This is a genomic window from Nitrospirota bacterium (genome assembly GCA_016214855.1).
Classification (GTDB): domain Bacteria; phylum Nitrospirota; class Thermodesulfovibrionia; order Thermodesulfovibrionales; family UBA6898; genus UBA6898.
In genome coordinates this window covers 1-57,671 of record JACRMT010000008.1, presented here as the reverse complement: position 1 = coordinate 57,671, position 57,671 = coordinate 1, and the positions used below count along the sequence as shown (strand labels likewise).

Annotated in this window: 53 protein-coding genes and 1 tRNA gene (1 of these 54 running past the window's edge); 29 read left to right on the top strand and 25 right to left on the bottom strand. The window is 51.2% G+C overall.

Translation table 11 applies throughout. The features are described from left to right. The 7 genes from HZB62_09035 to tsaD all read left to right on the top strand — a co-directional run. A protein-coding gene (locus HZB62_09035) for a response regulator (protein ID MBI5075289.1) crosses the window boundary here: on the top strand, nt 1–68 show its final stretch. 307 nt of this gene lie to the left of the window's left edge; the window shows 68 of its 375 coding nt (coding positions 308–375); its start codon lies beyond the left edge, outside the window; the stop codon is at nt 66–68. Nucleotides 69–158: 90 nt separating this feature from the next. After that, nucleotides 159–347, top strand: a complete 189-nt coding sequence (locus HZB62_09030; GenBank protein ID MBI5075288.1) for a hypothetical protein — start codon at nt 159–161, stop codon at nt 345–347. A gap of 20 nt (nt 348–367) precedes the next feature. Then, entirely contained in the window at nt 368–1,834 is a 1,467-nt protein-coding gene (locus HZB62_09025; GenBank protein ID MBI5075287.1) for a DegQ family serine endoprotease, read from the top strand. 349 nt (nt 1,835–2,183) lie between these two features. After that, the gene (gene uppP, locus HZB62_09020; GenBank protein MBI5075286.1) at nt 2,184–2,951 is read left to right on the top strand and encodes an undecaprenyl-diphosphatase UppP; all 768 of its coding nucleotides are present in this window, start codon (nt 2,184–2,186) and stop codon (nt 2,949–2,951) included. After that, nucleotides 2,936–5,029 (top strand): DNA translocase FtsK 4TM domain-containing protein, encoded by a 2,094-nt coding sequence (locus HZB62_09015; protein ID MBI5075285.1) that lies wholly within the window; start codon nt 2,936–2,938, stop codon nt 5,027–5,029. Before uppP ends, HZB62_09015 begins: the two co-directional genes overlap by 16 nt. 191 nt (nt 5,030–5,220) lie before the next feature. Continuing rightward, on the top strand, nt 5,221–5,817 hold the full coding sequence (locus HZB62_09010) for an outer membrane lipoprotein carrier protein LolA (GenBank protein MBI5075284.1): 597 nt from the start codon (nt 5,221–5,223) through the stop codon (nt 5,815–5,817). 124 nt (nt 5,818–5,941) lie between these two features. After that, complete coding sequence (tsaD, locus tag HZB62_09005; GenBank protein ID MBI5075283.1) at nt 5,942–6,952, top strand: tRNA (adenosine(37)-N6)-threonylcarbamoyltransferase complex transferase subunit TsaD; 1,011 nt, start codon at nt 5,942–5,944, stop codon at nt 6,950–6,952. Here tsaD and lgt read toward each other — a convergent pair whose 3' ends face one another. The 3 genes from lgt to ileS form a co-directional block, all read right to left on the bottom strand. Beyond that, nucleotides 6,953–7,714 carry a prolipoprotein diacylglyceryl transferase gene (lgt, locus tag HZB62_09000; GenBank protein MBI5075282.1) on the bottom strand — a complete coding sequence of 254 codons (762 nt, stop codon included), beginning with the start codon at nt 7,712–7,714 and terminating at the stop codon, nt 6,953–6,955. It lies immediately after the preceding gene. Further along, nucleotides 7,714–8,163, bottom strand: coding sequence for a signal peptidase II (gene lspA / locus HZB62_08995; GenBank protein ID MBI5075281.1), 450 nt, complete (start codon nt 8,161–8,163; stop codon nt 7,714–7,716). Before lspA ends, lgt begins: the two co-directional genes overlap by 1 nt. A 143-nt stretch (nt 8,164–8,306) precedes the next feature. Next, entirely contained in the window at nt 8,307–11,972 is a 3,666-nt protein-coding gene (ileS, locus tag HZB62_08990) for an isoleucine--tRNA ligase (GenBank protein ID MBI5075280.1), read from the bottom strand. 110 nt (nt 11,973–12,082) lie between these two features. Between ileS and HZB62_08985 the strand changes: the two genes are divergently transcribed. Continuing rightward, nucleotides 12,083–12,862: a DUF922 domain-containing protein gene (locus tag HZB62_08985; protein ID MBI5075279.1), complete on the top strand. Its 780-nt coding sequence runs from the start codon at nt 12,083–12,085 to the stop codon at nt 12,860–12,862. Between the two features lie 117 nt (nt 12,863–12,979). Here HZB62_08985 and HZB62_08980 read toward each other — a convergent pair whose 3' ends face one another. The 5 genes from HZB62_08980 to HZB62_08960 form a co-directional block, all read right to left on the bottom strand. Continuing rightward, on the bottom strand, nt 12,980–14,044 hold the full coding sequence (locus tag HZB62_08980; GenBank protein ID MBI5075278.1) for a tetratricopeptide repeat protein: 1,065 nt from the start codon (nt 14,042–14,044) through the stop codon (nt 12,980–12,982). Between the two features lie 171 nt (nt 14,045–14,215). Further along, nucleotides 14,216–16,234 carry a molybdopterin-dependent oxidoreductase gene (locus HZB62_08975; GenBank protein ID MBI5075277.1) on the bottom strand — a complete coding sequence of 673 codons (2,019 nt, stop codon included), beginning with the start codon at nt 16,232–16,234 and terminating at the stop codon, nt 14,216–14,218. Between the two features lie 33 nt (nt 16,235–16,267). Further along, nucleotides 16,268–16,858, bottom strand: coding sequence for a 4Fe-4S binding protein (locus tag HZB62_08970; protein ID MBI5075276.1), 591 nt, complete (start codon nt 16,856–16,858; stop codon nt 16,268–16,270). A 13-nt stretch (nt 16,859–16,871) separates the two neighbouring features. Next, nucleotides 16,872–19,208, bottom strand: coding sequence for a CBS domain-containing protein (locus HZB62_08965; GenBank protein ID MBI5075275.1), 2,337 nt, complete (start codon nt 19,206–19,208; stop codon nt 16,872–16,874). Between the two features lie 3 nt (nt 19,209–19,211). Beyond that, nucleotides 19,212–19,703: an NAD(P)H-dependent oxidoreductase subunit E gene (locus HZB62_08960; protein MBI5075274.1), complete on the bottom strand. Its 492-nt coding sequence runs from the start codon at nt 19,701–19,703 to the stop codon at nt 19,212–19,214. 335 nt (nt 19,704–20,038) lie between these two features. Here HZB62_08960 and HZB62_08955 point away from each other — a divergent pair, with 335 nt between their 5' ends. Then, complete coding sequence (locus tag HZB62_08955; protein ID MBI5075273.1) at nt 20,039–20,902, top strand: sulfide/dihydroorotate dehydrogenase-like FAD/NAD-binding protein; 864 nt, start codon at nt 20,039–20,041, stop codon at nt 20,900–20,902. Continuing rightward, nucleotides 20,902–22,353, top strand: coding sequence for an NADPH-dependent glutamate synthase (gltA, locus tag HZB62_08950; GenBank protein ID MBI5075272.1), 1,452 nt, complete (start codon nt 20,902–20,904; stop codon nt 22,351–22,353). The genes HZB62_08955 and gltA overlap by 1 nt, the downstream gene beginning before the upstream one ends. Before the next feature lie 86 nt (nt 22,354–22,439). On the opposite strand, the gene cooS is transcribed toward gltA, so the two are convergent. The 5 genes from cooS to HZB62_08925 all read right to left on the bottom strand — a co-directional run bounded on the left by cooS (nt 22,440) and on the right by HZB62_08925 (nt 30,017). Beyond that, complete coding sequence (gene cooS, locus HZB62_08945) at nt 22,440–24,413, bottom strand: anaerobic carbon-monoxide dehydrogenase catalytic subunit (GenBank protein ID MBI5075271.1); 1,974 nt, start codon at nt 24,411–24,413, stop codon at nt 22,440–22,442. Nucleotides 24,414–24,432: 19 nt separating this feature from the next. Next, nucleotides 24,433–26,631 (bottom strand): CO dehydrogenase/CO-methylating acetyl-CoA synthase complex subunit beta, encoded by a 2,199-nt coding sequence (cdhC, locus tag HZB62_08940; GenBank protein ID MBI5075270.1) that lies wholly within the window; start codon nt 26,629–26,631, stop codon nt 24,433–24,435. A 119-nt stretch (nt 26,632–26,750) separates the two neighbouring features. Further along, nucleotides 26,751–28,088, bottom strand: a complete 1,338-nt coding sequence (locus tag HZB62_08935) for an acetyl-CoA decarbonylase/synthase complex subunit gamma (GenBank protein ID MBI5075269.1) — start codon at nt 28,086–28,088, stop codon at nt 26,751–26,753. Nucleotides 28,089–28,103: 15 nt separating this feature from the next. Continuing rightward, nucleotides 28,104–29,045, bottom strand: a complete 942-nt coding sequence (locus HZB62_08930; GenBank protein ID MBI5075268.1) for an acetyl-CoA decarbonylase/synthase complex subunit delta — start codon at nt 29,043–29,045, stop codon at nt 28,104–28,106. A 114-nt stretch (nt 29,046–29,159) separates the two neighbouring features. Continuing rightward, a complete protein-coding gene (locus HZB62_08925; GenBank protein ID MBI5075267.1) occupies nt 29,160–30,017 on the bottom strand; it encodes a dihydropteroate synthase in 858 nt (285 codons plus the stop codon). A 375-nt stretch (nt 30,018–30,392) separates the two neighbouring features. Between HZB62_08925 and gatA the strand changes: the two genes are divergently transcribed. After that, on the top strand, nt 30,393–31,847 hold the full coding sequence (gene gatA / locus HZB62_08920; protein ID MBI5075266.1) for an Asp-tRNA(Asn)/Glu-tRNA(Gln) amidotransferase subunit GatA: 1,455 nt from the start codon (nt 30,393–30,395) through the stop codon (nt 31,845–31,847). After that, complete coding sequence (gene gatB / locus HZB62_08915) at nt 31,844–33,328, top strand: Asp-tRNA(Asn)/Glu-tRNA(Gln) amidotransferase subunit GatB (protein MBI5075265.1); 1,485 nt, start codon at nt 31,844–31,846, stop codon at nt 33,326–33,328. Before gatA ends, gatB begins: the two co-directional genes overlap by 4 nt. Here gatB and HZB62_08910 read toward each other — a convergent pair. Continuing rightward, nucleotides 33,325–33,594: a hypothetical protein gene (locus tag HZB62_08910; GenBank protein MBI5075264.1), complete on the bottom strand. Its 270-nt coding sequence runs from the start codon at nt 33,592–33,594 to the stop codon at nt 33,325–33,327. The genes gatB and HZB62_08910 overlap by 4 nt on opposite strands. A gap of 113 nt (nt 33,595–33,707) precedes the next feature. On the opposite strand from HZB62_08910, the gene HZB62_08905 reads away from it, so the two are divergent. From HZB62_08905 to HZB62_08890, 4 genes are all read left to right on the top strand, one after another. Beyond that, nucleotides 33,708–35,051: a citrate synthase gene (locus HZB62_08905; protein ID MBI5075263.1), complete on the top strand. Its 1,344-nt coding sequence runs from the start codon at nt 33,708–33,710 to the stop codon at nt 35,049–35,051. 47 nt (nt 35,052–35,098) lie between these two features. Next, nucleotides 35,099–35,188, top strand: a tRNA-Ser gene (locus HZB62_08900). 42 nt (nt 35,189–35,230) lie between these two features. Continuing rightward, a complete protein-coding gene (locus HZB62_08895; protein ID MBI5075262.1) occupies nt 35,231–36,151 on the top strand; it encodes an HD domain-containing protein in 921 nt (306 codons plus the stop codon). 317 nt (nt 36,152–36,468) lie between these two features. After that, complete coding sequence (locus HZB62_08890; protein MBI5075261.1) at nt 36,469–37,164, top strand: hypothetical protein; 696 nt, start codon at nt 36,469–36,471, stop codon at nt 37,162–37,164. A gap of 75 nt (nt 37,165–37,239) precedes the next feature. Here HZB62_08890 and ltrA read toward each other — a convergent pair whose 3' ends face one another. Continuing rightward, nucleotides 37,240–38,496, bottom strand: a complete 1,257-nt coding sequence (ltrA, locus tag HZB62_08885) for a group II intron reverse transcriptase/maturase (protein MBI5075260.1) — start codon at nt 38,494–38,496, stop codon at nt 37,240–37,242. Nucleotides 38,497–38,664: 168 nt separating this feature from the next. Beyond that, a complete protein-coding gene (locus tag HZB62_08880; GenBank protein MBI5075259.1) occupies nt 38,665–38,835 on the bottom strand; it encodes a hypothetical protein in 171 nt (56 codons plus the stop codon). 649 nt (nt 38,836–39,484) lie between these two features. On the opposite strand from HZB62_08880, the gene HZB62_08875 reads away from it, so the two are divergent. From HZB62_08875 to HZB62_08860, 4 genes are all read left to right on the top strand, one after another. Beyond that, entirely contained in the window at nt 39,485–40,096 is a 612-nt protein-coding gene (locus tag HZB62_08875; protein ID MBI5075258.1) for a hypothetical protein, read from the top strand. 136 nt (nt 40,097–40,232) lie between these two features. Beyond that, entirely contained in the window at nt 40,233–41,183 is a 951-nt protein-coding gene (locus HZB62_08870) for a transposase (protein MBI5075257.1), read from the top strand. A gap of 58 nt (nt 41,184–41,241) precedes the next feature. Next, the gene (locus HZB62_08865; protein MBI5075256.1) at nt 41,242–41,514 is read left to right on the top strand and encodes a DUF2277 domain-containing protein; all 273 of its coding nucleotides are present in this window, start codon (nt 41,242–41,244) and stop codon (nt 41,512–41,514) included. Between the two features lie 137 nt (nt 41,515–41,651). Then, a complete protein-coding gene (locus tag HZB62_08860; GenBank protein MBI5075255.1) occupies nt 41,652–42,032 on the top strand; it encodes a TIGR03987 family protein in 381 nt (126 codons plus the stop codon). Nucleotides 42,033–42,067: 35 nt separating this feature from the next. On the opposite strand, the gene HZB62_08855 is transcribed toward HZB62_08860, so the two are convergent. Beyond that, entirely contained in the window at nt 42,068–42,460 is a 393-nt protein-coding gene (locus tag HZB62_08855) for a hypothetical protein (GenBank protein MBI5075254.1), read from the bottom strand. A 345-nt stretch (nt 42,461–42,805) separates the two neighbouring features. Between HZB62_08855 and HZB62_08850 the strand changes: the two genes are divergently transcribed. The 4 genes from HZB62_08850 (at nt 42,806) to HZB62_08835 (ending at nt 48,061) form a co-directional block, all read left to right on the top strand. Continuing rightward, on the top strand, nt 42,806–44,722 hold the full coding sequence (locus HZB62_08850; GenBank protein MBI5075253.1) for an ATP-binding cassette domain-containing protein: 1,917 nt from the start codon (nt 42,806–42,808) through the stop codon (nt 44,720–44,722). A 17-nt stretch (nt 44,723–44,739) separates the two neighbouring features. After that, entirely contained in the window at nt 44,740–45,474 is a 735-nt protein-coding gene (locus HZB62_08845) for an RNA methyltransferase (protein MBI5075252.1), read from the top strand. A gap of 95 nt (nt 45,475–45,569) precedes the next feature. Next, complete coding sequence (locus tag HZB62_08840; GenBank protein MBI5075251.1) at nt 45,570–46,877, top strand: phosphoglycerate kinase; 1,308 nt, start codon at nt 45,570–45,572, stop codon at nt 46,875–46,877. 17 nt (nt 46,878–46,894) lie between these two features. Beyond that, on the top strand, nt 46,895–48,061 hold the full coding sequence (locus HZB62_08835; GenBank protein ID MBI5075250.1) for an aminopeptidase P family protein: 1,167 nt from the start codon (nt 46,895–46,897) through the stop codon (nt 48,059–48,061). Between the two features lie 71 nt (nt 48,062–48,132). On the opposite strand, the gene HZB62_08830 is transcribed toward HZB62_08835, so the two are convergent. The 3 genes from HZB62_08830 to HZB62_08820 form a co-directional block, all read right to left on the bottom strand. Then, nucleotides 48,133–49,041: a cation diffusion facilitator family transporter gene (locus HZB62_08830; protein ID MBI5075249.1), complete on the bottom strand. Its 909-nt coding sequence runs from the start codon at nt 49,039–49,041 to the stop codon at nt 48,133–48,135. Nucleotides 49,042–49,107: 66 nt separating this feature from the next. Continuing rightward, a complete protein-coding gene (locus tag HZB62_08825; GenBank protein ID MBI5075248.1) occupies nt 49,108–49,410 on the bottom strand; it encodes a hypothetical protein in 303 nt (100 codons plus the stop codon). A gap of 38 nt (nt 49,411–49,448) precedes the next feature. Then, nucleotides 49,449–49,622, bottom strand: a complete 174-nt coding sequence (locus HZB62_08820; GenBank protein MBI5075247.1) for a hypothetical protein — start codon at nt 49,620–49,622, stop codon at nt 49,449–49,451. Nucleotides 49,623–49,769: 147 nt separating this feature from the next. Between HZB62_08820 and HZB62_08815 the strand changes: the two genes are divergently transcribed. The 3 genes from HZB62_08815 (at nt 49,770) to HZB62_08805 (ending at nt 51,638) form a co-directional block, all read left to right on the top strand. Then, the gene (locus HZB62_08815) at nt 49,770–49,991 is read left to right on the top strand and encodes a hypothetical protein (GenBank protein MBI5075246.1); all 222 of its coding nucleotides are present in this window, start codon (nt 49,770–49,772) and stop codon (nt 49,989–49,991) included. 84 nt (nt 49,992–50,075) lie between these two features. Beyond that, on the top strand, nt 50,076–51,257 hold the full coding sequence (locus tag HZB62_08810; GenBank protein MBI5075245.1) for a PAS domain S-box protein: 1,182 nt from the start codon (nt 50,076–50,078) through the stop codon (nt 51,255–51,257). A 75-nt stretch (nt 51,258–51,332) separates the two neighbouring features. After that, complete coding sequence (locus HZB62_08805; GenBank protein ID MBI5075244.1) at nt 51,333–51,638, top strand: hypothetical protein; 306 nt, start codon at nt 51,333–51,335, stop codon at nt 51,636–51,638. 224 nt (nt 51,639–51,862) lie between these two features. Here HZB62_08805 and HZB62_08800 read toward each other — a convergent pair whose 3' ends face one another. The 5 genes from HZB62_08800 to HZB62_08780 all read right to left on the bottom strand — a co-directional run bounded on the left by HZB62_08800 (nt 51,863) and on the right by HZB62_08780 (nt 56,037). Continuing rightward, nucleotides 51,863–53,071, bottom strand: coding sequence for a PLP-dependent transferase (locus tag HZB62_08800; protein MBI5075243.1), 1,209 nt, complete (start codon nt 53,069–53,071; stop codon nt 51,863–51,865). After that, entirely contained in the window at nt 53,064–54,410 is a 1,347-nt protein-coding gene (gene thrC, locus HZB62_08795; GenBank protein ID MBI5075242.1) for a threonine synthase, read from the bottom strand. The genes HZB62_08800 and thrC overlap by 8 nt, the downstream gene beginning before the upstream one ends. Before the next feature lie 127 nt (nt 54,411–54,537). After that, the gene (locus HZB62_08790; protein MBI5075241.1) at nt 54,538–55,317 is read right to left on the bottom strand and encodes a zinc-dependent peptidase; all 780 of its coding nucleotides are present in this window, start codon (nt 55,315–55,317) and stop codon (nt 54,538–54,540) included. 138 nt (nt 55,318–55,455) lie between these two features. Further along, the gene (locus HZB62_08785) at nt 55,456–55,641 is read right to left on the bottom strand and encodes a hypothetical protein (protein MBI5075240.1); all 186 of its coding nucleotides are present in this window, start codon (nt 55,639–55,641) and stop codon (nt 55,456–55,458) included. A gap of 45 nt (nt 55,642–55,686) precedes the next feature. Then, nucleotides 55,687–56,037, bottom strand: coding sequence for an HNH nuclease family protein (locus HZB62_08780; GenBank protein ID MBI5075239.1), 351 nt, complete (start codon nt 56,035–56,037; stop codon nt 55,687–55,689). Nucleotides 56,038–56,101: 64 nt separating this feature from the next. Between HZB62_08780 and HZB62_08775 the strand changes: the two genes are divergently transcribed. Next, nucleotides 56,102–56,563: a hypothetical protein gene (locus HZB62_08775; protein ID MBI5075238.1), complete on the top strand. Its 462-nt coding sequence runs from the start codon at nt 56,102–56,104 to the stop codon at nt 56,561–56,563. Nucleotides 56,564–56,659: 96 nt separating this feature from the next. Beyond that, entirely contained in the window at nt 56,660–57,526 is an 867-nt protein-coding gene (locus HZB62_08770) for a GntR family transcriptional regulator (GenBank protein ID MBI5075237.1), read from the top strand. Nucleotides 57,527–57,671 lie beyond the last annotated feature (145 nt).

Genomic DNA, 57,671 nt, shown 5'->3' with positions numbered 1-57,671 from the left:
AGCCATTTGGTCCTAAGGACTTCCTAAGTTGCGTATCAAAACTGCTAGAAAATAAACGAGGAGAATAGTATAGGTAAAATGATAGAGACAACTCGCAGAAAACAGTCTGCTTTTTACTTCTGGGTCCACTCAGTCTTCAGGAATTACACAGAGGTGTCGTGGTCGAACTCGCGATTGTGGCTATACTCAGAGAGATTATGCTCAAGGGAGCTACTGAGCTGGAGACGATCAAGATAGCGGGCATATCCCTCCTCATCGCAGTACTCGGTCTTTTGTTGAAATTTGGCGGCATACGAACAGAAACCGGTGATGAGGAAAAAATATACAAACCGTTTTTCGAATTATAAAACAAATAAGGAGGACAGAGATGACACGGACAAAACGTAATTTACTCTATGGAGCAACGCTTATACTGGTTGGACTGATTATAGGACTCGGCATATCTTCGAATCTTAACTTGCTCTCAAATGCCTATACCCAGGATACGAACATATCCAAAGAGGCCATAGATATTCTTTCAAAGACAGGACAGGCCATGGCAGAAGTCGCTGCTGCAGTGAAACCGGCAGTGGTCAATATATCTTCGACAAAGACGATAAAAATATCAGGTATGCAATCACCTTTTTTCGATGATCCCTTTTTCAGGAGATTTTTTGGAGACCAATTTGGCCAGTTCGAGAGACCGAGAGAACATAAGCAGTCAGGTCTCGGATCAGGGGTCATCGTAGATAAAGACGGTTATATCCTTACCAATAATCATGTGATCAGGGATGCCGATGAGATCAAGGTGAAATTGTCCGACAAGAGGGAATTCAAGGGAAAGGTCATCGGCACTGACCCGAAAACAGACCTTGCGGTGATCAAGATAGATTCGAACCACCTCCCTGTTTTAAAGCTGGGCGACTCGGATAAGTTGAAGGTTGGAGAAACAGTGATAGCAATCGGCAACCCTTTCGGATTGAACCAGACCGTTACGTCCGGCATTGTGAGCGCAACTGGCAGGGCGAATGTCGGCATTGCTGATTATGAGGATTTCATCCAGACCGATGCCCCTATCAATCCCGGCAACTCGGGCGGAGCGCTTGTGAATGTGAGGGGTGAGCTCGTGGGCATCAATACAGCTATATTCAGCACATCTGGCGGGTATCAGGGAATCGGGTTTGCAATACCAAGCAGCATGGCAAAGGTTGTGATGGACAACCTCATTAAGAAAGGGAAAGTCGTCAGGGGCTGGCTCGGCGTTTCAATTCAACCAGTCACGTCTGACCTTGCGAAGCAGTTCGACATCAAAGATGATAAAGGCGCCCTTGTGGGAGACGTTGTGGAAGAGAGTCCTGCTGAAAAAGCAGGGATGCAGCGCGGAGATGTTATCATAGAGTTCGACGGCAAAGAGGTACCTGACCCTGCGAGCCTGAGAAACAGTGTCGCAGGCACACCTCCGGGCAAGAAAGTAACGTTGAAGATCATGCGTGACGGCAAAATGCAGAAGATGGATGTCGCCATTGCCGAGCTGCCGGCAGACATGCAGAAGATGCGCGGAGAATACGATAACCTTTTAAAAGGGGTCATGGTCCAGGGCCTCACTCCTGAGCTGAAAAGAAATCTCGATGTTCCCAAAAGAATTAGCGGCGTTGTCGTCACAGATATAGAAGAAGGCAGCCCTGCAGGAGGCCTTCTGATACAGAACGATGTCATCATCGAGGTCAACAGAAAAAGGATAAACAGCATGAAGGACTATGAAGCAGTCGTTTCAAAAATAAAGTCCGGGCAGGATATCCTGCTGCTTGTCTTCAGAAACGGATCAACAACTTATTTATCGCTCTCGGCGCGATAGCTGATAAGTTGAGTAAGCTGAGGCAGGAAGATTTTGCTTCCTGCCTCATTATCACCCCACAGCCAGTCACGTTCATCCATCGCCCATAGAAAATGTATAATGCAGATTGGCGGAAAGATTGCGTCTGTCCCTTGTTGAGATATGCAGGCGACAAGGCAGCGCAGGTCATAAACACCTATACAAATCTGTTTGAAGTTTCGTGAGGTTATAAGCACTAATCCACAATCACGTAGAAAAGGCCGGCCAAGATGTATTCAGGCCGGCCTTTTCTATTTCAGGACCCTGACGCAGTCAGGCTTACCTTCTCTATCCGCGATAGTTACCCTCCAAATCTGGTATAATTAAGACCATGATAGAAGCCTTGATTTTAGGGATTGTGCAGGGTTTGACCGAGTTCCTGCCGGTCAGCAGCACCGCCCATCTCATCCTCTTCCCCTGGTTCTTTAACTGGACAGGAGAACTGGATTCCCTCACCTTTGACGTGGCACTCCATGCAGGGACACTGCTTTCCCTTGTCATCTGCTTCTGGAAGGACTGGATCGAGCTCATCCTCAGGAAACAGAAGCTTTTCATGCTGATCGTGCTGGCATCGGTCCCGGCAGGCATTGCAGGCGTTCTGCTGGGTGATCTCATAGAGCACGCGCTCAGAAACCCCCTTGTTATTGCAGTCTCACTTGTGGTATTCGGCGCGGTCATGTTACTGGCGGAAAAGATGAACAAGACGCGGACCGTTGACAGTCTTAACGTCAAAGACGCAGTTATGATCGGCCTTGCACAGGCTGTTGCCCTGATCCCCGGCGTCTCCCGCTCAGGCATAACCATATCAGCAGGACTGTTCAGAGGACTTGAGCGTGAGGCCTCGGCGCGCTTTTCGTTTCTGCTTTCGACGCCGATCATCGCAGGGGCAACACTGCTCCATGCCCGGAAGCTTCTCAAGACCGGCGCTGACCACGATATGTCGCTCTTCCTGATCGGTTTTATTGCCGCGGCGATCTCCGGATTTGCAGCAATTAAATTTCTCCTGAGCTTCTTAAAGAAACACCCGCTGAATCTCTTTGCCTATTACCGGTTCGGGCTTGCTCTGGTCATCATTGCAGGGATATGGCTAAAAAACTGAGCAGGATAAAGGAAGAAATCCTCGGGATCATATCGATCCTGCTTGCCATCTATCTGGGCCTGAGCCTCTTCAGTTTCACAAAATGGGATGCATCGCTTTTTACGTACACGAAGACGCCGACGAAAAATTATGGCGGCCTCATCGGAGCATATGCCGCTGACCTTCTCATGTCCTTTATCGGCTTTGCCGCTTACCTGGTGCCTGTTGCTCTCGTGGTCTATGGCATCAGAAGACTGATGAGCAGGGACAGGAGAAAGGTCTATTTACTCGGAACGCTCCTGCTCATCTTCTCTGTTTCACTCCTCTCATCGCTTCTGCTCAGGACCTTTCATATTACAACAGAGAACAACCCCGGCGGGATGGTGGGATCGGTAATCGCCGGTACCCTTGAGCGTTATCTTTCTATGCTTGGCGCCTATCTCTTCTCCCTCTCCTGCTTCTTCTCATCGATCATCCTTCTGCTTCCCGTGGCCCTCAGTCCATCCCTTTTTGCACAAAAGAGCAGGGAAGAGCATCAGAAAAAACCAGAGAAAGGGATCCTTCAGGAAGAGGAGATCCTGATAACAGAAGCGGAAGATGATATGCAGCCTGAGATCATCGATCAGCTGCATTCCATAGAGCCGGAAGAGGAACCGGAGCCTAAGCCTAAAACACGGACCGCTCCCAAACCCGCGAGAACAAGGGACGGATATGTCCTGCCTACCTTTGAACTGCTCTCGGAATATGATGCGTCTTCTGCACGGCCATCCAATGATGAGCTGAAGACGAACAGGGAACTGATAAAGGCCAAGCTCGCAAACTTCGATGTCGAAGGAGATATCACCCATGTGCAGCCGGGCCCGGTGATCACACTCTACAAGTTCGAACCTGCACCGGGTGTCAAGATCAACAAGGTAGTCTCTCTTGCCGATGACCTGGCTTTGGCACTCAAGGCCCAGAGTATCAGGATCTCTCCCCTGGCAGGGGAAAACACGATCGGCATCGAAGTGCCGAACAAGAAACGCGAGATCGTTTCATTGAGGAGCATTATCGGATCTGACCGCTTTCAGAAGAGTTCATCCAGGCTCACCCTTGCCCTGGGCAGGGACATTGCCGGTGAGACGGTGATAGCTGACCTCACCAAAATGCCGCATCTTCTCGTTGCAGGCCAGACCGGAGCAGGCAAGAGCGTTTCAGTCAACTCCATGATCATGAGCATCCTTTTCAAGGCATCGCCGCGCGAGGTGAAGATGCTGATGATCGATCCCAAGCTTATCGAGCTTTCGATGTATGACGACATTCCTCACCTCATATCACCGGTCATCACCAGCCCCAAGCAGGCTGCGGAAGCATTGAGAAAGATGGTCTTCGAGATGGAGCGAAGATATCGTCTCCTTGCGGAAAAGGGCGCGCGGAATATCGATGGATACAATAATGTCGCAACCGAGGACGAGCAGATGCCCTTTATCGTCATTTTTATTGATGAGCTTGCAGACCTCATGTTCGCATCTTCACGCGAAGTGGAAGATTCGATAACACGTCTCGCTCAGATGGCAAGGGCTGCAGGCATTCATCTGATTATCGGCACCCAAAGGCCGTCCGTCGATGTCATCACCGGCATCATAAAGGCAAACCTGCCGTCGAGGATCTCTTTCAAGGTGACCACAAAGATCGACTCAAGGACGATCCTTGACACCATGGGCGCTGAACAGCTTTTGGACAAGGGCGACATGCTCCTCATGCTTTCCGGTCAGGGCATCAAGCGTGTACACGGCGCACTGGTCACTGAGGACGAGATCCATCAGGTCACTGCCTTCATAAAACCGCAGGGTTCACCTGACTATTCGATCTATGAGCAGATACCGGTTGAGTCTCCCTCTTCTTCCGAGGGGGATTCTGACGAGCGGGATGACATGTATTACAAGGCATGCGACTTTGCAGAGTCTGTCGGACAGGTATCGATCTCCTCGATCCAGAGAAAGTTCAAGATCGGATATAACAAGGCAGCGCGGATCATGGAGCTGATGGGCGACGACGGGCTGGTCGGCCCTCCAAAAGGTGCAGGGAAGCCAAGAGATTTTCTCAGGAGACCATTGTGAACAGATACATGCAGAAGAAATTGAGAATCTCAAAAACAATTAGACATCTATTAACAAATCTCCCCTCCCCCCTCTTTGCCAAAGAGGGGTTTTATCCCTCCCTTTGGCAAAGGGAGGTTAGGAGGGATTTTTCACTAAATCTCATCATAATCAGAAGACCGGCAATAATCCTTCTCCTGACAATCCTTGCAGTGACCTTAACCTCTGCCCTATCTTTTGCCTCAGCCACTGACGATGCTGTTGCCCGCATCCAGAGAGCGTACGAGGGCATAAAGGATATGAAAGGCACGTTCGTTCAGAAGAATGTGATCAAGGACCTGAACAAGACCGATACCTACAACGGCGATTTTTTCGTCAAGAGACCGCTCAAAATGAAATGGGTATACAAAGGCAAAGCCAGTCAGGACCTGCTTATCAGCAATGATATCGTGATGATATACAAGAAGGGCGATAATCAGGCATACCGTTCAAAGTTCAGCAAGGAGACCTATGGCCAGTCGCCGGTTGTTCTTTTGACCGGCATGGGTAATATCAAAGAGGAGTTCACGATCACCGGCACAGAAAAGGTCCTCACCCTGAAGCCAAAGAAATCCATGGCAGGCATCGTATCGATCATCCTGTACCTGTCTGATACAGATTTTCCGATCAGAGGCTTCACCATTCAGGATGGCCGCGCCAATATAGTTGAGATCGAACTGAAAGAGATCAAGATCAATACCAACATCAGGGATTCGCTCTTTGACCTGAACCTGCCCAAAGGGGTAAATGTCTATGAGCAGCCATCTTAATAATAAGTGCATTGGTTATATGTTAGCCACAATAAATCTCCCCACTCCCCTCTTTTCCAAAAAGGGGCATATTGCCTCCCTTTAGCAGAGGGAGGTTAGGAGGGATTTTATGAAGAATGCCCCCATGCTTATCCTCGGCATAGACACATCGTGCGATGACACTTCTGCTGCAGTAGTTCAGGACGGCAGAAAGATCATTTCAAACATTGTTTCGAGCCAGTCTGATATTCATACCAAATACGGCGGCATTGTTCCTGAGCTCGCTTCAAGGCGACATATCGAAATGATCATGCCGGTCGTCGAAGAGGCGCTGAAGCAGGCCGGAATCGCCCTTCCGGATCTTTCTGCCGTTGCTGTCTGCCACGGCCCCGGCCTCATCGGTTCTCTCCTGGTAGGCTGCTCATTTGCCAAGGCAATATGCTATGGAAAGAATATCCCGCTCGTCGGCGTCAACCATCTCGAAGGCCATCTGCTCTCACCTTTCCTTGAAGAGCAGGCGCCTGAGTTTCCGTTCATCTCCCTCATCGTTTCCGGCGGGCACACCAGCCTTTACCTTGCAGAAGATTATGGCAGATACACGGTGCTGGGCAGGACGCGCGATGACGCGGCAGGAGAAGCGTATGACAAGGTCTCAAAGCTCCTCGGACTGAGCTACCCTGGCGGCCCGATCATCGACAATCTTGCAAAAGAAGGATATCCGAAGGCAGTTGCTTTCCCGAGGGCCTATCTCCCGGACACCCTTGATTTCAGTTTCAGCGGCTTAAAGACAGCCGTTCTCCAGCATGTAAGAAGGCTGTCTTCTGACCTATCACGCATAACTGATCACTCATCACTGGCAAATATTGCAGCATCGTTTCAGGCAGCAGTTGTGGAAGTACTCGTCAGGAAGGCTGAATGGGCTGTGGATAAGACCGGTATCCGAAGGGTTACGCTTTCAGGCGGCGTATCTGCAAACAGCGGCCTGAGGCAGAAGATGAAAGAAATGGGAGAGAAAAACCATGTTGAGGTATTCATACCGTCTGTTGCGCTCTGCACAGACAATGCTGCCATGATCGCTGCAGCTGGCTATCACCGCTTTCTAAAAAACGAGTCAGCCGGCCTTGACCTCAATCCAAAGGCATATCTGGCGCTTTAATCAGATCTTAGTTCGTTTGAGTTTCAAGAGAAACGCAACGGCAGTAAGGAACATCACGATACTAATACCCTGTGAGGTCGAAATGCCTGGCATCACAAAACCCCTCTCGATATCCCCCCTGAAAAGCTCGATCAGGGCCCTGATGATCGAATAGTTTAGGACATACATCCAGAAGACCTGGCCATGAAATGTCTTCTTTTTTCTGATAAGAAGGAGAAGGGCGAAGTTCAGCAGTTCGGCAGCGGACTCATAGAGCTGGGTCGGATGAAGAGGCACACCAAGGATCGCAAGGGATTCAGGGTTGCTGAAGGTGACTGCCCACGGAAGGTCAGTCGGTTTGCCGTAGCAGCAGCCGGCGCAGAAGCAGCCGAGCCTTCCTATGGCATGACCGACCGCAATGGACGGAGCCCAAACATCAATGGTCTGCCAGAGCTTGAGCCCCTGTTTCTTTGCATACCATAGGACAGTGGGCAATGCGAAGATGACGCCGCCGTAAAAGACAAGCCCGCCCTCCCATATCTTGATCATGTCAACTGGATGTTCGGAGAAATGCGGCCAGTTGGTTGCGATGAAGAGGATCCGCGCGCCTATGATACCGGAGAAGAGCGCATAGAAGCCGAGATCCGAGATCTTTTCCTTCGACAATCCTTCCCGCGCTGCCTGTCTGAGGGCAAGCCACAAGCCGAGCAGAAACGCAGAAGCGATCATGAATCCATAGGTATGGATCGTGAGCGGGCCTATTCTGATAAGAACCGGAAACATTAACTCTTTTTCCTCAGGATGCTGATGGCCATGAATACCATGCCGATCGAAAGAGCGGAATCTGCAACATTGAATGCAGGCCAGTGATGCCCGGCCACGGCTATGTCAACAAAGTCGACAACGTATCCGAGAGTCAGCCTGTCAATAAGATTGCCTGCAGCGCCCCCTGCAAGCAGGGCAAAGATGCGGTGGTCTTCCTTGTCCTTTACGATGACCCATGACATGAAGACGAGTGCAGCAACGGAAATAGAGATGAAGAAGAGGTTCCCGAAACTCCTGAACATGCCAAAGGCAGCGCCCCTGTTCTGCACATTGACCAGATTCAGCAAAGGCAGTAGCTCTATGCTCTCGTAAGCGCCAATATGAGTCCTGGCAAGATATTTTGTAATCTGGTCAAGGACAACAACGGCTAATGCAATGATCAGAGAAAGCGTGATTCTTTTTTTCATGTATTCATAGGTCTACGTTAGGAATTTCAGAATATGGAAAAAATCCCTCCCCCCCTCCCTTTGACAAAGGGAGGACATACCCCTCTTTAGCAAAGAGGGGCGAGGGGAGATTTATGAGTATATTGCCTATCAATTATTAGCCTTCATTTAACCGCGTCGTAGCATCTGTCGCAGACCTCAGGGATATCGCTGAAGGTGCCGACACTCTCAGACCAGTTCCAGCACCTCTGGCATTTGCTTCCTGCTGACCGCTCTACCAGCACATAAAGTCCCTTGATCACGGTTCCCTCATGAGCTTCAGACAGGACATCACCGCTCAGGGTTACCGCAGAAACAAGGAAGAACATCGGCAGGAACGCTGCGTATTGTTCAGCAAGCTGCCGGTATTCAGAAGGAAGATAGAGCCTCACCTTTGCTTCAAGGGAGTTGCCGATAAACTTCTCAGCCCTCTTGATCTCAAGCGCCTTGTTCACCTCATCGCGCAGCGTGAGCAATCTTTTCCAGCGTTCATCCAGCTCTGCATCAACAAATCTTTCATCGACTTCAGGAAATGACGCTATAAATACAGAACCTGCTGATTGCTGACTGCTGACTGCTGTATTCTGTTTTGTTATATATCCCCAGACCTCTTCTGCGGTAAAGGTCAGCACCGGCGCCATAAGACGCGTCAGTACGGAAAGGACCTCTGCCAAAACCCACTGGCTTGCACGCCTCTCAACAGCATCTGCCTTTGCAGTGTAGAGCCGGTCCTTGAGAATATCGAGATAGATCGAGCTCATATCAACAACACAAAAATTATGGATAGCATGAAAGACCTCATGAAATTCAAAGTTCTCGTATGCCTTTGTGACCCTGGCGATCAGACCCTGGAGCCTGCAGAGGGCCCAGCGGTCGATCTCCTGCAGCTGGCCTGAATGATCCTGACGATCAAAATCAAAGAGATTGCTCAGCAGGAACTTGCTGGTGTTCCTGATCTTCCTGTATGCCTCGGTCAGACGGTTCAGGATCTCCTTCGAAATTCTGATATCATCGCGATAATCCTCAGCAGATACCCAGATACGCAGGATCTCGGCGCCGAAGTTTTTGATGATCTCCTGGGGAGCGATCACATTGCCCTGCGACTTCGACATCTTCTTGCCTGCTCCGTCAACAACGAACCCGTGGGTCAGCACAGACCGGTACGGGGCAGTGCCCCGTGTTCCGACCGACGCCAGGAGAGAGCTCTGGAACCAGCCGCGGTGCTGGTCACTGCCTTCGAGATACAGATCAGCAGGCCAGCTCAACCTGGGGTCATTCTCCATGACCGCAGCGTGACTCACACCGGAATCGAACCAGACATCAAGGATGTCCGTCTCCTTGCGGAACTCGGAAGAACTGCATTTTGTGCAGACATATCCCTCAGGAAGGAACTCCTTTGCCTCTTTTATGAACCAGACGTCTGCTCCGTCTTTTTCGACCTGGCTCACAATATTATCGAGTACAGCCTCATCCTTCACGAACTCGCCGCAGTCACTGCATTGTATGATCGTGATCGGGACGCCCCAGCTGCGCTGGCGGGATATGCACCAATCGGGCCGGCCGGCGACCATGTTATAGATCCTGTCTCTGCCCCATGCAGGCACCCAGTTCACCCTATCGATCTCTTCAAGACACTTTTTACGCAGGCCCTCGTGCTCAACAGATATGAACCACTGCTCTGTTGCACGGAAGATGACCGGCTTCTTGCACCGCCAGCAATGCGGATAGGAATGGGTGATCTTCTCTTCTTTTATAAGCGCATTACGGGACTTCAGAGTCTCTATAATCACGCTGTTTGCCTTGAACACGAACTGCCCCTGAAGATCGCCGGCCGGCTTTGTAAATTTGCCGCCGTCATCCACAGGCGCATAGATATCAAGGCCGTATTTCAGGCCGACCAGATAGTCATCCTCGCCATGACCTGGTGCAATATGGACAACACCGGTGCCTTCTTCCAAAGAGACAAAATCCCCCAACACACCCTTTGATATTCTATCAATAAAGGGATGCTGAGCCTCTATGCCCTCAAGGTCTTTGCCGAGCCTCTTTGCAAGAACATTGCCGATGAGTCCTATCCTCTCTTTCAAGGCCTCAAGCCTGCCTTCGGCAACAATATAGACTTCATCATTCTGCTCGACTGCTGCATATTGCAGCTCAGGATGGAATGCCACCGCAAGATTTGCCGGAAGGGTCCAGGGCGTTGTGGTCCAGATAAGCACAAAGACCTTCTTCCCTCTCAACTCCGGCGCAAATACCGCCGCATTATCATCATTCAGCATGAACTTCACAAAGACCGAAGGAGATTCCTTGTCTGCATATTCAACCTCAGCCTCTGCCAGCGCAGTAACGCAGGAGGGGCACCAATGCACGGGCTTCTTCCTTTTATGCACATACCCGTTTTTCACAAACCGGCAGAACTCCCTGACGATCGAAGCCTCATATCCATAGGTCAGCGTAAGATAGGGCTGTTCCCAGTCGCCGAACACACCCAAGCGCTTGAACTCATCCCTCTGCAGACCGACGAACTTCTCTGCATATTCCCTGCAGAGCTGTCTCTTCTCAATAAGATTAACGCTGTCTTTTCTGTCTCCGAGGTTCTTGTCCACCTGCAGTTCGATCGGCAGACCATGGCAGTCCCATCCCGGAACATAGGGTGCTGAAAAGCCCTTCATGCTCTTATATTTGACAATGATGTCCTTCAGGATCTTGTTCAGGGCATGGCCCATATGGATATTACCGTTCGCATACGGCGGTCCGTCATGAAGGATATAGGACTTGCGGCCCCTGCTCTGCTCCTGTATCCTCGTATAGATATTTTTTTCGTCCCATGCCCTGAGCATCTCGGGTTCCCTCTGTGCAAGATTCGCCTTCATGGGAAAATCCGTCTGCGGAAGATTAAGCGTATCCTTGAAATCTCTTGTCATGACCGGTTTCAATACCACCTTATCGTTATTTTTTTGAGGATCTGACTGACCCTGAGAACCCTGCTCAACAGAAGACTGCCCGACAGGCTGTTCTGCAGGTTCAGAGATCCTGGCTGCTGTCTGCTCCAGAGACATAGGCATCTGTTTCTGCGGATTAATGACCCAGATACTGCCGAAGTCTTTTTCCTGATAGACCCTTGCCATGCCAAGCCTGAGCAGTTCAAGGAGCGCAAGGAACGTTACGATGAGCTGAACCCTGCTCGTGGTGCCGGCGAAGAGGTCCTCGAACCTGATCGTGTCGACGCTCTCCAGTATTTCGGCAATATGCATGATGCGGTCCTTGACCGTAAGCGTCTCCTTGGTGATGGTCCTGACCTCAGGCGGAGCATTGTCCAGGATCTTTTTAAAGGCACCAAGCAGATCAAAAAGATTTATATCAAAGAGATAAAGTTCCTGTTGCTCTTCGGATTTTTCTTCGTCGAATTCGGTCTTTTCTCTCGCGAAGAGTTTAAGCGCGTCATCTTCCTTTTCCTTCAGGATCGACGCAGCATCCTTATATGCCTGATATTCAAGCAGTCTCTGTACAAGTTCAAGTCTCGGGTCTTCCACCTCCTCGAGAGGAGCCTCCTCGTCAGCAGGGAGAAGCATCCTGGACTTTATATGGATAAGGGTAGCTGCCATAACAATGAATTCACCGGCGATCTCGAGATCCAGTTCCTTCATCATCTCGATGTAGTGGAGATACTGGCCCGTGATCAGGGATATGGGAATATCATAGATATCCACCTTGTTCTCCCGGATAAGATGCAGGAGAAGGTCAAGAGGCCCTTCAAATACAGGCAGTTTTACGCTATACAGGTCTTCCATCGTAAGCAGGTCACCTTGATACTGGTAATTTCGAGAGTGATATTGTAACAAATTAGGCCTAAAATTAGCCTCCATTTGCTTTCGCGCAGAAAGCATAGTATCCTTAAAATATGAAACTGAGCAGATTCGTTTCAGCCTGTATCATGGTGCTGGCTTCGGCCTCTCTGTCGGAGTCAGAAATATCTCAGCATTTTGACCGGACAGGCAGGCTTCTCCCCGCGGAAAGAAGACTGTCTCCCCCCCAGTCACAAAAGATGAAGAAATATTCCGTGCCCGAGGGCATAGAACTTCGTCCTGACGTCCATTATGAGTTTTACCCCGTTTTTGGCAAGACCTTTGCCGAAATAGTAAAATCAACTGAAGAAAACAGCCCGCTCAATGCAAAAACAAGACGAAGGCAGCCTTCAACATACGACTGGAACCTTGGGTGGACCTACGACTTTTCCTTCAGTCTCGAACCGGATGAGGAAAATGAGAAGGTCCATTGCGATTTCACGATCTCCGGATTGGCACTGGCATATAATCTTACTATTACTCTTCCTGCCCTTACTGATGATTCCGCTCTTAACCCTATGGAAAAGGAGCTCTGGAAAAACTATATTACAACGCTCCTTGAACGTGCACATGGCAGGATAAAGATCATCAAGGACGATACAAACGATGATATTGTCCGGCAGTTCAGCGAGATAGCCTATCTCGCTCTCAGCGATAAAGAAGCGGAAAATGCAGAAAAAATCATTGAACGTTTTGTCAGGACTGAAACAGAAAAGATCGGCAGAGACATGGTCAGGCAGATACAGCAGAAACTTGAGGCATATGACTCAGCCTCAGCGCAGGATATCGAAACCGTACCGGCAAGAACACCCGCAAGAAGAAGGATTACCCGTTAGGAAATAATTGCTGCTCCGGTGGATCGTCTCAGGGTTATTTATCCTCTGAAGGACACTCTGGCATGCATTCCGGTGTTGCGACTAACAGGCCTCAGACCCTACAACCCGAGCCGTTACTTACAACATCACTCTTTTCACCAGAAGGGCATCGCCCATTTTTTCACCCACTTCCCGCGATGCCTTGCCAATAGCAGAACTGATCGCTTCCATGCTGGTATCATTGAACCATCTGCCTTCCGGTGACCGGTAAAACCGCACAACCTCATCGAGCTCCTCATCAGTAAGGCTGCGGTAGGTAAACGCGAGAGAGACAAGCAGATCCCGCGTAAGCTGCACCCTGGGGACGCCTCTGACCTTGCCGACAAGAGCGTCGATCTCTTCCGAATTCATCTTGCTGCTGCCCCGCATCCTGACCTGCATGCCCTTCAGCATCTCAAAAAGAGAAGCAGCGACGATATCAACGTTCAGTTCAGTCGAGCGCACTGCTTTTTCCATATGTCTGATGCTCTGCTTGCGAGCTTCCTTCATGCGGTCATATTCCTCACGAAAAGCAGCTGATCTATTGATCATCTGAGGCATGTTGGCAGCAACTTCGAGACCAGCGCTTTTTTTCCCCAACGGCGTCTTGAGCCACTCAATAACGGAAGACAGATATTTTTTATTGAACCGTGCATTGAATATGTCTACCACAGGGGGATAAATCCTGTTGATCTTGTACGAGTCCCTGAGAAACACGAGGATATCATCATTCTGTTTTCCGTCACTCATACCTGATCGGAACTGCGGGATAGCGCTGCCCAGGATCTCGGCATAGTTCTCCATCTGCTTCTTTGCACCGGACAGCGCAAGTGCTTCGTGAATAAGGCCCTGTTCCTCAGATGAGAGTCCTAAGTGAGCAGGCACTTTATTTGATGAAAATTCAGGATCGATCAGAAAAGCCTGTTCAAAATACTCATTTGAACGCTCAAAATTCCTGAGCTCGTAATAGGCATAGCCAAGCATGTAATAGACCGCAGGGTCAGGCTTCTGAACAGCATAGCCCTCAAGGTAGGGGATAGCGCGTTTATACTCCCTGCCTTTAAAATGCTTCATTGCCTTTTCGTAGGTCTCATCATAGGCATAAGCCGCTGATCCCGCTGTGAGCAGCAGGATGCTGCAGGCCGCGATGACGTATTTCTTCATGATTCGCTCCTTACGACGGATTGCTTAAAAAGGGTATTATTTTACCCGAAACAGAACGGAGAAGTCACAGGCTGTCAGGCTGAAAGGTCGCTTTTCATGGTATCTGACAAATCAATACAGCCAAATAAAAAAGGCGCGTCCAAAAGGACGCGCCTTCACTGCAATTTGAGATTACGCTGTTACTGAGCAGGCGTCCAACTCCTTAAGCCAGAGAAGCCTTGAACCGTTAACAGTCATCTTATTCGTCTCCTCCATGAGCTTCCCGGCGTCAATGTCATGGCCAGCGTCCTTCTTAAAGGCACTGAATGAGACCTTTGTTTTTGCCTTCACAGCCTTCTTGACGTCTGCATCCTTCACCGGCTTAAGGGCTGAGCCCATTGCCTCGGCAACGGCCGCGAAGATCGCGCCGTTCTGCCTTGCCTGACCTGAAGGAGCCGATGCCATATTCACCTGCCTGATCCTGCCGAGCCAGTCAATGATCGTTCCTTCAGATTCCAGTGCAGGAGTTGCCGGAAAGACAACATCAGCCTGCATGGCGAGTTCGGTCATATGAGAAGCCTGTACTACAAGGAAACCCGTATCAGGCCTCTTGCTGATCGGGATCTCTCCGACCACATACAGAGCTTTGGTCGATGACGCCACAATATCACTGAACTTCTTGCCGCTGGAGGTCATGCCCATTGCCACCACGCCTTTTGCATTCGCTTCAAGGGGAACCGCAACAGCCTCACCCTTGATCAGCGAAAGATTTGCCGCAGCCTTGTATAAGGATGGAGCAGCCAGGATCACCGGCATCTTTGCAGCCAGGAACAGGTCTGCTGCATTCATGGCATTGTCCGAAGGATTGACCGGGGCCAGGGCCTCTACCATCTCCTTGGGTGCCTTTGTGCCTTTTGATATGACAGCCTGTCCGAGTTCCATCAGCATCTTGACTTCGTCGCCGTTCAGGAAGACCGAGGCCTTTGATCCGATCTTCGGCTCGGCCGAGTTAATGACGATAAGTTTCGCCCCATTGTTGACCCTCTTCCTCACTGCAGCGTCAAGAGCAGGCAATACTCGTTTCCACTGGTCAGGCGCAATGCCTGCAAGCACGATTAGATCAGCCTCTTCAAGATCGGTGCCGCCGCTCTTCATCGCATCATGGGAGGAATACAGGCTGACGGTCGAATCAATATTCTTTGTCTTCACACCCTCGGCGAGTTTCTTCAGCAGGGCTGCGTCTTCGTTCAGGATCGCTCCGGTTGAAACAAAGGCTGCATCTTCACCGGCCGCCTTTAACTGATCAGCCACGATCTTTGTTGCATCTTCCCATGTCGTCTCCTGCAGTTCGCCGCCAACCCTTTTCATCGGCCTGGTAACGCGCATCTCGCTGTACAGACTATCAAAGCCGAACCTTCCGATCGCACATATGGTGCGCTCAATGCTGCCGTCAGGAGAACCGCTGTTAATCTTTATCACGCCGCCGTCTTTTTTGCTGACCGTTATGCTGCAGCCGCTTCCGCAGGAAAGGCAGACCGAATCCGTCTTTTCGTACTCCCATTCCCGGCCCTTTCTCCAGCGGTCAGCCTCAAGGAGGGCATTGACCGGACAGACATCCACACAGCTGCCGCAGAATGTGCAGGAAGACTCCTGAAGCGGCTTATCCTGGGCTGTAACTACCCGTGAGCCGACTCCCCTGCCGTTAAAATCAAGGACCTCTGTGCCCTGATGCTTGCAGATGCGCACGCACCTGCCGCAGAGCACGCAGTAGTCAGGGTCGCGTTTGATGAACGGGTTGGCGGAATCAACAGGGTACCCGAACTTCTTGCGGGTAAACGTAGACTCCTTTAATTCAAAATCGTACGCGTATTTCTGCAGATTGCAGACACCTGCCTTCGTGCAGGTCATGCAGTCAAGGGGATGCATCGAAAGAATAAGGTCGATAACAAACTTTCTGGTCTCCTGCACTGCGTCGGTGTCGGTCCTGACGACCATGCCTTCCCGCGCCCTGGAGGTGCAGGCGATCAGCGGGGCCTTCATGCCCTCAACCTCGACCTGGCAGAGCCTGCATGCGCCGATGCCCTTCATGCCCTTCATGTAGCAGAGATTCGGGATATGCACACCGGCCGCTGCTGCGGCATCGATGAGGTTCGTTCCTTCGGCGACCTGGACCGCCCGGTTATCTATCGTCAGATTAATTGTCTTAGCCATTGAGACCTCCGTAAAAAAATATACTCATAGTTTCTAAACGCCAACAGGCTCTTTTGCATTTGCAGCAACGAGAACGATCGCTTCTACCGGACAGACCTTGATGCATTCACCGCACCGGGTGCAGCGCTTCTGCCGTATCTCGAACGGGAAATAGCCTGACTTGTACGGCTTTTTCTTCTCGCCGAATATTGCCAGGTTCTTGCAGACATCCTTGCAGTCACCGCATATGGTGCACTTCTCCGGAAGGATGCGGTATTCGATCAGGCTCGCGCACTGCATATCAGGACACCTGCCTTCAGCATGCTCCTGGTATACATCCGTCGCCATCCAGTCAAGGATGAATTTGCCGGTATCCTTCCCCTTTTTGCAGAACGAGGCCTCTATCATGTCCGTTGCAATTCTTTTCAAGGCAAGGAGATCAGCCTCGACGCCTTTTCCGTCTACCAGGTTCTGGAGCCTTATCCTCGCTTCATAACTGCCCATGGCACAGGGAAAACATCTGCCGCACATCGGTCCTGCCAGAAATTCGGTCACAAAATAGAGCGCCTTCTGGACAGGACAGGCTTTTTCCTCTGCCGCAGTCTTTATATCTTCTACTTTTGGTTCTTTTATCGGTTCTGTCATTGTGGTTACCCCGCTACATATCCTCTGCCATGTAAATAACTTCAGGGAGCAGATAGGAAACAAGGTCCCGGTAGTTGATCATGCCGGCGATCTTCTCATCCTCGGTCACGGGGAGGTGCCTGATCTTCTTGTCTGACATGAGCTGCACAGCGACCGCAATATCGACCGATGAATCAAGTGTTATAGGATTTGCGGTCATGACATTGCCCATGAGCTCATCGTTCATCGCGACCTTCTTGGCAAAGCAGTGCATGATATCCCTCTCGGTGAATATGCCGAGGAGGTTCTCCTTATCGTCGACAACCAGCAGCGAACCGATGTTGTTGCCGTCCATGAGCGTCACCGCATCTGCAAGCTTGCAGTCCTTCTTGCAGGTAAAGACCTTCATCGGCTTGGAACTTAATACATCCTTCAGTGTCATCTTCGCCCTCCTTTCAAGGACCTCTAATTTATCCGTAGGAATCCTGAACTGTTCTTCCAGTTTTACCACGCTCTGTTTCTTGATCTTGACCGCGCCGACAGGGCAGACAGCATAACATGCCTTGCACTTGGTACAGTACTGACGGTCGATCGTGTAAATGTCTTTCGTCTCCTTCACTGCGTCAAAGGCGCAGGCCTTTTTGCAGAGACCGCAGCGGATGCAGTCAGGCTGATGAATCAGGAAGACCCCTGTATTGCTGCAGACATTTGACCTGCAGTAATTGTCATAGATATGCTCTTCATACTCGTGCCTGAAATATTTGATCGTGCTCAGGACAGGATTGGGAGCACTCTGGCCAAGACCGCAGAGGGAACCCTTCTGAATAAGCTTGCCGAGGTCGATCAGGCGCTGAATATCGCCGTGCTCACCATGGCCGGTCGTTATGCGTTCCAGTATCTGCAGCATCTGATAGGTGCCGACCCTGCAGGGAGGACACTTGCCGCATGATTCCGACTGGGTAAAGGAGAGGAAGTATTTGGCAACATCAACCATACAGGTCTCTTCATCAAGGACAACCATACCTCCTGACCCCATCATGGAGCCGACCCGGTACAACGAATCAAAATCTACCGGCAGATCAAGCTGGGCCGCAGGCAGACACCCTCCGGAGGGCCCTCCTGTCTGAATAGCCTTGAATTCCTTGTCGTCAAGGATGCCGCCGCCGATATCATAAATGATCTCTCTCAATGTAGTGCCCATAGGCACTTCGACAAGTCCGGTGTTCTTCACCTTGCCGGTCACCGCAAAGACCTTGGTCCCCGGCGATGTCGTGGTGCCGATACCCAGGAACCAGTCAGCGCCCTTCTCGATGATCGGGGGCATACAGGCATAGGTCTCGATATTGTTCAGATTGCTCGGATATCCCCATAGCCCGCCTCCAACCTCTGAGAGCCTCGGCGGCCGCGGCCGCGGGAATCCCCGCTCGCCTTCGATCGATGCGACCAGTGCGGTCGACTCGCCGCAGACAAACGCGCCTGCACCCTCTCTGATATCCACAATAAAATCAAACCCTGTTCCGAGGATATTCTCGCCAAGCAGACCAAGTTCCTCAGCCTGTTTGATCGCCAATTTCAGGTTCTTAACCGCCAGGGGGTATTCGTGCCTGACATAGATGAACCCGTAATGTGCCTTGAGCGCATAAGCGCAGACGAGCATGCCTTCCAGAAGACTGTGCGGATCGCCCTCCATGATCGCCCGGTCCATAAATGCTCCGGGGTCGCCCTCATCACCGTTTGCGATGACAAACCGTGTCTTTTCCGGGGATTTATTCGTATGTGCCCACTTTTTGCCGGCAGGGAATCCCGCGCCGCCCCTTCCTCTGAGGTTCGCCCTGTCGATCTCATGCAGAACGCTATCAGAGGTCATGGAGCCGAACATCTTTTCAGCGGCGGTGTACCCGCCGACTGCAAGGTAATGGTGAATATTGTTCGGGTCTATCCTGCCATTATTCCTCAGAGCTATTCTGAGCTGCTTCTTATAGAACGGAACATTCTGGACCTCTTCAACAGGACTGGTCATGATCGAATCCCTGTATAAAAGAGACCGGAGCGATGTCCCGGCAGAAAACGTATGTGCGATAAGATTTTTCGCATCATCCGGCTTCACCTTCTGATAGAAAAAGCCATGCGGCTCAACGCTCATTACCGGACCTTTCTGGCAGAGGCCCTGGCATCCGGTCTTGACAACCTCAAGCTCTATGCCTTTTCCTGCTGACTCTGCCTCGAGTTCCTTCACCAGTTTTTTTGATCCGGAAGCAACGCAGGCAGTGCCGCAGCATATTCTCACCCTGTTCTTGTCCGGGATAAAGGTCTCTCCCTTCAGTTGTCTTCTCAGCTTTGTCAGATCATCTATGCTGTTCAGTCTGCTCATCGGTTAGTCCTCTTTAATTGACTTGATCATATCGTTCAGTTTCTTCTTGCCGATGTCTCCGACAACATCCTCATTTATCGTTGCAACAGGAGCCAGTCCGCAGCAACCGACGCAGCCGACTGTTTCGAGCGTCATGGCAAGGTCGGGCGTAGTCTCCCCATCCCTGATGCCGAACTCCCCCTCAATGGCGTCTAGGACCTTCTTTGCTCCCCTAACATGACAGGCTGTTCCCATGCAGACCCTGACAACCTTTCTGCCGCGGGGAGAAAAATGGAACTGCTTATAGAAACTTGCAACGCTGTACACTTCTGCAAGAGGCAGCGAAAGTTTCTTTGCAAGCTGATTGAGAATATCTTCAGGCAGATATCCATGCTCCTCCTGGATCTTCTGGAAGGTATGGATAAGGACTCCCTTTTTCCGGTCATGCTCGCAGAGGATCGCGCCTACCTTACCGATCACCTCATCGACATCGACATTAACTTCTTCTACGTTCATGGTTTCACCTCAACTGAGCATTCTATAACTGCCTCTTGCTGCCGGTGCTATCTGCACCCATCCGTCTAATTACGGATTTTGACTTTAACACATAATTTAGCCGATTTGTTATTGAATTATTTAATAAAATTATAAATCCGATAAGCAGCAAATATAGCTCCAGGGATATTGTCTCCAGCCGCAGATTCTGAACAAAATATTTTTTTTAAAACAAAGGGTTTTCTCTCTTGCGTCAGAAAAATCATGCTTTTTCGTTTCACTTTTTCTTATGAATATATTAATATATCTTATAAATCAGACGCGGCCTGTCCGGTGTTAATAGCGAGGAGGAACCAGTGTACAAGATACTCAGTAAAGAGGTATTGAGCAATGTGGTAAAACTTATGGATATTGAAGCGCCGCATGTTGCCCGAAAGGCAGCGGCCGGCCAGTTCGTGATCGTTCGCATCGACGAGTTCGGCGAACGCATCCCCCTGACCATTGCCGATTACAACCGCGAAAAAGGTTCGATAACCATAATCTTTCAGGAACTCGGCAAATCGACCATCCAGCTTGGCAAGCTTAACCCCGGTGATTCTTTGGCATCCTTTGCCGGCCCGCTCGGCCATCCCACTGAGATCGAGAACTTCGGCACCGTGGTCTGTATGGGAGGAGGCGTCGGCATCGCGCCGATCTATCCGATCGCACGTGCGCTGAGAGAGGCAGGCAATAAGGTTATATCCATTATCGGCGCCCGCACAAAGGAACTGCTCTTCTGGGAAGAAAAGATGCGGGCTGTTTCTGATGAACTGATCATCTGCACGGATGACGGCTCGCACGGCAGAAAATCGCTGGTGACAGAACCTCTGAAAGAAATTCTCGACAACAAGGCTAATACTATCGCCAAGGTCTGGGCCATCGGTCCCGCCATTATGATGAAGTTTGTGACGCTAACCACCAAACCCTACAATGTCCCGACCATTGTGAGCCTGAACACGATCATGATCGACGGCACCGGCATGTGCGGGGGCTGCAGAGTGCTCCTGGAGGAAGGCGCGCAATTTGTCTGCGTCGACGGCCCCGAGTTTGACGGCCATAAGGTCGACTGGGATAACCTCCTCTCCAGGCTTTCGTTCTATAAAGATGAAGAGAAGCTGGCTGTTGAGCACTATGAGCACAAGTGCAGGATCGACGGCGCTACCGTAAAGGGGAGGGAATAATGGCTGAACTGAAACCTGCAGAACGCATGAAGATAAAACGGCACGAGATGCCGAACCAGGACCCTGTAGTGAGGAGCAGCAACTACGAAGAGGTTGCTCTCGGCTATACACTGGAGACGGCAAAAGAAGAGGCAGAGCGCTGCCTGCAGTGCAAGGACCCCAAATGCGTGCAGGGCTGCCCGGTCGGCGTCCTGATACCGCAATTTATCAAGGCCTTGCGCGAAGGCGACATGGTTACGGCCGTTAAATGGATGAAGGTCAAGAACAACCTTCCGGCGGTCTGCGGACGTGTATGTCCGCAGGAAGTCCAGTGCGAGGGAAATTGCATACTCTCCAAGAAAGGCGAGGCGGTCGCCATAGGAAGGCTTGAGCGTTTTGTCGGGGATTACGAACTCAGCCAACGCACATGCCCAATGGTAAAGGCCCCCAAAACGGGCAAGAAGGTTGCGGTTGTCGGCTCAGGCCCTGCAGGCCTCACCTGTGCCGTTGACGTTGCACGGGAAGGTCATGATGTAACGCTTTTTGAATCCCTGCACGGGCCGGGCGGGGTTCTGATCTACGGCATCCCTGAATTCAGGCTCCCCAAGAGCGTCGTCCACGGCGAGATCAGTTACGCAGCCGAGTGCCTCTGTATAGATATCAAGACAGACCATGTGATAGGCCGCTCCTTCACCCTCGATGAGCTGCTGAGTGATTTCGATGCGGTATTCCTCGGCACCGGCGCAGGACTCCCGTCGTTCATGCGCATTCCGGGAATCAATCTGAACGGCGTCATGTCGGCTAACGAGTTTCTCACGCGGGTGAACCTGATGAAGGCATACCAGTTTCCCGACTATGACACACCGGTAAAATTAGGAAAAAAGGTCGCAGTGATCGGCGCAGGCAATGTTGCGATGGACGCGGTTAGATGCAGTCAGAGACTCATGTCTTTAGAGGCAAAAAAGACCGGAGGGTCTCCCGGCGAGGCGCATATCGTATACCGCCGCTCCAAGGATGAGGTTCCGGCGAGAGCAGAAGAAGTGCACCATGCAGCGGAGGAAGGTGTGATATTTGACTTCCTTACCAATCCAATCGAGATCCTCGGTGATGACAAGAGAAAAGTACGTGCGCTCCGCTGCGTGCGCATGGAACTGGGCGAACCGGATGCTTCGGGCAGGAGAAAGCCGGTAGAGATCAAGGGATCGGAATTCGACATGGAGATCGACACGGTGATCATGGCACTTGGCACAAACCCGAACCCAATCGTTTTTGTTGATGCTGAAGGTCTTGAAAGAACCAAATACGGGACCGCAGTCGCTGACAATGAAACAGGAAGGACAAAGAAGAAGCGTGTCTGGGCAGGCGGCGATGTCGTAACCGGTGCAGCGACCGTCATCAGCGCCATGGGCGCAGGCAAACGTGCTGCTGCCGATATCAACAAATTTCTGAAGGGCGAGGCAGCCTGGGAATAAGTCAGCTTTACGTTGTGATTTCACAAAAAAGGCCCCTGTTCAGATGAACAGGGGCCTTTTTGTTACAACATTAAGGGGTGTTCGCTTTACAGACCTGCATGCCCCCTGATCTCACGCCTTGCAGCCATATCCATAAGGACCTTCTCAGTGCCGAACTTGCCCGGCTCATATTTCTTCAGTTTCAGATTCTCACGAGCCTTATCGATGTAATCCAGGGCAAGAGCGAGCATCTTCTCAGGATCAGGCTCAAAGACCAGCGCACCTTTAAACCGCTCCATCCAGACCTCGGTCATGATCCGGGTAACTTCCTTTGACGCCTTGACAGGAGATTCACCGCCGAAGATACAGGGAACTCCGGAGGCTGCAAAATAAACACCGATAGATATAGCCTTCTCGGTGATAAACTCAGGGGCAATGCCCACCGCAGGCATGCCGCCGATCTCGTCGGACAGACCACCTTCAGCAGCCATTGCACTTGCGATCGTAAGTATGCGCGAGTTATCAACGCATGCTCCAAGGTGAAGGATCGGCGGTATGCCGATCGCCTCGCAGACCTCTCTGAGTCCGGGACCGGCATTCTCAAGAGCCATTTCAGGAGTCAGGTACCCCGAACCGCCGCAGGCAGCAGAGCTGCAGCCGGTCGATACGATCAAGACATCATTTTTGATCAGTTCAGTTGCCAGATATTTGTGAACACTTGTCGAAGGCCATCTGGGGTTGTCACAACCGGCAAGTCCTACAACACCGCGCACGCGGCCAGCCATGATAGCATCATTGAGCGGTCTGAAGGATCCTCTCCATTTGCCGCCCTGCATATACTCGATATACTCGTGAGAGAAGCCTCCGATCAGAGGGAACTTCTCAGTAACATGGCTGCCCTTCTTCGTCCTGTTGGGGTAATTATCGATTGCCATCCTGACGATCTGGCGGGCCTGATCCTTCGCAATATGCTCGTCAAAGGGGATGTGGGTGGCGCCCGGAATCTTCACCTTGTCAGATGACGTGATGACGATGGTATGGAACTTCTTTGCCACATCAACAATGGCCGGAATGATGCACTGGACATCGACCGTGAAGGCATCGATCAGTCCGGTCATGATAGCAGGCTCCTGGTTCGTAAAGCCGCCGGCTGTCGCAATGCCATGCCTCATCAGCACTTCATTTGCCGTACAGCACATGCCGCCGAGGTTGATACCCTTTGCACCCTTTGTCTGGGCATAGGCAATGAGTTCAGGTTCACTTACCGCCTCAACGATCATCTCGGCAAGAGAAGGTTCATGACCATGGACAACGATATTCACTTCATCTTCCTTGAATATGCCGAGACTCGCCTCCGCCTTGATCGGCATCGGGGTCCCGAAGAGGATATCAGTCACGTCTGTTGAGATCATGCTCCCACCCCATCCATTAGCAAGGGCGCAGCGTATGGCCGCGGTCAGGATAGAATCAGGGTCTGCATCCATCCCCATCGTGGTCCGGTCCATGACCTCGACCGTGTCCCGGTCAAGACCGCGGGGCATAACACCGTATTTTTTCCAGCGTTCCTGGGTCTTCTTTGGAGCACGCTTTACAAAATTCATCTCACCCTTCTGCCTGCTGAAGTCCTCGATGAGCTTATTGGCAACGTCCTTCGCCACATCATGGACCTCCCTGCCCTCAAATTCTATCCCGAGGATATCGGCAGTCCGGTAAAGTTTTTTCACATCCTTGACCTTGAAGTCCTTTGCATGCCCTTCGGCAACAGCAAGGAGCGTAAAGACCATGTCGCGTCCATGGTCGCCATGAGCAGCAGTACCGCCTGCGATCATGCGGGCCATGTACCGGGCTGCCACGACCGGGAGTGTTGCTCCGCAGACGCCGCGGGCCTCTTCCTCGGCATTCTTGCCGACAAGCCGGCAGGGACCCATATAGCAGTTCTTGCAGCAGGCACCCTCGTGCCCTATGGGACAGGGCTTCATTTTATCGGCCCTGTCAAAACAGGTTTCAATACCGATCATATTTTCTATGATCTCTGCAGCCGCAGGCTGCGCCGTTCTTATCTTCTTATCTGTCTTGCTCATCGATTTCCTCCGTTTATTGCTATATTATCGAATCCATCTCAAGCGCAGGGTGTCCCACGGCAGTAAGATGTTCCAATAATTTTTCAGAGTCCTCGCAGATCGTTTCATCTGCGATCTTGTCAAGAAGGTCAGGCACGCCTGCCTCCTCAGCCCTTTTCTTGAATTCTTCGCCTATCCGCTCCTTCAGGCTCTTCGGCATCCATACGAGCCGCTTGATCCCGCCGTCGCCGAACAGAAACTTCTTGCTGGTAGTAAAGTTAACTCCAACACCCATAAATCCGGGGGTCTGGGCTCCGCCGCCTACCGTTCCGGCAAGAGTCGAAAATTTCATCCCTACCGGTGTCATGCCGGTATGCCCGCGGTTTACGATCATAACGCCATTTGCTTCAGGGACGATAGCAATTATGCACTCGAAGCATCCGCATGAGGTCATCGGGTTTTCCATCAGGGTATACAGATTCATCGTCTCGACAGCGCCGCCTGTCGCCTTTTTGAGATACTCGTCAGATCCGCTATACCGCCCATACCGGGCATCGAGGCATTCACCCTTCGCAATAGGCTGGTTGCCGCCTGTAGGATCGATCTCATACGCTGCCTTTCCATCAAGCCAGTTGTACGCGCCGCAGAGACCAAGGCGTTCAGGGGTAATAACGCATACATGTGCCGGCGCAAAGGACTGGCAGAGCAGACAGGAATAGAAGACGTCGACCGCCTCGTCGGTAAGGTTGCCGAGTCTGTGGTCACGCTCCTTATAAGCTGCCCTCGCCTCCTCGAGTTTCTGCTTCACATCACCTTCATCGATAAAGAGCGTGATCTGGACCTTATCGACAATCGACTTGAACCGATGATGGGTCATGGCAGCATTTACCACACCGAGATGCTCCAGGGTAAAACCTGCCTTCTTCGCATTGTTGCTTATTCTAATCCAGTTGATATCTCTCTGACCCATATGCCATACACCCTGGGCCTCATTAATATTGGCATGTATCTTTCTTTCAAGAACAGATTCAAAATCCTTCTGCATCTTGCGGCCTGCAACTTCTATAAGGAGTCCCAGAGGCAGCTGACCGCCCTTCTCGAACCGCTCCTGCCAGTTATCGCCGACAACGATAATCTTGTTGTCTTCGATCTCGTCAAGTTCGCGCATCCTGACCCACTCAAAGGCCGGGGTCCTCTGTCCGCCGAACTCGATAAACGTATCTTCCTTCCTGATACGCTCACCTTCAAATGCAGGACCGAATGCGACCGGGATCGGAGGTTTCTCGACCGTGATCTTCAGACCGCGAAGCTCGATGGCCCGGCGGACGATCTTGGCATGATCGAATTCCTTGTCAACTTCTTCATAGGTGCAGACGCCGGTAGGATGGATAACCGGGACATCGGTATCCGCTATTGCCGGGAAGCCCATATTGATGGCTCCGGCGCCCGTGCTCCACTTGATGTCATCCAACGGCCCGAGCGCGATCGCAAAGGCAAAGACCCTGTCCTTCTGATATTTCAGATGCCCCTTGAAATCGCCGGGCTTCTTGCCGCCGAATATCAGAGATGCACGGATCGCCCAATCAAGGGCATAGAGTGTATGTTCTGTGCCGGGACCGAGGGGGACTATTCTGGCATCCCACCCCAGTTCCACGCCTTTTTTCAGCAGCTGCTTGGTGACGCTGTTACCGTTGGATTCTCCGGACAGGAAGGTGAGGATATTCTTCTCCTGGAGTTCACGGACCATGCTTACCGCAATGTCTTCGGTCGGCGCAGCACCGATGATCGCAGCAAAACCCGGCATGGAACCGTCGACCAGCTGCACGCCAAGATTTCTCTGGATCGTGTCGGAGATATATCCGTTATACACGTACCCTGTTTCAGGGTCTGTGCAAGGCTCAAGGCCGTATATATATCTGACAGCAAGCAGGATCTCTTCGGCAAAGAGCGTGGCCATGCCCGAGTCAAGCGCCTCGCCGAGATACGGTTTCCAGACATGCTCCTCGGGCTCGTCGTGAAGCAGTTCCTTCGCAAATCCCAGGGCAACATTCATGTCGCCCAGCGTTTTGACCGGGAACCCTGTCATCGCGTAGATCATGGGCAGATAAAAAGCAGTATCAGGGAACTCGAAGACAAAATCCTTTCCTTTTTCTGCGATCGCCTTCTGGAGCATCTCATCCGCCTGTTTAACGAGCGTTTGAGCACCCCGTATGGCTGCAGAAGCGATAAGTTTGGACATCGTGGCCTCCTCTTGGTTCGTAAAAGGGGACGGTGTAGCATACCGTCCCCTTATTCGTTTTATTAATAGTTATATTAGATTGTCTAATATAAAATAATCAACTGTTTTTCTGTATTATTCTATCTCGCCTTCAAAAATGCCGGTATTGCATTCGCCTCGCGCGGGCCGACTGTTATCTTCCATCCCGGGAGTTTCTCCTCGACCGCACCGCTCAGGATCGCCACATAACCGGGGAGAATAAGCTCCTTGCCCGGGACATCTTTCTCCACACCGCTATCCTGGATAAACTGTGCGATCTTCGAGGCGGTAAACTTGCCTGCAGCCCATGCAGTAAGAACCGAAAGACCCTCGCAGTCCATGACCGCGAGCCTGCTGGCGACCTTGCTGTTCTCGATCTCGCCGGACACTATAAAGTACGTAAGCGAGAAGTTCGTGGTGATGAAAAGCGGCGATGCCGTCGTAGGCTCGCCAATGTTATAGATCTTCTGCTCGACCTGCATCGGCACCTGCGGGTCAGTGTAAATATTCTGCCTGAGGGTGAAGAGCGCAAGATTTTTCCATTTCTCGATGCTGCTCAGGACAATGATCGACGCATACTTTGCTACGCCGACACTCGCCAGCAGTCCCTCGACAAGACTGTCCCCATGCTGCATGAAATTGATAACAGGATAGCCGACCGATTTTACGCCTTTCTTGATGGCAGCCCTTCTGATAAGCGTATTATGCTCGATGATATCTTTGGCCTTCCGGGCACCGGAATCCAGGATCATATCCTCAACCCCGAGCCCCTTGATCTTTTCCGTGAGTCCGGAAAGCTCATCAAGTCCGTTCGCTGCAATGCCCAGCGTTGCCTTGTTCGCCTTGGCAACAGCTGCCATTGCCTCGGCATTCGATGCATTCGCACCATATATGACCGGCTTTTTGTCGCTGAAGAGCTTCACTGCCGCTTCCGCTGCCTGGGGATTCGTGGTATTGATGATCACCGGCACAACTGCCGCCTTTGCTGCAACGATCTTTGCAGCCGCCTCAAGCTTGCCTGCATCGCCGGACGCATTGGATATCATGATAGCGTCGACCCTGAGCTTCTGGCCCACCCTGTCGATCTCGGAATCAAGGACCTGCTGGCAAATCTTGGTTATTTCGTCTTCAGAAAAAGTGTCTTTGACCTCAACGGCAAAGGCGCAGGGATTGACGAATTTCTTATCATGACGGAAAAGGACGGTCTCCTCACCCATCTTGACAGCCTTATCGCCGGCACCGAGGGTAATCGGTCGGATAGGCGGGGCTGAGGCTTCACCCAGTTTCTGCTTTGCCTCTTCGGATACATCAGGGCAGGAGTCAATGCTCGCCTGTCTCTGCGCAAGTTTCATGGCAAAGGCAAGGCAGGTAGGAGATCCGCATTTCTTGCAGTTTGTTTTCGGTAAGAGTTTAAATATTTCAACGCCGGATAAAGCCATAGTTATTCCTCCTTCTTAGACCAGTTCGTCAATTAACGTTTCAACTGCCTTGATTGCCTTGGGATGTCTCATGATGAGGAGTTCCGCTCCCGCGACCAGGAGGGCTCCGGCAGTCTCAGCTTCCCACGCAATACCCCGTTCTTCCGCTGCACCCCACTGCGGCAGATCTGCCTCGGATGCAATTGTTTCCTTAACCTTCCAGACGTACATGCCCACATCGCCCAAGATCGGCTGCTGCATGGTCATATCATTCTGGGTCAGTGCAGCAAGACGGATCCTCTCCATGACCGAGTAGGTGTATTCAAGGCCATAGCCCAGTGCAGAGCACATCGGGTCTGTGATCACCTTCTCCTTGTCAAAACCCATCTGGGAGATCAGGATGTTCAGCTGCTTCGAAAGGTTTATATCAAGCTCTGACATGGCGATCAGCTTATGGTTGTTTGCCATGGCAGCAGCAGCAATCGTCTTATAGTTTGCCTCCTGCGCCTTGCCGATGATACAGTTCCTGTCTTTGGCCGCTTCAGCAGCAGCAACAAGAACAGCAGTATCCTTTTCCGCATGGTTGCTTCCGAGAATGATCAGGGGAACCTGGACCGCAGCAAGCACATCCTTCACCGTCTTTGCTGCATCTTCCGGAGAACGGTTCTCCCTGTCAGGGTGCGTTCCTACAAGCCGTAACGCGATAACCTTTGCCTTCAACTCGTCCTGACAAAATTTCGCCCAGGCAACAGGATCACTGCTGACCGCCTCATAGGGTTTTTTTGCATTTTCCGGCCAGTCTGTCGGAGGAACATCCTGTATCTCGATTGCAATGACCGGTCTGTTCGGTGTTTCTCCTTCAAAAGAATGGAACGGGAGTACAGTTTCTCCGCCAAAGGTCACCGCCTTATCACCCGTGCCAATGGTCACCGGATAAACTTTACCGGAGTACGTCTCTTTTGGTGCTGTAAAAGCCATGGTATAACCTCCTGTTTGTCGTAATCAGTAATGTGTGATGCGTGATGAGTAAAAGACCTTGAAAATTTCCGCTTCTTCACCCATTACGCATTACCCATCACTCATGACGGTTTATTACATTTCGAGATATGAATGAGCGTAAAGCGTCCTTCCCATGATAACATCGAGCGTTTTCCGGATCTCGGCCATCTTCTGCTTGTCCGCTATTTCCTTGCCGGCCATCACATCCAGAATCATGCTCCGTTCCTCATTCACCTCTGCCATCTCCTTGGCATCGGCTATTGCGGCGGTCAGACCCGCTTCCTGAAGCAGGACGAACATATGTTTGTTCAGGATCGGCCTGAGTGCCTTTGGGCAGCCGTTTGAAATATTGCTCAGCCCGACGACCGTCTTCATGGCCGGCTCGTTAATATGCTGGAACAGCTTGACCGCTTCTATTACGTGACGGGCCTGATCCTGCGTTGTGGCTATCTGGAGGACCAGAGGGTCAAGATACAGATTCTCGAGAGGAAGTCCGTATTCCATTGCGCGCCCCATGATCTCAGCCGCTATACCGGCTCTTTCCTCTGCATCAGCGGGAAGACCGCCCTTGCCGACCGTCAGGCCGATGACATCGCAATTGTATTTCGCGCCGAGCTCGAGGATAGGGAAGCGCTCCGGATCATTCGATGTCGAATTGATCAGCGCCTTGCCCCACTGGTTGTTATGCACTTTCAGGCCGGCTTCGATCGCCTTCCCGTTCGTCGTATCAAGACATACAGGAAGAGGAACAACCTCCTGTATGGTAGTCACCATCCACTGCATAAGATCCTCGCCTCCATCCTCTGCAGGGCCGATGTTTGCATCGATGATGCCAGACCCTTCCTTCCACTGCCTCGTCGCGATCTCCTGGATCGGTCCTTTGTCCTTCTTCATCATGGCCTCACGAACCCGTTTGGCTATGACGCTCAACTTCTCTCCAATGATCAGCATTAGGGTACTCCTTTCTTAAAATAGAGAATTTTCTTCTGCACAACCGGGAATTGCTACTAACTGCTCCGGGAATTAATGCAGTAACTATAACGTAATCTAATAAGCGTATAAAACTTAAAAATATTAATAAGATTTATAATTATTTTTAATGTCTAAAAAAATACCACATACGCCGGGCAAAATAAAAGACAGAGACGATTGTTTTATTTAATAGATATATAAGGATGTTCAGGCTATTCAATTCCGGCTGCTGCTGCCGGGGCCAGGCCTGTTTTATCAATAAAACCACCTGCGTTCAGAAAAAAGGTTCTGCTTGAAAACTTCGGACAGCGGGTGTTAGACTTTTGAGAATTCATACGTTGCGGAGGCTTTTTCTTGGATCTATACAGAATGGGCATTGCTGAACTTTCAGAACTGCTCGAAAAACGCGAAATATCTGCACAAGAGATCACCTCATCTGTCTTTGACCGGATCGGCAAGGTCGAGGACAGGATCAGGGCCTACCTGACGCTGACAAAGGACGAGGCGCTGCGCATGGCTGCAAAAGCCGATCAGGAGATTGCATCAGGAAACAGAAAAATACTGTCCGGCATCCCGATCGCGATCAAGGACAATATGTGCACCACGGGCATTCGCACATCCTGCGCGTCAAAGATATTGCAGAACTTCATCCCCCCCTATGAAAGCACGGTAACCGCAAAACTCCTTGAGCAGGGATATGTGCTCACCGGAAAGACAAACCTTGACGAATTCGCCATGGGCTCTTCAACCGAGAACTCGGGCTTCCAAACAACCAGCAACCCCTGGGACACGGAAAGGATCCCCGGAGGATCAAGCGGCGGCTCTGCAGCGGCAGTCGCAGCGGACGAATGCATTGCAGCCTTAGGCTCAGATACGGGCGGCTCGATCAGACAGCCTGCAGCGCTCTGCGGTGTTGTGGGTTTGAAACCCACGTATGGCAGAGTATCGCGGTACGGCCTTGTTGCCTTTGCCTCCTCCCTTGACCAGATCGGCCCGATCACCAAGAATGTGAGAGATGCAGCAATGCTTATGAATGTCATCTCGGGAAATGACCGCATGGACTCTACCTCGGCATCGGTATCAACCCCTGATTTTTCGGCATCGATCGGCAAAGATATCAAGGGTCTGAAGATAGGCATTCCGAAGGAATATTTCATCGAAGGCATAGATTCCGAGGTCAATGCAGCAGTACAGGCTGCCATAAAGCAGTATGAAGCGCTCGGCGCCGTTCCGGTCGCTGTGACCCTTCCCCACTCGGACTATGCGATCGCAACCTATTATGTCCTTGCCACTTCAGAGGCAAGCTCAAACCTTGCCCGGTATGACGGCGTGAAATACGGATTCCGGGCCGAGGGGAAAGATCTTATTGATATGTATATGCAGACACGCGCAAAGGGATTTGGCGCTGAGGTGAAGCGAAGGATCATGTTAGGCACCTATACGCTCTCCTCGGGCTATTACGATGCCTATTACAAGAAGGCCCAGCAGGTCAGGACCCTTCTCAAACAGGATTTCGAAGAGGCGTTCAGGACTGTTGACCTGATCCTTACGCCGACAACGCCGACTGCTGCGTTTAAAAAGGGTGAAAAGACGGACGACCCGCTCCAGATGTATCTTGCGGACATCTTCACTATTTCCGTGAACCTGGCCGGAGTTCCCGCCATATCGATACCCTGCGGTTTTACTTCGAACGATCTTCCCATAGGACTGCAGCTGATCGGAAGACATTTTAAAGAAGAGCTGCTCCTTCAGGCTGCAGACGCCTATGAACGATCGACAGAGTGGCATAAAAGGAGACCGGCACTATGACATGGGAAGCAGTCATAGGCCTTGAGGTCCATGCCCAGATGCTCACAAATACCAAGATCTTCTGCGGCTGTTCAACCACATTCGGCAATGAGCCGAACTCCCAGACCTGCCAGATCTGCATCGGCATGCCGGGCGTGCTGCCTGTCCTGAATAAAAAGGCTCTCGAATTTGCGATCCGCACCGGTCTTGCAACGAACTGCACCATATCCAGATACAGCCGCTTTGCGAGAAAGAACTATTTTTATCCTGATCTGCCGAAAGGATACCAGATAAGCCAGTATGAGCATCCGATCTGCGAGCACGGCCATATCGAGATCCTTGTTGACGGAGAGGTCAGGAGAATAGGCATCACCCGCATCCATATGGAAGAGGATGCAGGCAAGAACATCCATGAGGGAACAGGCGGATACAGCTTTGTTGATCTGAACCGCACGGGCGTGCCGCTTATGGAGATCGTCTCGGAGCCTGATATCAGAAGCCCGAAAGAGGCCGCTGAATATATGAGGAAACTAAGAAGCATTGTGCGGTACCTCGGTGCATGTGACGGCAATCTGGAGCAGGGCTCGCTCAGATGCGATGCCAATGTGTCTGTCAGGCCTGTTGGGCAGAAGGAGTTCGGCACCCGCGCTGAGGTGAAGAACATCAATTCTTTCAGATATGTTGAAAAAGCGATAGAATACGAGATCAAGCGCCAGATCAAGCTCATCGAGGAAGGCGGCAAGGTCATACAGGAAACCAGGTTATGGGATGCGAACAAGGGCATTACCGAGTCCATGCGCTCAAAAGAAGAGGCCCATGATTACCGCTATTTCCCTGACCCGGACCTTGTGCCGATCACGGTTGAACAGGCCTGGATAGACGAGATCAGGGCATCTCTTCCTGAACTGCCTGATGCAAAGAGTCAGCGCTTTGTCTCAGTCCTGGGTCTTCCTGAGTATGACGCTGATTTTCTTGCATCTGAAAGAGCAACCGCTGAATGGTTTGAAGAGGCCGTAAATCTTGGAGGAGATCCTAAGATAGTTTGCAATTGGATTAAGGGAGAGATAACGAAGCTGTTAAGCACAAATGGAAAAAGCATGGATGAATGTCCACTGAGACCCGCCCATTTAGTTTATGTGCTTAATCTTATGAAAGATACGAAAATAAATGCCAATGCAGCAAAAATTATTCTCGAAGAAATGTACAAAAAACCGGAAGATACACATGGTTCTTTTTCATTAGAAATTCCAAAAGCAATATTTAGATTAGAGTCTCGCGTAGAGCAAATTATCAAGGAAAAAAATCTTGTGCAGATCAGTGATTCATCCGAGATCGAGAAGATCGTCGACGAGATACTCGCAAAGAGCCCGAAAGAAATTGAGCGGTTCAAGGCAGGGGATGAAAAACTTATCGGCTTCTTTGTCGGCCAGGCCATGAAGGCGTCAAAAGGCAAGGCCAATCCCCAGATGCTGAACGAATTGCTCAAGAAAAAACTGGCCTAAGAACTCTTTTCCCGGAACCGGCCCTTTGCCAGGGCCCTGCGGAAATTCCATTGAGCAACCATATATCCTGCCGACATGCAGACAACGATGATCAAAGGTCTGATCACATCCCGTATGCTCACATACCAGGAAGGGGCATTCTCCCCGTATCCCAGAACCTGCACACTGTACAGGAACCAGAGGATGTTTACCAGACCGCTGATAAGCCAGCCGGAGATAACGCCGATTGCAGCGAAGAGCAGTTTTGTCTTTCCCTGTTCTGACATAGACTGGATGTTGTACAGTCTGATGCTCGGGCAAGTCAAGGGATAAAGTTGCATTCTTGTCGCAATATGTAATTTAATATACAGCTTATATCAACTCTCAAGGAGCCACGAACATGGACGCGGTACTCAAAAAGGTGCAGGAACTTGCCCTGCTGCATGACAAACTTGACCCAAAAACGATCAAGGAAAAAAACATAAAGCTGGGGCTCAGAAACGAAGACGGCACCGGCGTCTTCGTCGGCATCACCAGCAAGGGACAGGTCATCGGTTATGAGAAAGTGGACCGGGGCGACGGCATCGAAAAGGTCAATCCTGTTCCCGGCAAGCTCTATTATTGCGGTTATGATGTGGACGATCTCGTTTGTGAGAAAGAGAAGGAAGGCAGGTTCGGCTTTGAAGAAACAATTTATCTGCTTTTGACCGGAGAACTCCCGGACAAGCGAGACCTGAAGGCCTTTTCTCTGCTTCTTGATAAAAAGCGGTCACTGCCGGCCGAGGTGAAGCAGATGATCCTCAGCAGGCCTCTTCACGATGACCAGATGGGGGCTCTGCATACCATCGTGTCATCCATGCATGTCTTCGATAAACATCCGAATTCCACGGATATGAACGACGTCACACGGCAGTGCATCGATCTCATTGCGAAATTTCCAACCATTATCGCGTACAACTATATCGCAGCAAGCCTTGACAAGAAATCTTTAGCGAAACTGAAAGACCCTGCCCCGGGCGTAAGCACGGCAGAAAATTTCCTTTATCTTCTCTCGGGCAAGATGCCGGACAAGGCAACCGCAGAACTTTTTGATACCATGCTCATCTTCCACGCAGAACATGGAGGAGGAAATAATTCGACCTTTTCGACACGGTGCGTCTCGTCATCGGGCGCCAATACATACATGGCCATCTGCGCAGGCATAGGATCGCTTTCAGGGCATCTGCACGGCGGGGCGAATGAAGCGGTCATTCGCATGATGAAAGATATCAAGAACAAGGTAAAGGACTGGGAAGATGACAATGAACTGACAGCCTATCTTGAACTGATCCTCGACAAAAAGACCGGGGACAAGACAGGCAAGATATACGGCCTCGGCCATGCCGTGTATACCGTCTCAGATCCCCGCGCCGTATTCCTCGAAACACGGGCCAGTGAACTGGCCTGTGCCGCAGGCCGCGAAAAAGAATTCGAGCTTTATAAGAGGATTGCGCGGCTTGCGCCTTCCATTGTGAAGAACAAAAAGGGAAAGGTCGTCTGCACCAATGTAGATTTCTATTCCGGCTTTGTCTATGAGTGCATGGGCATATCCAGGGAACTTTTTACGCCGATCTTTGCCATGGCCCGTGTCGCGGGCTGGGCAGCGCACCGGATCGAAGAGATTGTTCAGGGACGTATCATCAGGCCTTCATATATCACATCTTTAAAGGGCAAGAAGAACTATATCGCGCTCGCAAAGCGTTGATTTAACGGGCCTGCATCAGTTAAGATTTTTCCTGCATTATCAACAACGGAGAGGTGGCCGAGTGGCTGAAGGCGCACGCCTGGAAAGCGTGTGTGCGTTAAACCGCACCCAGGGTTCAAATCCCTGCCTCTCCGCCATTTTTTCAGTACAGGGGACGAACCCGGAGAGAAGGTGCTCTATTGTCAAACCTCGTTCTTCAATATCCTGTCCATACGATCGACAGCCGGATGCTGCTGTCTGCTGATACCGAATTATCGCCGCAGAGTCTCGATGAACTGATCTTCTCTAACAGGTCTGCAGCCTATGAGCAGCATCCTATTCTGAGCCATGGGACCGTAAAGCAGGACATGGTCCAGTTTCTCAATCACCATCCTTATAACGCTATCTTCGTTGGCCGGGAAAAGATCAACAGCATCTTTGCGGTCATGGAAAAGGTCAGTCTGGCTGATCCCCTGCTTCAATCCCTGGATTATTTCAAACAGAACGATGCCTACACTTACCGCCACCTGATCGTGGTCTTTGCCTTATCCACACTCCTGGCAAAAGACCTCATACAGGATTATGACCAACAGATACAGAGCATTGCGACCGGCCCGTTTCACGATATCGGCAAGACATGCGTTCCTCTGAATATCCTGAAAAAAGTAACGCCTCTTACTCATTGCGAGCGCAAGATGCTCATGCATCACACCGCTGCCGGATATGTCCTCTCTTCTTTTTATCTCAAGGATCCTCTGGACATCACCGCTGTAGTAGCTCGAGACCATCACGAGCGAAGGGACGGGTCAGGCCACCCGCGCGGCGCCTGCATTAACGAACTTATCGTCGAGATCGTTTCGGTCTGCGATGTCTATGACGCGCTGCTTTCCCCACGCCCATACCGCCCGGTCTCCTTTGACAACCGCACTGCCCTCGAAGAGATCACAGGCATGGCTGAAAAAAATCAGGTCAGATGGGAGGTGGTCAGGGCGCTTGTAGCTCATAACCGCAAAGACAGTTCCCACGCTGAACGGCCGGTCTCCCTCGATAAGCGCGGCATGCCGCCTTCCCGGAATGTTTACGGCAAGGTGTCAGAGGAAGATCAGGACTGCAGCGGCTGATACGCAGCTTTAAGCCTTTCCGATATATCAGTTGCTCTTGATTCCTGAAGTCTTGCATATGAAGACATGTCCAAATGGTGCTCATTTCTTTTGATATCCGATACTGCTGCCAAATTTCCCGTAAAATACGAACGTCGCTTTTAGTCCTTATTACCACATTATACGAACTGGTATTATTCTCATGCATTGTTTTTAAAGACTTTTTTCTTTGCCAGATCAGCGCCCTGTGATATAGTGATAACATGTTTCAGATAAACAGGACGTTCGTATAGTAATTGTTCTGCCTAAAATAGAAAATGAATAATCTAAATGAATACTTGATCGGATTTGATGCTCGTCGGATGAATCTCCGACCGAAAGAACGGTGGATTTATTTGCGAAAGGAAGAATACCTGATTGATAGAAATGTGAAGCAGGTCCTTTCGACGGACGACATGGTTTGGCCGTCCCTCTTTGAGCAAATGCTTCCCCAGCAGTTTCTGGACATGGGACTAGAAAAATTAAGAGAGATGTACCCCACTATGGACTTCCCCCAGCCCGGTCCCTTTACACCGGAATGGATCGGGCAAAATGCTCCCTTTTGGGAGAATCTTAATGACTTACGGCAACATGTTGCTTTAGCTAATCCAACAGAGGAAATATGGATAATAGCAGGGTCAATGTTTGTCGATGATGAAACAAAGGCAAACTCAAGGCCGGACTGGCCACCCTATATTAATATGACAGAACCTGCTGATCGTGATCCATCGTGGCCTCTCCTTGGCTATGATGTCTCGGACGAATTCCATCTCAGCGGACTTAGCAACTGCGGATACAAAGAAACTGACTTTGCCGAATATTCACGTCAATACTGGTCAGACAAAATAAATGAAAATCATCTTTTCTCAGATTTAAAGACAGCATTTGAATTCACAGTGTTTTCTAATAATCGCGTTCCTGAACATGCGCCATTCTTTGTATACGGCTTATATAGGATAGAAATACTCAATGCAGAATTGGGTAAGGGACGGTAATTAGCCGTCCCTCCCCACACCACCCACCGTGCGGGTCTCCTCCAGAGGACAGGCGCAGTGGGCGGTTCGCAAAAATTATCGGGCCTTGGCCGGATAGTGAATCCCAATCCACAATGTGCGTATGGAAGTAAGCCCCTGTTTTCCAAGATGCGCGTTAGATAATCCGCAGTTCGTAGACAGAGTCTTTGCAAGATGCCAATAGCCCTTCCTGCTCAACCCCGTAAGAATAGCGTGATACCTTGGAGCACCGAGCTTTATCAGTTCGCCAATGCGTTTTCTCGCCCTGCGCCACTGTTTCATGTAGCACATGCGAATACGCCTTCTGAGCCAGTGATCAATCTCGACAGCATCGTTATACTTCAGAGCGATACCGAAGTAGTTCAACCACCCCTGAAGATAGGTGCGGATTTTCCAATACCGGTAGTCCATCGAAACGCCCCAACTGCGGCCCGTAAGCCGCCGCAATTCTGCCTTGAAGCGAGTAAGGGATTTATCCGAGACAGTAAGCCTTTTCTTGATAAAGGTAAAGCCGAGAAAGGAACTCTCCTCAGCCTTCACCACCCGGCTTTTGTCCCTGTTGACCTTCACCTTGAGTTTCTTTTCAAGGTATCGGCTGATACTCCCCATTACTCGATAGGCGGCACATTCCGACTTCACAAGGATGGTAAGGTCATCAGCATACCGTGCGAACCGATGCCCCCTTTTCTCCAACTCCTTATCGAGGTCATCCAGAAGGATATTGCTCAGAAGCGGCGATAACGGCCCACCCTGCGGCACTCCTTTGGATGTTTGATTCAGCCTGCCGTCTACGACAACACCGGCACGAAGATATTTCCCGATAAGCCGAAGGATACCTTTGTCTCTGACTTTCCGGGCGATCCGGTTCATCAGAGTGTCGTGGTCAACCGTATCAAAGAACTTCTCAAGGTCGATATCCACGGCATAGGCGTATCCTCTCTGAATATCCTTCAACACCTTTTTGACCGCCTGATGCGCAGAGCGGTTAGGTCTGAAACCAAAGCTGGATTCGGAGAAATGGGGATCAAAGACAGGACTGAGAACCTGACAGACCGCTTGTTGAATAACACGATCCATAACAACGGGGATACCCAAGGGACGGGTGCCGCCGCTGTCTTTGGGAATCTCGACACGTTTTACCGGAACAGGTTTATAAGACCCTTCCAGCAGAGATGCCTTGATTCCTTTCCAGTTGTCATGAGCATACTCTGGAAACTCCTCGATGCTGATACCATCAATACCGGGAGCACCTTTGTTTGCCCTGACTTGCTTCCATGCTCTGAGGATGTTGTCTTTCTGAACTACATCCTCCATTGTGACAGGATTGAGGGAACGGTCTTCCATGACGCGCCTGATTCCAACTCCTCCGTTCGGATTTAGCGTTGTTTCAGAGCACATGACAGTGTCATCCTCTTTTCTGCGTTCTGGCCTTCGTCCCTTAACGGAACTACTATGCCGTCTGCTGACTTCGGCTTAAGGCCCCTACTGTTGGTGCGTGCTTACCCTGCATGTTTCCATGAAGGGCGCTATAAGATCGCTCATGAGTTGCTGTCTGTTTCGTGTCTCCCTGCTTCGGGACTCATATCCGTCAACAGCAACGGGATATGCCTGGCCTTTGGTATACCGGTTAGACCTCTTCCGGATCTTTCTCATGAACCTCCTATCGCGTGACGCGCAGATCTCCCCGGATAAGAACGTGAACTTTCCGTGCACAAACGCCGCATTTACCCTATCCCCTGAACCTGTGGGCTTTGTTGTGTTGTGCCAACTCGCCCGGAGACTAAGCCTTGTATGCGGTTTCTGTTCGTCGTCTCGCACGTTCGCACTCCGGCTTCCTTCTGACGGTCGGTCGCCCTTCCGCCATTGCCTTCGGCTCGTACTTTTGATAGTATTCTTAATCATGAATACCTTCGGTTCTCGTACAGGGGACTTGCACCCCATAAGTTCACGCCCATGCCGGGCGTACACAATTTGCTCAACCAGACTCGCAATAAACGCGGTTTGGTTTTCATCTTTGGCGTGTACGCTCGCTGGTTAGCATGGTCGATGGGGCGAGGATTTTAATATGTCCCTGCCCACAAATAAAAGATGATACAATGGGCAGTGACAATGAAAGACAATAGGGAGTGCACGCCCCATCGGATGGCGCTCAGCTTGCTTCCCCAGCATCTTGCTGTGTGTCCTCTTACAGAGGCCCCCCATCAAGCTACTGGAGCGCACTGCTTCCTACAGGCTACCAGCCCTCCGGGCTTCCCGCCTCCGTCGCAGTCGCTCAGCGCCAAGTGTTAGGTTTGAATAGAAAATGATATTACTGCTATCCATATATGTCATCATTGCGCTGAGCCTAATAAGCGGAGCCATATTTCTAAAAGGTTTGCTCAAGAAGATAGTTTTGTCTTTAACCGTAGTTTTGGTAATATTGCCCCTATGCTTCATTCTTTTTGTTGCCGTCTTCAGATCTTCAATACAACAAGGAAAATTCCTGTCCGGATTAGGCCCCATTCTAATCTTAATCGCACCCCCTCAAGATTTACACGAGCCTTTGGGAATTCAAAATCTTGACCCAAATAAAAGAGAATATCGTTTTGAGTTTCAGCATAAATATGTCGGAAATCACGATGTTAATTTGTCATTCAGAAAGCTGGAATCGATGGAAAGCGCTCACACCAATTTAGAAATCCAATATGCTGCTTCAATCGAGGGCAGGACTGTTTTATCGCAAACATCTCATAAAGGTTGGCCATATTGGGGTATGAAGAATAGCGGTCTTATGTTCATATCTTACAATGTTCCTCAGGACTTACCAGTAGGCAAGAAATTATCCGCAGTCGTCACGGTTCATGGCGATATTGCTGCTCTCATTAAGAAATACGGCCCTACACAGCTCGTTATTCATAAAGGTTCTGATTTATAAAAAACCTAACAAGTCGTTCGAGTCCCGCGCTTCGTAGCGCGGGGCTCAACTCGTCGAAGGGCGGGAGATATGGAGAAAGCCTATGGGGTCAGACTTGCTTATTGACATTCCGCAGATGACTTGATAGGGTTATGCTATGGCACGGAAACCGAGGATAGAATTTGAGGGCGCATTCTATCACATCATAACCCGGGGCAATCAAAGACAGAAGATATTCAAAGACACCCTTGATCGCATTAAATACCTCGAAATACTTGCACGATACAAGAAGTCTCACCCGTTTCGACTCTATGCCTATGTTCTGATGAGCAACCATGTCCATCTATTGATAGAGACCGGGGCAGTTCATTTGTCCAAGATACTGCAGGGAATCAACCAGAGTTATACGGCATATTTCAACAAAACATATAAAACCGCAGGCCATCTTTTTCAGGGAAGATACAAGTCCATACTCTGCGACCGGGATCAATATCTCCTGTCACTCGTCAAATACATACATCTGAACCCTGTGAGGGCAAAAATAGCCACAACACCGGACGCGTATCCCTGGAGCAGCCACCCCTGCTATGCACACAAGATAGTGGGAAATGAGCTTGTTGATGAGGATCAGGTATTGAGACTCTTTTCGGAGAACAAGACAAAAGCAAGAAAACTCTACCGTGCCTTTATGGATGATGGTCTTACGGTAGAAAAAGATGATATCTATACCATCATTGATCAGCGGGTGCTGGGGGATGAGAGTTTTCTTGACCGGATAATGCAGAGCAGCGAAATTGAAGTCGCCAGCAAAAAAAGACTGAGACAATACAGCCTGCCTGAGATAGCCGGGGGCATAGAGAAGGGCTATGGAATAACCATAGGCCAACTCAGAGTAAAGAGCAAAGACCGGGGGATACTGACAGGGAGGAGGGTTTTCAGTATTGTGGCCAGTGAGTATGGGTATAAGGGCAGGGAGATAGCCAGGCATATACGAAAGGACCCAGCAGTGATTACCAGATACCTGAAGGAAAGAAGCGGCCTAAAGGAAGAAGTGGAGAAGGTCATGAAACATCTGGTAAAGAGGACAAATGTCAATAAACAAGTCTGACCCCTTGTCCGGGCTTTTCCCGGGCGTTAGATAACTCTGAAACAGCGAGGTAAGGCTTATGTGTAGAAACATCAAGATTCTGTTCAACTTCGAGCCACCGGTGACAGACGAGGAAATTCGCTCGGCCGCACTACAATTCGTAAGAAAGGTAAGTGGCTTTAACAAGCCGTCGAAAACCAACGAAACTGCATTTTTCGCAGCGGTCAACGAAATAGCAGCAGCTTCAAAAAACCTTCTGAACTCGCTTCAGACGAACGCACCAGCGCGGAACCGCGAGGAAGAAGCTGGCAGGACTCGCATGCGCGCCGCTCAAAGAATCGGAAACAGCTAGGGATGAAGCTGTATATTAGGACCACCGACAGAGGCAATAAGGGCAGCAAACTAAAACTTGATGGAAGGGAAAAAGTGTTTCATGCAACCCGCCAGCCGGCTTAATGCATCGTAAGGCAGAATAGGGATAATAACCCCATGCTGATACAGGCTGTCATATGGATGATGCTGGCGCTGATATGTTATACGTGGGCGGTTTTCAGCGGACGCCGCCAGGGTCTTCACCGCAAGCATCTGATCATTTTCGGCGCAGGCCTGATCTGTGACTTTTTGGGAACATACCAGATGAACCTGATCGCCATTGCTTACGGCAAACCGCCCGTCTGGCACAGCATAGCCGGGATCGCTTCCCTGTCCGGAATGGCATTCCATTTCCTTCTGGCCCTGATTGCATCAAGCACAAACCGGGCGGAAGCCGCCAATCGGGTGTTCCACCGCGTCAGTATTTCAATTTACAGCTGCTGGTTGCTCGCTTTCTTCGGAGGGGCTGTCGCAGGGATGATGAGAATGAAAATGTAAAAGGATCGGCAACAAGACAAGAGCAAACGTAATGGCTAAGAATTGCTTTTTGGGGATTTCTTATACCGTATCGCAGCCTGGTACTCGATGCTCGCATGACCGGGTTCAAGCACGTCTATCTTCCCATTACAGGTAATGGTCCCCTTCCCTTCCTTCTTCTTCGATTTGACCATGCCGGCAACAACCGAGGTCAGGTCAAAACCGCCTCCGCTGCAGCCCTTGATCATACAGTCCATCTTGAAGTAGGCAAACGAATCGGGAAAGATGTTCAGCGTGCGCACCATGAGAAGAGGAATGGCAGCCTTCCGGTAATAGGTCATATGAATGACCATGCCGGTGACTGAGGGAAATCGTTCTGATACCAGGCCCGCAGCAATGTTGTTCTGCTTTTTCAATTCCATCTTTGCTGCATAATCGTGTCGGTTCAAATTCCCTCCAAAAAAAAATCCCCCCTGCCGAAGCAAGGGGGCATTTTGTCAATCAATTACAGCTTTGTCACGTTAACTGCCTTGGGGCCTTTGAACCACTTTACTGTTCCATTAGCCATTTGTTATACCTCCTTTTTTTAAACTCAAATCTCAGAAGGTCGCAGCAAAAAAAAAGCCACAAAGTCAAAAAGTCTTTGTGGTTTAATAAACGGCAAAAACTTCAGAAATTCTAGTTATAAGAGTAACACAATTCTGCGCAGTAAGTAAAGGACAAAATGAAAACATCCATCCGGTGATTCTCTGCTTCCGTTATAATACACACAAAAGATCTTTTTGAGGTGAAATGTGGCATTGGTAAGTTTACAGGATGTGAGGATCGCCTTCGGCGGGCCGGAGCTGATAGACGGCGTTACCCTGCAGATCGAGCGCAGAGAACGTGTCTGCCTGGTCGGCAGGAACGGTGCCGGAAAATCCACGCTGCTGAAGATCATCGGCAGGGAGATCATCCCTGACAGCGGTGAGGTCATTTATGAGCAGGGCGTGCGGATAACAGTGCTTGACCAGGAAGTTCCGCAGTATCTTTCAGGCACCGTGTTCGATGCTGTCTCGGAAGGTCTCGGCAGCCTGGTCGGTCTTTTTTCAGAATACCATACAGTGAGCAGCCGCCTCAGTCACGCCGGTGATTCAGCTGCCCTGATGGCTGAACTCGAACGTATACAGCACCAGATCGAGGCAGCAGGCGGCTGGCAGATGCAGCAGCGGGTGGATACGGTCCTTTCGCGTCTCGGTCTTGACCCTGATGCTTCAGTAGCCGATCTTTCCGGCGGATATAAACGAAAGGTCCTTCTTGCACGGGCGCTGGTGAATGAACCTGATCTCCTGCTGCTCGATGAACCGACCAACCATCTTGACATCGAATCGATCAGCTGGCTCGAGGAGTTCCTTCTGGGGTTCAACGGCGCCATACTCTTCATTACTCATGACCGCAGATTTCTTCAGACCCTGGCAACACGCATCGTCGAACTGGACAGAGGACGACTGACTGACTGGCCCGGCGATTATAACACCTATGTAGCAAGGAGACAGGCAGAGCTGGATGCTGAAGCAACGCAGAGTGCTCTCTTCGACAAAAAGCTCAGCCAGGAAGAGGCCTGGATACGGCAGGGTATCAAAGCGCGCCGCACGCGCAACGAAGGACGCGTAAGGGCACTGAAGGAACTGAGAAGGCAGCGTCTTGCCCGGCGGGAACTGACCGGCAGCGCCAGCATGAAACTGAACGAGGCAGAACGGTCCGGCAGGCAGGTCATTGTGGCAAAGAAGATCGGTCATACCTATGAGGACCGGACCCTGATCCGCGACTTTTCAACGACGATCCTACGCGGGGACAAGATCGGGATCATCGGTCCAAACGGGTCAGGCAAGACCACGCTGCTCAAGATCCTGTTGGGCACGTTAGTTCCTCTAAGCGGTTCTGTGCGCACTGGAACCAATCTTCAGGTTGCTTATTTCGATCAGCATCGGGCACAGCTCGATGACAATAAGTCGGTCATCGAGAATGTGGGAGACGGGTTCGAACATGTGACGGTCAATGGAAGATCGCGTCATATCATAGGATATCTTGAAGATTTTCTCTTTCCCTCGGAACGTGCCCGCTCGCCGGTCAAGGTGCTCTCGGGCGGCGAGCGAAATCGCGCCCTCCTGGCCAAGCTCTTTACCAAGCCGTCAAATGTCCTTGTTATGGATGAACCGACCAATGATCTTGACGTTGATACGCTCGATCTTCTTGAGGAGATGCTGGTGGAATACGAGGGCACGGTTCTGATCGTCAGTCATGACCGGGAATTTCTGAATAATGTGGTGACCAGCACCATCGTATTTGAAGGCAATGGGAATGTCGCAGAATATGTAGGTGGTTACGATGACTGGCTGCGCCAGCGCAGTCCGGCATTACCGGCCGGGACAGACCAGACCACAAAGCAGGAAAAGAAGAGCGCAGCCGAAAAGCCGCGGACCAGGATGGAGCGCCTGCGCACCCTTACCTTTAAGGAAAAGAAGGAACTGGAGGAGCTGCCGGCCAGGATAGAATCACTGGAAGCGGAACGCGACAGGCTGTATGAGTCGCTTGCTGACCCGGCTTTTTATCGTCAGGATGGAAACAGGATACCGGAGGCCAAGGCACAGATAGAACAGTTCGAGAAAGATATCGCAGCAGCTTACGAGCAGTGGGATCTTCTGGAGACGATCCGGAAGGCATCGTCATAAGATGGTGAAGTAACGTCGTGGAGCGATGGAAAGACAATGTCTCCTTTGTGCTTATTGAGACGATGGAGAGCGGGAATATCGGCGCTTCTGCCCGGGCTTTGAAAAATCTCGGATTTTCACGCCTCGAACTTGTCAGGCCGCGGAGATTCCCTTCTGAAGAGGCTGGATGGTTTGCTCACGGAGCAGAAGATATTCTCGCTTGCGCCAAAATCCATCCTGAACTGACAGATGCCTTGAACAACAAATCTGTCGTCATCGGCACTACGCGAAGGCCCGGCAAAAAGCGCGGTCTGGTCTATCCTGTCCGCGAAGCGGCTGACACGATCAGAGGTCTGTCAAAGCATAACCGCATCGCCCTGCTCTTCGGCAGGGAAGACCGGGGGCTTACCAATGACGAAACCGCAGCCTGTTCCTTCATGCTCAGGATCCCGGCTTCGCCTGAACATCCTTCGTTCAATCTTGCCCAGGCAGTTCTCCTCATCGCTTATGAGCTCTCGTTCGGCGATCACTCAGTTGCACCCTCTCCAGCCATAATCAGCAGCGAAGAGTTCGGCAGTCTTTTTGAGAGGCTCAGAACGCTCATGAAAATGGCAGGCTATAAGGCCAAGGGCATCCGGGATAATGATGAACAGGTCATGACACACCTCAAGCGCCTCATTGCCAGAAGCGGTATCACCGAACAGGAGGCACAGATGCTCCACGGCATTATCTCTCAATCAGAAGAGAGCCTCACGAGGAAAAGCGGCGGATAAAGGCGCTCGATCTGTTTGACACAGGACCTTTGATGCAATAAACTTTGAGCAGCAACGTTATACTTATTTGCAATTTTCAGAATACGAGGTAATCCATGATCAATACGCAGACAGAGCGGGGGCTTCCGCTTATCCAGGAGGCTGATCTCAACGGAAAGATCGTTCTGGTCCGCTTCGATCATAATGTGGTAAAGAACAACGAGATACGCGACCCCTTCAGGATCGACAGGACTATCGGCACCCTGTACCATATTGTAGAGCGGGGAGGCAGGCCGATCATGATGACCCATGTCGGAAGACCGCGGGACAAGAGATCAGGGGGCATCGTCTGCAGGCCCGAAGAATCCGTGGGCCCCATCGTGCAGTATCTGGAACAGAAGCTGCATACGAAGATCCATGTTCCCGGAATCCCTGCTGACCCGGAGAAGGGGATCCCCGGGATCGACACGTCGATCAATCTTGCCATCAGGGAACTGAGAGAAAGAAGACTTGGTGGTATTTATCTGCCGAACACGCGCTGGTTTCAGGGGGAAGAGGCAAAGGGAGATGCGGCAGAAAGTTTCGCACTCCAGCTTGCCGGCCTTGCCGACATCTATGTAAACGACGCCTTCGGATCATGGCAGCCGCATGCCTCGACATATAACATCACGCGCCATCTTCCCTCATACGCCGGTTTTTTGATGCAGCAGGAGATCCTGCATCTCGACAAGGTACTCCACCCGGAAAGACCCTTCCTTGCTGTTGTCGCAGGCTCGAAATACGACACCAAGATCAGGCCGCTCTCTGCCATCTACGAAAAAGTCGACCATCTTATCCTGGGCGGCGTTATTTATAACACCTATCTCTGCGCAAAATATCAGGTGAAAATAAAAGGCGTTCTTGATGAGGACATTGAGCTTGCAAGGGAACTGGTCGAAAAAGATAAGGTCAGGAAAAAGATCGTGGAATTGCCTCATCTCGTCGAGTCCGATATCCTTGAATCACGTACAGAGGGCAGGTACCGGAGCATATCGGTCAAGAACTTCAGACCGGGCAACTCATACGGATATGTCCTGGATATCGATCCTGCATCCTTTGAAGACCCTGCGGTATCCTCTGTCATCGCTGCGGCAAAGACGATCTTTGTCAATGCTGTCATGGGGTTCACGCCCCATTTCTCAGCCGGTTCCCAGGCCCTTGATCAGACCATAGACAGGAACAGTTCTGCCCTGAAACTGTACGGCGGCGGCGATACGCTCCAGGAATTCAAGGACCTCTGCCCAGGACTCTATTTGTCTGTTATGGATAATGCCAACTACTATTTCTTCACCGGCGGAGGAACCGTTCTTACGGCTATTGAACAGGGAAGCCCTTACGGGCTCAAGCCGGTCCAGGCCCTCATGGACAGCAGGAGGAAGATTTGAACCATCTCCAGGGTAGTATGATGCCTCACGATGAGATCGCCCAGCGGCTCATAAAGCTGCGCGCAATGGCTGCCGCTGCAGGGTTGGATGGAGCCCTCCTGAATTATGCTGTCGATGTCCTGTACTTTACCGGCACGCGCCAGAACAGCGTGCTCTGGGTCCCGGTCAAAGGCGAGCCTGTCCTGCTTGTCAGAAAGAGCTTCAGCCGGGCTGTTCAGGAGAGTGCCGTAAAAGAGGTTCGCCCTTTTCCTGCCAGCCGTGCTCTGCCGGACGTCTTTGGCAGCAACGTAAAGGCCATTGGCCTGACCTTTGATGTCCTGCCGATGCAGCATTTCAATTTTTATAAAAACCTGCTCCCCCATTGCGAGTTTCAGGACATCTCCTCCATCAATCGCGATCTGCGTTCAGTGAAATCCGATTGGGAGCTGCAACAGATGCGGATGAGCGGCCAGATGCTTGCAAAGGCCTTCAGGAGCATCCCTGAATTTCTCAGGCCGGGCATGCGGGAGATCGACCTTGCCGCTGAGTTCGAATATTGCCTGCGGAAACTGGGCATCGGCGGGTATCTCCGCATCCGCGGCTTTAATCAGGAGATCACCGGCATTGCGGTCAGCGGTGAAAATGCAGCGGTCAGCGGCTGCTTTGACGGGCCGGTGACCGGAAGAGGATACTGGACAGCAGCGCCGTACGGACCCTCTGCGGATACTATTAAAGAAGGGGTTCCGATCATAGTGGATTACGGCGGATTTTACAATGGCTATATTGTTGACATGACCCGCCTGTTCTGCATCGGCAAGCTCGATCATGATCTCGAACATGCGTTCAGAGTATCCCTTGCCATACAGTCATGGGTGAAAGATAACCTTAAGCCCGGCGCGGTCTGCGAAGATCTGTTCTATGGGGCCGCAAAAATGGCTGAAGATGCAGGTCTGGCTGAGCACTTCATGGGACACCCCGGAGAACTGGCAAAATTTGTCGGACATGGGGTGGGCCTCGAACTGGATGAACTGCCTGTGCTTGCCCCGAAATTCCGGGCACCCCTCTTATCGGGTAATACCGTTGCCGTGGAACCGAAGTTTCTTTTCCCGGGCAAAGGAGCTGTGGGTATAGAAAATACTTTTGCCGTAACCGGGAAAAGCTGCGAGAGGCTTACTGATCTGCCTGACGATATTGTTTATCTCTGATCGTCCCGGCAACGCATGGATCAGCGGCCGCATAGGTCAGGTCTCCCTGCCGGACTGCAAAGGATGCGCTTCTAGTCCTTCACATCAGGCTCGAAAAATATCCACCGCACCTGGGGAAAGCCGTCCCTGAGCGCAGCCTCTACCCTGTTGATATCCTCGATCATCTGCAGGGCAGTGCCCATTTCCTTCATCTGCACTTTTGCCGAGACCATAAGGTCCATGCCGAGCTGGAGCGTTATAAGACGGTAGACCTCGCTGACCTCCGGCCGCCCTGACAGAAAATCCCGCAGCGCAGCGACCGTCTCGGGGTCAGCGCTCTCGCCAATGAGAAGGCTCTTGACCTCAATGCCCACCGCTGCAGCAACGAGAATAAGAACAACGCCGATCGCTATGGTGCCGATGGCGTCAAAGACAGGGTTGGCGGTGATCATCGTGGCAAGGACAGCAGCAAGCGCAAAGAGAAGGCCGAAGAGCGCCGCAATATCTTCCCCGGTCACCACGATCAGTTCGCTCTGGCGGCTGGTCCTGAACCATTTGAGAAAAGACCGGTTGCCCTGAACTTTGCGCACCTCTGCAAGCGCACCCTTCAACGATACCAGTTCAAGTCCGATCGAGAGCAGCAGGACCACAACAGCGATCCAGGGCGATTCCGGCATTTCGGGATGGAGCGTCTTGTGAACGCCTTCATAAATCGAGAAGATGCCTCCCATGCTGAAGAGCATGAGGGCAACAATAAAGGACCAGAAGTAGATGGCCTTGCCGTACCCGAGTGGATGTTCTTCACTACAGGGCCGCTTTGCCCGCTTGAGGCCGACAAGGAGCAGTACCTGATTAGCGCAGTCGGCAAAGGAATGGATAGCCTCCGCAAGCATTGCGCCCGAGCCCGTATGCCAGGCAGCAGCGCCCTTTGCGAGGGCGATACCGCCGTTGGCGCCCAGGGCATACATGATGGCCTTTATTGAACCGTTGGAATGCGACATGAGAGATACTACCAGAACCGGCGTTCTGAGGTGAAGCCCTCCAGCCTGTCCCTGATAGCCGTGGTATTACCGCGCTTTAAAGACGATCGCCTCGATCCTGTCGATCTGGACAATGGCGTCGTAGTAATCCTTGCCTGAGAGCTTGGAAAGCTGGACCGCACGGTCGCCTACCTTCACAATGATCCCCTCTATGGCATCGCCGGCAGAGATCCTGACGGCAACTCTCTTGCCGATATTCGAAAGCAGGTTCTCCTTGATGCTGGCAGCAGCATTGAAATCAGTTGTCTCCTCGGCTGCAGCCGCGATCTGCACAGCACTGAAAAGGATACCAATGGCAAGAGCTACAATGATCAGTTTGTTAAGATTCATCCTATTACCTCCGCTGAATATGTACTTCTGCCTGCTCCCTATTTGCTGATCTTCTTCTTAACAGCCTTCACTGCTGATGCAACTTTCTTTTCGATCTTCTTTTCGACCGCTTTTGCTTTCTTTACTGTCGACTTAACGATCTTCTTTTCTGCTTTCACGACCTTTTTTGCAACTTTCTTGACCGCTTTTTTCACCGCTTTCCTGGTAACCATTTCTTCTCCTTTTTCTTTCCGGGATTTTTCCTCAAATGCGTCGGATTATGAACGATACTATCAGCAATCATGCATACTGTCAATGCTCCCTATTCTGTTTGTTATACCGAAATCGTCTTCTTCTGCCCTCTGTGATATACTGAAAAAATGAAAACGTCATATATCAATGTCCAGAAAGAGTTCTGCGCTGAGTGTTCCCTGGCTCTCATGCATTTCATCGGCAGGATGAGGGGTGTTGAATCAGTGATTGCCGAAGAGGAAAGAATCGTGCTCACCTTTGACGAAACCGAGATCTCAGAGGAAGATCTTATCAGGATCACCCGGGAAAATATCGAAAAACTCGGGTACAGAATAACCGAAGGGCGATAAGGTTTGGCTTGGCCGGTCATGCTCTCGCGCAATAAGAATTAGTCCCTGCATTTAAGGCGGGTGAGCTATGAAGGAGCGTTAGCTATGGAAAGATATAAGCGTCGCGAGGAGTTAGAGAAAGACCTGTCCGAAATGCGGCAGAGGTCCTTTGATCTGGAGCAGTGCCACGCCGAGTTTCTCAATGTCCAGAAGCGTTATGAACAACTTCTCCAGTCCGCCCCTGACGCCATGGTCTTTGTGAGCAAAGATTCAAAGATCGTACTCCTGAACGCCCAGCTCAGTCAGCTCTTCGGCTATACAGAAGACGAACTGATAGGAAGGCACCTCGATTTTCTCATTCCTGAGCGGTATCGAAACAGACATCGCGCTAATGTGTCCCTTTATTTCGAACAGCCGCGGGTCAGGCCCATGGGCACAAATCTGACCATTTACGGACTGAGAAAAGACGGCACGGAGTTCCCGGCGGATATCAGTCTGAGTCCGCTCGAGACTGAAGGAGGTATCGTTGCAGTCGGAGCGATCAGGGACATAACAGAACGGAAAAAGGCGGAAGAGGAAAAAGAGAGGCTCAAAAAACAACTGGCTGAGGTTGAAAAGCTTTCGGCCCTGGGCAGGATCGCCGCAAATGTGGCTGATGAGATCAGAAACCCCCTCACCGCTGTTGGCGGGTTCGCCAGGAGGCTCAGGAAGATCGCTGACAGCGAAAAAGAACAAAAGTATGCTGAATTTATCATAGAAGAAGTGAGCAGACTTGAAAGTATTCTTCGCGATGTGCTGGCTTTTTCTCGCACCAGAAGTCCTCTCATGGAAGATCATGATATCCGCAGCATTCTCGACGAAGCGCTGAAGACATGGGAGGAGAGCATTCGTCAGCAGGCGATCACGGTTCAGAAAGCCTACGGAGACGGCACGGTCATACGGGTCGATAAGGACCAGATCCGGGAGGCACTGGAGAGAATTATAGAGAATGCCCTCGATGCCATGCCGAAGGGAGGCACGCTCTCTCTGCTTCTGGACAGGGAGATGGTCAAGGGAGCGCCCTATGCCAGGGTCAGGATCCAGGACACGGGCAGAGGCATTTCAGCCGATAATATCGAGAAGATCTTTGAACCTTTTTTCTCCGGCAGTATATCGCGGAAAGGGACTGGCCTCGGCCTCCCCATCGCAAAGAGCATTGTGGAAGGAGAGAGAGGCATCATCAGGGTCCAGAGTAATGAGGGATCAGGGACAACAGTATCTGTTCTTTTCCCGGATATGGGTCAATAACAGATCCGGTCCTGTCAGTTCAGCATGGTCAGGTAACCACTTTACCTTACAGCAATCGTGCGCTATGATGGAGACATGAAAAGGAGAACAGCGATGAAGATACCTGCTCTTTGGTCAGTGATCGTAGCGGTCCTTATCCTCATCTCCTGCACAGCCCAGACTGCGCCGGAATCTGACAGCAGGATAAGGTGGATGAGCCAGGAGGAACTGCTTTCCATTCTTGATGAAAAGGGATTGGTTCTTTTCGATGCGCGGTACAGCAAGGACTGGCGTCGAAGTGATCAAAAGATCAGAGGAGCCATCAGGCTCGATGCGCAAGAGGTCGAGCAGCTCGATGGATTCTACGCCCCTGACCAGAAGATCGTTCTGTACTGCGCCTGAAAGAACCAGGAGACAAGCGTCGGTGTGGCGCTCAGGCTGAGAGATTTCGGATATACCAATGTATATGTGCTTCGCGGCGGATGGCTCGCATGGGAGAAAGCCGGATTTCCGACAGTGCCAAAGTAACACTGCGACCGGCACAGGTTTGCATACATCACCATTCAGTCGGTCTGGTCTGACAGATTCCTTGGTTATGAAGGGAAAACAGGGTGCTGCTGAGGACGTTAAATCCTGTCCAGTGCCTGCTGGAGATCAGCGATCAGGTCGTCCACATCCTCAAGACCCAGGGCCAGACGGACCAGGTTGTCCACCATACCGATATCCTGACGGTATTTTTCAGAATAGTCGAAGAAGGACATGGCCCACATCTGCGTGACCAGGCTCTCGCTGCCCCCGAGACTCGGCGTTATCAGAAAGAGTTCCAGGGCATCAATGAACTTTCTGGTTTCCGTATTGCCGCCCTTCACCAGAAAGCTGATAACACTGCCAAAGCCCTTCATCTGCTCCATACCGATCTTGTGGTCCGGATGCGATGCAAGGGCCGGGTACCAGACTTTTTCGATCTTCGGATGGGCTTCGAGCATCTGCGCGACCGCAAGGCCGGCCCTGTTGTGATGTTCCATGCGCATGCCAAAGGTCTTCAGGCCGCGCTCGAGCAGAAAACAGGTGAGCGGACCCGGGGTGGCCCCGATCATGCGCTGCATCTTGTAAAGATCGGTCATCAATGCCGCAGACCCGAGGGCAACACCTGCCATCAGATCATTGTGGCCGCCCATATACTTTGTGGCAGAGTGGATGACTACGTCCACGCCGAGCTCGATGGGCCTGATGTTATACGGCGTGGCAAGCGTGGCATCGATGATCGTCAGTATCCTGCGTTCCTTTGCAATCTTTACGATCGCCGGGATATCGAGCACGCGCAGATAAGGATTCGTCGGCGACTCGGTAAATATGATGTTCGTTTCCGGCCTTACCGCCTTTTCGATGGCCTCGGCCGCAGGATCGACAATCGAGTATTCAATGCCGAACTTGCCGAGAAAGTTGATCGCAAAGTCTCGGGTCTGGCGGTAGCAGTCGCTGGTAAAAATAATATGTCCTTTGGGCTTCATGAAGGTCATGATCACGAGCAGCACCGAAGCCATGCCGGATGAATAGAGTACGGCCCTTTCAGCCCCTTCTATTGCAGCGAGTTTGCGTTCGCACTCCTGCTGGGTGGGGTTGCCGTACCGGGCGTATTCATGCTCCCGGATGACCCTGCCCTGCCCCTTCTCCCGCATGAACTCTTCAACCTCATCAGCAGTATCGAAATAGTAGTTCGACGTATGCATGATCGGCGTGGATACTGCGTGATGGGCCTTGGGAAGTCTGCCCTTTCCGTGAATGGCAAGGGTGGCAGGCCTCCAGTTCTTTGCGTTTGACGACTCGTCAGGCATGTATATCTCTCCTCTTCTTGAGTGCATGCTGCAACGCTTCCTTTACGGCATCCACAGACGGCGGCAGTTCGATCGGTTTGTTCGAAAAACGGCAGGGGAAGTCCAGCGTCCCTTCATGATAGGCGACCTTGAAATCCGTGAACTTCAGGCCATGTGCGGTCGAAATGACCACCACATGCTCTGACCGGTCGATCTTCCCTTCCCTGAGCAGCTTGATCATGCCTGCAAGCGCAACACCCGTATGAGGGCAGTTGAACATGCCGGTCATATCGCCGAGCGCACAGGCATCGGCAAGCTCCTGCTCCGTGGCATCGACCACAATGCCGTCGAACTGCCTGAGCGTGCGGATCGCCTTTTCGATGCTGACCGGATTGCCGATCTGAATGGCGCTCGCGAGGGTCTTCTGCGCCTGCATGGGTTCAAAGGACTCGAAGTTCTTGAGGTACGAGCGATAGAGCGGATTTGCACGTTCTGCCTGAGCAACTACGATGCGCGGCAGCTTGGTGATGAGGCCTAGGTCCCGCATCATCAGCAGACCGGAGCCGAGGGCCGAGACATTGCCGAGGTTGCCGCCCGGAATAACGATCACGTCAGGCACTTCCCAGTCGAACTGCTGGACGATCTCAATACCTACGGTCTTCTGCCCCTCGATGCGGAGCGAGTTCATTGAATTGGCAAGATATATGGTCTCGTCTTTGGTTATCTCCCTGACAACCTCCATACAGCCGTCGAAATCCGTGTTGAGCTGGAGCACCAGAGCCCCGTTGGCAATGGGCTGAACGAGCTGGGCAATGGAGATCTTTCCCTTGGGAAGCAGCACCACGGACTGAATTCCCGCTGCAGCGCAGTATACGGCCAGCGCAGCAGAGGTATCGCCCGTAGATGCACAGGCGACCGCCTGAATCGGCGCTCCTTCGCTGATCATCTGCTTGACCATCGAAACGAGCACGGTCATGCCAAGGTCCTTGAAGGAGCCGCTGTGGGAGTTACCGCAAAGCTTTAACCAGAGGTTGTCGATCCCGACCATCTTGCCGAAGCGCTCTGCCCAGAACAGATTCGAACCGCCCTCATAAAGAGAGACGATATTCTCGTCATCGATCTCCGGAAGTACCCATTCCTTCTTGCCCCAGATACCCGAGCCGTAAGGCCATTGCGTTGACTTATAACGGTCCTCGAAGAGCTTCATCCATGCTGTGCCGCTCCTGTGGCTGAGGGCCTGCATGTCATGCCGGACCTCGAGCAGTGAGTTGCAGCCCTTGCAGCGGTAAATGACCGTATTGAGAGGATATTTCTCGTTACAGTTCGGATTGATGCATTGGAACCATGCTTTGTATGACATAACCACCTTAGAAATGAGAATATGGATTTTTGCTATTGAAAAGATATCACAATCACGCCGGGTTGTTCAAGAATCCGCGTCCCGGGAAGTCATTCTCTCACATGTTTATCAGCGCCCCAAAGTCAGGTCAGGCACTCGGCTTAAACCACTGGCAGGGATCCACCTGGTAAAATTCGCTGAGTTCAGCATACAGCTCAGGTGACTTTTTTTGAAGCTGCCGGGGTTTTTCGAAAAAAGCCTCAGTTGCTACGGCAAAAAACTCGGCAGGGTTCGTTGCGCCGTATTCGTCAAGCACACTTTTTTTGTGATGCTCCCTGCTCGATCGCAATCGTTCATATTCTTCGCTCATGATAGAGGCCCAGACCGCATAGCTCGACCTCTTTCCCAATATCGGAGCTCCGTCAGCAAAACCGTCTTCCTGGTCCAACTGATGGGCAAACTCGTGCATTACAACATTATGGCCGTCTTCGGCATTCAGTCCGCCTTGCTTCACATTGTCCCAGGCGAGCACGACCGACCCGTGCTTCCACGACTCTCCCAATCTTATTGAAGGCCCCTCTGCGTACACTCCTCCGCCGATATACCTGGTCTCTTCAGCCACATAGGCGGTCGGATAAACGAGTATGGAGGTGAGCCCGGAGTAGTCCTGGTTCTCTCTGTTCAGCAGAAGCAGACAGGCCTCTCCGGCAATAGTGATTCTAATCTCATCAGTCATTTCGAGGCCGCCCAGCCCCTCGAACCGTTTTTCTCCCAGGAAGATCTTGATATCATTGCGGAGCTGTTTCTGTAATACCGCAGGAAGATGACGGTACAGGGCAATGTTCCTCAGCAGTATCCCTTCCCATTCAGCAGGAAAAGGGACTTCTGTCAGCCGTCTGATCCTGCGGCTGCGAAGCGCGCGTTTCAGGACAAAGAAGAGAGGCACCGAAAGCCCTGAGAGAATAATGATAAGTGCAAGACTCACCGAATCCCCCTTCTGCTCCTCATGACAGAAACAATCCCGGAGGACCGCTGCCGGCCAATGAAGAAACTCACAGCCAGGGACCTACGATCCTGCGTCCTGCTCAGTAATATGACGCATCAGAAACTCGCCGTCCTTCGGCGTCAGGTCGAACTTCAGGGAGGCCATTTCTATCAGACTGAACAGGGCAATCCCTGGGTGCTCGGTCCTCTGGTCGGATATCCATTTCACAGCCTTTCGCAACTGTTCACCTTCCGGCAGAATACTCATAGCTTTCTCCTTTCCCGTAATATGGGACAATGCGAATCAGAATGTTTATGACGACCCTTTCCGCCGGGCATCGTCAGCCCTCAGATAATCTGCAAGCCGGCCCCTGCTGTGCTCATCCTCATGACAATATATGCAGAGATTTTCCCAGTTGGAGCCGTCAGGAGGATTGTTCTTATGGTTTCCATCCCGATGATGGACCGTCAGGAGCTGCCTGTCCCTGTCCTCAAACTCTCTTCCGCATTTCGCGCAGATCAATCCGTGTATTTTAAGGGACTGCTCACGGTAATCGCCTGATGGACGGACGGACTGTCTCAGCTCTCTTACGATCTCTTCCACAGACCGGGCGCTGCCGCTCTTATCCGGTTTAACCTGTTTGCCGATGCGGTTATGTCTCATGAATGCCCTCACTGATACACTGCTGAGTTGAGATTTATCTGTCTAAAGTTTATTATATTTCACTATGAAAAGATATGAATACAAGAATGACTATTTCTATTTTATCGTGCGCCCGGACGGGAAAGATGATAAAGATGTCCTGATCTACTGCTCGGGCATCAATGTCACACGCTTCATGCCGATGCTGCAGGGCCGGCTGGGTCTCGGCTCAAACCCTGTCATAAGCGGGCTTCAGCTGGTCAAATACGACCTCTGCACCCTGGCACACGCCAAAGGCGCTCTGCCGAATGAACATTACTGCAACATCGCCTGCGCAGGGAATGCCCCCACCAGGGAGAATTGGTACACAGAGCCGCTGCTCATTGAGAACGCCGGCAGCCTGACCCCTGAAGAAATAGTCGGTTTTGCGGTAAAAGGCATCGTAAAAAAGATCAATGCCGCTTCGCTGTCAGACAATAAACTGCCTGATAATATTCCACCGGCTGAGCTGCAGAAGCAACTCGAAATTCTCTGCAGACCGTCATAACAGAAGCGGCTGCCACGGGCATCTGCTTTCACTTTCTGCCCGCAGCCGCGCATTTCCCGCTCTCAGACGCCATGCGGCCCGGTACCCATAACTAAGATGACAAAGACAGGGACATTCAACAGACTGAAGGTTATCAACACATTCGATGACGGCATCCTGCTTGACGGAGAAGAGCTCGGAGAACTGTTCATGCCGCGCAGCTATTCGTCCGCTGACTGTAATACCGGTGACATGGTCGATGTTTTTATTTTTTACGATTCCGAGGGTCAGCTTCTTGCAACCACAAAAAGGCCCTTTGCCATGGTCGGCGAGTTTGCTTTACTGAAGGTCGTTTCGATCACACCCGTAGGCGCTTTTCTGGACTGGGGTCTGAAAAAAGATCTGCTCGTGCCGTTCGGCGAACAGAAGGAAAAAATGGCAGAGGGCAGATCGTATATCGTGCATGTGTACCGCGACGAGAAAACGAACCGTATCGCTGCTTCCTCCAAAATCAACAGGTTCCTTGATAAAGAGCCGGTCAGCCTGACGGCGGGCCAGGAGGTGGAACTTCTGATCTGCAGCCAGACAGAGCTCGGGTATAAGGCCATCATCAACAACTGTTGCTGGGGTGTTTTGTACAAGAACGAGATCTTTCAGCCCTTGAGAAAAGGTCAGAAGTTGCCCGGGTTCATCAAAAAAGTGCGGGACGACGGGAAGATAGACCTCTGCCTTCAGAAGCCGGGGCACGAGAAGGTAGCTGATCTGTCGGACAGGATAATCGATGCGCTGAAAGCAGCGGGCGGATTTATTTCGATAACGGACAAGAGCCCGGCCGAGCTCATCTACCGCACGTTCAGCGTAAGCAAGAAAACCTACAAAAAAGCTATCGGCGGCCTGTACAAAAAAAGACTTATCGAGATCGGGAGCGACGGCATAAGGCTTGCGGACAACAGCCAGGTCGGACAGATTAATGTTCTTTCCTGAGGTATCACTGCTGTCCGGTTAAGAGACAGCTGAATACTTAAAACTATATGACAGATAATGCTTTTTACAACTATTTTGGTGGTGTCGACTTGAATACAAATCGACGAATGGGCAATCCTTTTGGAACTGAGAGTTCCGGAGGTGC

What these genes read in the sequence shown, in the direction of transcription:
- HZB62_09025 (MBI5075287.1), top strand. Translation starts at nt 368, where the DNA reads ATGACACGGACAAAACGTAATTTACTCTATGGAGCAACGCTTATACTG.
- uppP (MBI5075286.1), top strand. Translation starts at nt 2,184, where the DNA reads ATGATAGAAGCCTTGATTTTAGGGATTGTGCAGGGTTTGACCGAGTTC.
- HZB62_09015 (MBI5075285.1), top strand. Translation starts at nt 2,936, where the DNA reads ATGGCTAAAAAACTGAGCAGGATAAAGGAAGAAATCCTCGGGATCATA.
- tsaD (MBI5075283.1), top strand. Translation starts at nt 5,942, where the DNA reads ATGCTTATCCTCGGCATAGACACATCGTGCGATGACACTTCTGCTGCA.
- lgt (MBI5075282.1), bottom strand. Translation starts at nt 7,714, where the DNA reads ATGTTTCCGGTTCTTATCAGAATAGGCCCGCTCACGATCCATACCTAT.
- lspA (MBI5075281.1), bottom strand. Translation starts at nt 8,163, where the DNA reads ATGAAAAAAAGAATCACGCTTTCTCTGATCATTGCATTAGCCGTTGTT.
- ileS (MBI5075280.1), bottom strand. Translation starts at nt 11,972, where the DNA reads ATGGAAGACCTGTATAGCGTAAAACTGCCTGTATTTGAAGGGCCTCTT.
- HZB62_08985 (MBI5075279.1), top strand. Translation starts at nt 12,083, where the DNA reads ATGAAACTGAGCAGATTCGTTTCAGCCTGTATCATGGTGCTGGCTTCG.
- HZB62_08980 (MBI5075278.1), bottom strand. Translation starts at nt 14,044, where the DNA reads ATGAAGAAATACGTCATCGCGGCCTGCAGCATCCTGCTGCTCACAGCG.
- HZB62_08975 (MBI5075277.1), bottom strand. Translation starts at nt 16,234, where the DNA reads ATGGCTAAGACAATTAATCTGACGATAGATAACCGGGCGGTCCAGGTC.
- HZB62_08970 (MBI5075276.1), bottom strand. Translation starts at nt 16,858, where the DNA reads ATGACAGAACCGATAAAAGAACCAAAAGTAGAAGATATAAAGACTGCG.
- HZB62_08965 (MBI5075275.1), bottom strand. Translation starts at nt 19,208, where the DNA reads ATGAGCAGACTGAACAGCATAGATGATCTGACAAAGCTGAGAAGACAA.
- HZB62_08960 (MBI5075274.1), bottom strand. Translation starts at nt 19,703, where the DNA reads ATGAACGTAGAAGAAGTTAATGTCGATGTCGATGAGGTGATCGGTAAG.
- gltA (MBI5075272.1), top strand. Translation starts at nt 20,902, where the DNA reads ATGGCTGAACTGAAACCTGCAGAACGCATGAAGATAAAACGGCACGAG.
- cooS (MBI5075271.1), bottom strand. Translation starts at nt 24,413, where the DNA reads ATGAGCAAGACAGATAAGAAGATAAGAACGGCGCAGCCTGCGGCTGCA.
- cdhC (MBI5075270.1), bottom strand. Translation starts at nt 26,631, where the DNA reads ATGTCCAAACTTATCGCTTCTGCAGCCATACGGGGTGCTCAAACGCTC.
- HZB62_08935 (MBI5075269.1), bottom strand. Translation starts at nt 28,088, where the DNA reads ATGGCTTTATCCGGCGTTGAAATATTTAAACTCTTACCGAAAACAAAC.
- HZB62_08930 (MBI5075268.1), bottom strand. Translation starts at nt 29,045, where the DNA reads ATGGCTTTTACAGCACCAAAAGAGACGTACTCCGGTAAAGTTTATCCG.
- HZB62_08925 (MBI5075267.1), bottom strand. Translation starts at nt 30,017, where the DNA reads ATGCTGATCATTGGAGAGAAGTTGAGCGTCATAGCCAAACGGGTTCGT.
- gatB (MBI5075265.1), top strand. Translation starts at nt 31,844, where the DNA reads ATGACATGGGAAGCAGTCATAGGCCTTGAGGTCCATGCCCAGATGCTC.
- HZB62_08910 (MBI5075264.1), bottom strand. Translation starts at nt 33,594, where the DNA reads ATGTCAGAACAGGGAAAGACAAAACTGCTCTTCGCTGCAATCGGCGTT.
- HZB62_08905 (MBI5075263.1), top strand. Translation starts at nt 33,708, where the DNA reads ATGGACGCGGTACTCAAAAAGGTGCAGGAACTTGCCCTGCTGCATGAC.
- ltrA (MBI5075260.1), bottom strand. Translation starts at nt 38,496, where the DNA reads ATGGAGGATGTAGTTCAGAAAGACAACATCCTCAGAGCATGGAAGCAA.
- HZB62_08880 (MBI5075259.1), bottom strand. Translation starts at nt 38,835, where the DNA reads ATGAGAAAGATCCGGAAGAGGTCTAACCGGTATACCAAAGGCCAGGCA.
- HZB62_08875 (MBI5075258.1), top strand. Translation starts at nt 39,485, where the DNA reads ATGATATTACTGCTATCCATATATGTCATCATTGCGCTGAGCCTAATA.
- HZB62_08870 (MBI5075257.1), top strand. Translation starts at nt 40,233, where the DNA reads ATGGCACGGAAACCGAGGATAGAATTTGAGGGCGCATTCTATCACATC.
- HZB62_08865 (MBI5075256.1), top strand. Translation starts at nt 41,242, where the DNA reads ATGTGTAGAAACATCAAGATTCTGTTCAACTTCGAGCCACCGGTGACA.
- HZB62_08860 (MBI5075255.1), top strand. Translation starts at nt 41,652, where the DNA reads ATGCTGATACAGGCTGTCATATGGATGATGCTGGCGCTGATATGTTAT.
- HZB62_08840 (MBI5075251.1), top strand. Translation starts at nt 45,570, where the DNA reads ATGATCAATACGCAGACAGAGCGGGGGCTTCCGCTTATCCAGGAGGCT.
- HZB62_08835 (MBI5075250.1), top strand. Translation starts at nt 46,895, where the DNA reads ATGATGCCTCACGATGAGATCGCCCAGCGGCTCATAAAGCTGCGCGCA.
- HZB62_08830 (MBI5075249.1), bottom strand. Translation starts at nt 49,041, where the DNA reads ATGTCGCATTCCAACGGTTCAATAAAGGCCATCATGTATGCCCTGGGC.
- HZB62_08825 (MBI5075248.1), bottom strand. Translation starts at nt 49,410, where the DNA reads ATGAATCTTAACAAACTGATCATTGTAGCTCTTGCCATTGGTATCCTT.
- HZB62_08820 (MBI5075247.1), bottom strand. Translation starts at nt 49,622, where the DNA reads ATGGTTACCAGGAAAGCGGTGAAAAAAGCGGTCAAGAAAGTTGCAAAA.
- HZB62_08815 (MBI5075246.1), top strand. Translation starts at nt 49,770, where the DNA reads ATGAAAACGTCATATATCAATGTCCAGAAAGAGTTCTGCGCTGAGTGT.
- HZB62_08810 (MBI5075245.1), top strand. Translation starts at nt 50,076, where the DNA reads ATGGAAAGATATAAGCGTCGCGAGGAGTTAGAGAAAGACCTGTCCGAA.
- HZB62_08805 (MBI5075244.1), top strand. Translation starts at nt 51,333, where the DNA reads ATGAAAAGGAGAACAGCGATGAAGATACCTGCTCTTTGGTCAGTGATC.
- HZB62_08800 (MBI5075243.1), bottom strand. Translation starts at nt 53,071, where the DNA reads ATGCCTGACGAGTCGTCAAACGCAAAGAACTGGAGGCCTGCCACCCTT.
- thrC (MBI5075242.1), bottom strand. Translation starts at nt 54,410, where the DNA reads ATGTCATACAAAGCATGGTTCCAATGCATCAATCCGAACTGTAACGAG.
- HZB62_08785 (MBI5075240.1), bottom strand. Translation starts at nt 55,641, where the DNA reads ATGAGTATTCTGCCGGAAGGTGAACAGTTGCGAAAGGCTGTGAAATGG.
- HZB62_08780 (MBI5075239.1), bottom strand. Translation starts at nt 56,037, where the DNA reads ATGAGACATAACCGCATCGGCAAACAGGTTAAACCGGATAAGAGCGGC.
- HZB62_08775 (MBI5075238.1), top strand. Translation starts at nt 56,102, where the DNA reads ATGAAAAGATATGAATACAAGAATGACTATTTCTATTTTATCGTGCGC.
- HZB62_08770 (MBI5075237.1), top strand. Translation starts at nt 56,660, where the DNA reads ATGACAAAGACAGGGACATTCAACAGACTGAAGGTTATCAACACATTC.